The organism is Acinetobacter sp. YH12142 (assembly GCF_013418435.1).
Classification (GTDB): domain Bacteria; phylum Pseudomonadota; class Gammaproteobacteria; order Pseudomonadales; family Moraxellaceae; genus Acinetobacter; species Acinetobacter amyesii.
The window spans coordinates 1-57,671 of the sequence record NZ_VPCB01000014.1 but is presented as its reverse complement, the minus strand read 5'-3'; the positions used below and the strand labels follow the sequence as shown (position 1 = coordinate 57,671).

Annotated in this window: 51 protein-coding genes, 6 tRNA genes and 1 riboswitch (1 of these 58 running past the window's edge); of the genes, 34 read left to right on the top strand and 23 right to left on the bottom strand. The window is 41.4% G+C overall.

Annotated features, from left to right (window positions below; all coding sequences use genetic code 11):
• A protein-coding gene (gene aspS, locus FTU77_RS11680) for an aspartate--tRNA ligase (protein WP_180055859.1) crosses the window boundary here: on the bottom strand, positions 1–348 show its 5' end (the start). Its footprint begins 1,437 nt before the window's first position; only the first 348 of its 1,785 coding nucleotides appear in the window; the start codon lies at positions 346–348; its stop codon lies beyond the left edge, outside the window.
• A gap of 160 nt (positions 349–508) precedes the next feature.
• Complete coding sequence (locus tag FTU77_RS11675; protein ID WP_180055858.1) at positions 509–1,288, bottom strand: DUF4184 family protein; 780 nt, start codon at positions 1,286–1,288, stop codon at positions 509–511.
• Positions 1,289–1,435: 147 nt separating this feature from the next.
• Here FTU77_RS11675 and znuD point away from each other — a divergent pair, with 147 nt between their 5' ends.
• Positions 1,436–3,520 carry a zinc piracy TonB-dependent receptor ZnuD gene (znuD, locus tag FTU77_RS11670; protein ID WP_180055857.1) on the top strand — a complete coding sequence of 695 codons (2,085 nt, stop codon included), beginning with the start codon at positions 1,436–1,438 and terminating at the stop codon, positions 3,518–3,520.
• Positions 3,521–3,629: 109 nt separating this feature from the next.
• A complete protein-coding gene (locus tag FTU77_RS11665) occupies positions 3,630–5,096 on the top strand; it encodes a phospholipase D family protein (RefSeq protein ID WP_180055856.1) in 1,467 nt (488 codons plus the stop codon).
• Positions 5,097–5,185: 89 nt separating this feature from the next.
• Here FTU77_RS11665 and FTU77_RS11660 read toward each other — a convergent pair whose 3' ends face one another.
• The gene (locus FTU77_RS11660; protein ID WP_168378753.1) at positions 5,186–5,644 is read right to left on the bottom strand and encodes a hypothetical protein; all 459 of its coding nucleotides are present in this window, start codon (positions 5,642–5,644) and stop codon (positions 5,186–5,188) included.
• A gap of 183 nt (positions 5,645–5,827) precedes the next feature.
• On the opposite strand from FTU77_RS11660, the gene FTU77_RS11655 reads away from it, so the two are divergent.
• Positions 5,828–6,301, top strand: a complete 474-nt coding sequence (locus tag FTU77_RS11655) for an RcnB family protein (protein ID WP_373685278.1) — start codon at positions 5,828–5,830, stop codon at positions 6,299–6,301.
• A gap of 68 nt (positions 6,302–6,369) precedes the next feature.
• Here FTU77_RS11655 and FTU77_RS11650 read toward each other — a convergent pair whose 3' ends face one another.
• Positions 6,370–6,867 (bottom strand): phosphate-starvation-inducible protein PsiE, encoded by a 498-nt coding sequence (locus tag FTU77_RS11650; protein ID WP_180055855.1) that lies wholly within the window; start codon positions 6,865–6,867, stop codon positions 6,370–6,372.
• Between the two features lie 169 nt (positions 6,868–7,036).
• Between FTU77_RS11650 and FTU77_RS11645 the strand changes: the two genes are divergently transcribed.
• Complete coding sequence (locus FTU77_RS11645; RefSeq protein WP_180055883.1) at positions 7,037–7,672, top strand: FMN-binding negative transcriptional regulator; 636 nt, start codon at positions 7,037–7,039, stop codon at positions 7,670–7,672.
• A 44-nt stretch (positions 7,673–7,716) separates the two neighbouring features.
• Here FTU77_RS11645 and FTU77_RS11640 read toward each other — a convergent pair whose 3' ends face one another.
• The 3 genes from FTU77_RS11640 to FTU77_RS11630 all read right to left on the bottom strand — a co-directional run bounded on the left by FTU77_RS11640 (position 7,717) and on the right by FTU77_RS11630 (position 12,441).
• A complete protein-coding gene (locus FTU77_RS11640) occupies positions 7,717–9,498 on the bottom strand; it encodes an acyl-CoA dehydrogenase C-terminal domain-containing protein (RefSeq protein ID WP_078194153.1) in 1,782 nt (593 codons plus the stop codon).
• A 193-nt stretch (positions 9,499–9,691) separates the two neighbouring features.
• Positions 9,692–11,494 (bottom strand): acyl-CoA dehydrogenase C-terminal domain-containing protein, encoded by a 1,803-nt coding sequence (locus FTU77_RS11635; RefSeq protein WP_078194152.1) that lies wholly within the window; start codon positions 11,492–11,494, stop codon positions 9,692–9,694.
• Between the two features lie 305 nt (positions 11,495–11,799).
• The gene (locus FTU77_RS11630; protein WP_180055854.1) at positions 11,800–12,441 is read right to left on the bottom strand and encodes a hypothetical protein; all 642 of its coding nucleotides are present in this window, start codon (positions 12,439–12,441) and stop codon (positions 11,800–11,802) included.
• Positions 12,442–12,575: 134 nt separating this feature from the next.
• On the opposite strand from FTU77_RS11630, the gene baeS reads away from it, so the two are divergent.
• The gene (baeS, locus tag FTU77_RS11625; RefSeq protein ID WP_180055853.1) at positions 12,576–14,252 is read left to right on the top strand and encodes a sensor histidine kinase efflux regulator BaeS; all 1,677 of its coding nucleotides are present in this window, start codon (positions 12,576–12,578) and stop codon (positions 14,250–14,252) included.
• Positions 14,253–14,264: 12 nt separating this feature from the next.
• Positions 14,265–14,951: a response regulator gene (locus FTU77_RS11620; RefSeq protein WP_111885370.1), complete on the top strand. Its 687-nt coding sequence runs from the start codon at positions 14,265–14,267 to the stop codon at positions 14,949–14,951.
• A 27-nt stretch (positions 14,952–14,978) separates the two neighbouring features.
• Here FTU77_RS11620 and FTU77_RS15885 read toward each other — a convergent pair whose 3' ends face one another.
• A complete protein-coding gene (locus FTU77_RS15885) occupies positions 14,979–15,227 on the bottom strand; it encodes a hypothetical protein (protein ID WP_218947314.1) in 249 nt (82 codons plus the stop codon).
• Positions 15,228–15,258: 31 nt separating this feature from the next.
• Here FTU77_RS15885 and FTU77_RS16045 point away from each other — a divergent pair, with 31 nt between their 5' ends.
• From FTU77_RS16045 to FTU77_RS11595, 6 genes are all read left to right on the top strand, one after another.
• On the top strand, positions 15,259–15,840 hold the full coding sequence (locus FTU77_RS16045) for a hypothetical protein (RefSeq protein ID WP_257222206.1): 582 nt from the start codon (positions 15,259–15,261) through the stop codon (positions 15,838–15,840).
• 5 nt (positions 15,841–15,845) lie between these two features.
• Entirely contained in the window at positions 15,846–16,451 is a 606-nt protein-coding gene (locus FTU77_RS16040; RefSeq protein ID WP_257222205.1) for a hypothetical protein, read from the top strand.
• Positions 16,452–16,477: 26 nt separating this feature from the next.
• Positions 16,478–17,569 (top strand): hypothetical protein, encoded by a 1,092-nt coding sequence (locus FTU77_RS11610; RefSeq protein ID WP_233945001.1) that lies wholly within the window; start codon positions 16,478–16,480, stop codon positions 17,567–17,569.
• 438 nt (positions 17,570–18,007) lie between these two features.
• Positions 18,008–19,705, top strand: coding sequence for a carboxypeptidase regulatory-like domain-containing protein (locus FTU77_RS11605; protein WP_180055852.1), 1,698 nt, complete (start codon positions 18,008–18,010; stop codon positions 19,703–19,705).
• 354 nt (positions 19,706–20,059) lie between these two features.
• Complete coding sequence (locus tag FTU77_RS11600) at positions 20,060–21,415, top strand: amino acid permease (protein ID WP_180055851.1); 1,356 nt, start codon at positions 20,060–20,062, stop codon at positions 21,413–21,415.
• Positions 21,416–21,711: 296 nt separating this feature from the next.
• The gene (locus FTU77_RS11595) at positions 21,712–22,467 is read left to right on the top strand and encodes a hypothetical protein (protein WP_180009091.1); all 756 of its coding nucleotides are present in this window, start codon (positions 21,712–21,714) and stop codon (positions 22,465–22,467) included.
• A gap of 72 nt (positions 22,468–22,539) precedes the next feature.
• Here FTU77_RS11595 and FTU77_RS11590 read toward each other — a convergent pair whose 3' ends face one another.
• From FTU77_RS11590 to FTU77_RS11575, 4 genes are all read right to left on the bottom strand, one after another.
• Positions 22,540–22,911, bottom strand: coding sequence for an MmcQ/YjbR family DNA-binding protein (locus tag FTU77_RS11590; protein WP_218947310.1), 372 nt, complete (start codon positions 22,909–22,911; stop codon positions 22,540–22,542).
• 34 nt (positions 22,912–22,945) lie between these two features.
• On the bottom strand, positions 22,946–23,551 hold the full coding sequence (locus tag FTU77_RS11585) for a murein L,D-transpeptidase family protein (protein WP_180009088.1): 606 nt from the start codon (positions 23,549–23,551) through the stop codon (positions 22,946–22,948).
• Positions 23,552–23,663: 112 nt separating this feature from the next.
• Positions 23,664–25,109 carry a YdiU family protein gene (locus FTU77_RS11580; RefSeq protein WP_180055850.1) on the bottom strand — a complete coding sequence of 482 codons (1,446 nt, stop codon included), beginning with the start codon at positions 25,107–25,109 and terminating at the stop codon, positions 23,664–23,666.
• A gap of 121 nt (positions 25,110–25,230) precedes the next feature.
• Positions 25,231–26,391: an acyl-CoA desaturase gene (locus FTU77_RS11575; protein ID WP_180055849.1), complete on the bottom strand. Its 1,161-nt coding sequence runs from the start codon at positions 26,389–26,391 to the stop codon at positions 25,231–25,233.
• A 190-nt stretch (positions 26,392–26,581) separates the two neighbouring features.
• Between FTU77_RS11575 and FTU77_RS11570 the strand changes: the two genes are divergently transcribed.
• Positions 26,582–27,127 (top strand): META domain-containing protein, encoded by a 546-nt coding sequence (locus FTU77_RS11570; RefSeq protein ID WP_180055848.1) that lies wholly within the window; start codon positions 26,582–26,584, stop codon positions 27,125–27,127.
• 66 nt (positions 27,128–27,193) lie between these two features.
• Here the strand turns inward: FTU77_RS11570 and FTU77_RS11565 are convergent, their stop codons facing one another.
• The 3 genes from FTU77_RS11565 to FTU77_RS11555 form a co-directional block, all read right to left on the bottom strand.
• Positions 27,194–27,907: a glycerophosphodiester phosphodiesterase gene (locus FTU77_RS11565; protein WP_180055847.1), complete on the bottom strand. Its 714-nt coding sequence runs from the start codon at positions 27,905–27,907 to the stop codon at positions 27,194–27,196.
• 185 nt (positions 27,908–28,092) lie between these two features.
• Entirely contained in the window at positions 28,093–28,677 is a 585-nt protein-coding gene (locus FTU77_RS11560) for a cob(I)yrinic acid a,c-diamide adenosyltransferase (RefSeq protein WP_180055846.1), read from the bottom strand.
• 47 nt (positions 28,678–28,724) lie between these two features.
• Positions 28,725–30,578 (bottom strand): TonB-dependent receptor domain-containing protein, encoded by a 1,854-nt coding sequence (locus tag FTU77_RS11555; RefSeq protein ID WP_180055845.1) that lies wholly within the window; start codon positions 30,576–30,578, stop codon positions 28,725–28,727.
• Positions 30,579–30,814: 236 nt separating this feature from the next.
• Positions 30,815–30,971, top strand: a riboswitch (cobalamin riboswitch).
• 128 nt (positions 30,972–31,099) lie between these two features.
• On the opposite strand from FTU77_RS11555, the gene FTU77_RS11550 reads away from it, so the two are divergent.
• The 6 genes from FTU77_RS11550 (at position 31,100) to FTU77_RS11525 (ending at position 37,589) form a co-directional block, all read left to right on the top strand.
• The gene (locus tag FTU77_RS11550; protein ID WP_180055844.1) at positions 31,100–32,968 is read left to right on the top strand and encodes a TonB-dependent receptor domain-containing protein; all 1,869 of its coding nucleotides are present in this window, start codon (positions 31,100–31,102) and stop codon (positions 32,966–32,968) included.
• Positions 32,969–33,128: 160 nt separating this feature from the next.
• The gene (locus FTU77_RS11545; RefSeq protein WP_180055843.1) at positions 33,129–33,770 is read left to right on the top strand and encodes a phosphoribosylanthranilate isomerase; all 642 of its coding nucleotides are present in this window, start codon (positions 33,129–33,131) and stop codon (positions 33,768–33,770) included.
• Complete coding sequence (gene trpB, locus FTU77_RS11540) at positions 33,754–34,980, top strand: tryptophan synthase subunit beta (RefSeq protein WP_180055842.1); 1,227 nt, start codon at positions 33,754–33,756, stop codon at positions 34,978–34,980. The genes FTU77_RS11545 and trpB overlap by 17 nt, the downstream gene beginning before the upstream one ends.
• A gap of 205 nt (positions 34,981–35,185) precedes the next feature.
• Positions 35,186–35,911, top strand: coding sequence for a CPBP family intramembrane glutamic endopeptidase (locus FTU77_RS11535; RefSeq protein ID WP_180055841.1), 726 nt, complete (start codon positions 35,186–35,188; stop codon positions 35,909–35,911).
• 21 nt (positions 35,912–35,932) lie between these two features.
• Positions 35,933–36,457 carry a DUF1543 domain-containing protein gene (locus FTU77_RS11530; protein ID WP_180055840.1) on the top strand — a complete coding sequence of 175 codons (525 nt, stop codon included), beginning with the start codon at positions 35,933–35,935 and terminating at the stop codon, positions 36,455–36,457.
• 139 nt (positions 36,458–36,596) lie between these two features.
• On the top strand, positions 36,597–37,589 hold the full coding sequence (locus FTU77_RS11525) for a DUF2804 domain-containing protein (RefSeq protein ID WP_180011760.1): 993 nt from the start codon (positions 36,597–36,599) through the stop codon (positions 37,587–37,589).
• Positions 37,590–37,640: 51 nt separating this feature from the next.
• Here FTU77_RS11525 and FTU77_RS11520 read toward each other — a convergent pair whose 3' ends face one another.
• On the bottom strand, positions 37,641–38,516 hold the full coding sequence (locus FTU77_RS11520; RefSeq protein ID WP_078191325.1) for a metal-dependent hydrolase: 876 nt from the start codon (positions 38,514–38,516) through the stop codon (positions 37,641–37,643).
• Between the two features lie 145 nt (positions 38,517–38,661).
• Between FTU77_RS11520 and FTU77_RS11515 the strand changes: the two genes are divergently transcribed.
• Positions 38,662–39,690 carry an AraC family transcriptional regulator gene (locus FTU77_RS11515; RefSeq protein ID WP_180027141.1) on the top strand — a complete coding sequence of 343 codons (1,029 nt, stop codon included), beginning with the start codon at positions 38,662–38,664 and terminating at the stop codon, positions 39,688–39,690.
• Between the two features lie 84 nt (positions 39,691–39,774).
• Here FTU77_RS11515 and FTU77_RS11510 read toward each other — a convergent pair whose 3' ends face one another.
• Complete coding sequence (locus FTU77_RS11510) at positions 39,775–41,109, bottom strand: Na+/H+ antiporter NhaC family protein (protein ID WP_180055839.1); 1,335 nt, start codon at positions 41,107–41,109, stop codon at positions 39,775–39,777.
• Positions 41,110–41,472: 363 nt separating this feature from the next.
• On the opposite strand from FTU77_RS11510, the gene trpA reads away from it, so the two are divergent.
• From trpA to FTU77_RS11490, 4 genes are read left to right on the top strand one after another with little or no spacing between them, the layout of a single operon-like run.
• A complete protein-coding gene (trpA, locus tag FTU77_RS11505; protein ID WP_078191221.1) occupies positions 41,473–42,276 on the top strand; it encodes a tryptophan synthase subunit alpha in 804 nt (267 codons plus the stop codon).
• The gene (gene accD / locus FTU77_RS11500) at positions 42,273–43,169 is read left to right on the top strand and encodes an acetyl-CoA carboxylase, carboxyltransferase subunit beta (RefSeq protein ID WP_180005414.1); all 897 of its coding nucleotides are present in this window, start codon (positions 42,273–42,275) and stop codon (positions 43,167–43,169) included. Before trpA ends, accD begins: the two co-directional genes overlap by 4 nt.
• The gene (folC, locus tag FTU77_RS11495; RefSeq protein ID WP_180055838.1) at positions 43,166–44,449 is read left to right on the top strand and encodes a bifunctional tetrahydrofolate synthase/dihydrofolate synthase; all 1,284 of its coding nucleotides are present in this window, start codon (positions 43,166–43,168) and stop codon (positions 44,447–44,449) included. Before accD ends, folC begins: the two co-directional genes overlap by 4 nt.
• The gene (locus FTU77_RS11490; RefSeq protein WP_373683938.1) at positions 44,440–45,459 is read left to right on the top strand and encodes an SPOR domain-containing protein; all 1,020 of its coding nucleotides are present in this window, start codon (positions 44,440–44,442) and stop codon (positions 45,457–45,459) included. Before folC ends, FTU77_RS11490 begins: the two co-directional genes overlap by 10 nt.
• Positions 45,460–45,479: 20 nt before the next feature.
• Here FTU77_RS11490 and FTU77_RS11485 read toward each other — a convergent pair whose 3' ends face one another.
• The 3 genes from FTU77_RS11485 to FTU77_RS11475 all read right to left on the bottom strand — a co-directional run bounded on the left by FTU77_RS11485 (position 45,480) and on the right by FTU77_RS11475 (position 47,826).
• The gene (locus FTU77_RS11485; RefSeq protein ID WP_180055837.1) at positions 45,480–46,079 is read right to left on the bottom strand and encodes a dual specificity protein phosphatase family protein; all 600 of its coding nucleotides are present in this window, start codon (positions 46,077–46,079) and stop codon (positions 45,480–45,482) included.
• Positions 46,069–46,896: an MBL fold metallo-hydrolase gene (locus FTU77_RS11480; protein WP_180055836.1), complete on the bottom strand. Its 828-nt coding sequence runs from the start codon at positions 46,894–46,896 to the stop codon at positions 46,069–46,071. The genes FTU77_RS11485 and FTU77_RS11480 overlap by 11 nt, the downstream gene beginning before the upstream one ends.
• 294 nt (positions 46,897–47,190) lie before the next feature.
• Positions 47,191–47,826 carry a peroxiredoxin gene (locus FTU77_RS11475; protein ID WP_078194127.1) on the bottom strand — a complete coding sequence of 212 codons (636 nt, stop codon included), beginning with the start codon at positions 47,824–47,826 and terminating at the stop codon, positions 47,191–47,193.
• 336 nt (positions 47,827–48,162) lie between these two features.
• Here FTU77_RS11475 and secA point away from each other — a divergent pair, with 336 nt between their 5' ends.
• The 10 genes from secA to FTU77_RS11425 all read left to right on the top strand — a co-directional run bounded on the left by secA (position 48,163) and on the right by FTU77_RS11425 (position 54,817).
• Positions 48,163–50,886 (top strand): preprotein translocase subunit SecA, encoded by a 2,724-nt coding sequence (gene secA / locus FTU77_RS11470; protein ID WP_180055835.1) that lies wholly within the window; start codon positions 48,163–48,165, stop codon positions 50,884–50,886.
• 144 nt (positions 50,887–51,030) lie between these two features.
• Positions 51,031–51,387, top strand: a complete 357-nt coding sequence (locus FTU77_RS11465; protein ID WP_180055834.1) for a hypothetical protein — start codon at positions 51,031–51,033, stop codon at positions 51,385–51,387.
• Between the two features lie 160 nt (positions 51,388–51,547).
• Positions 51,548–52,768 carry a bifunctional glutamate N-acetyltransferase/amino-acid acetyltransferase ArgJ gene (argJ, locus tag FTU77_RS11460; RefSeq protein ID WP_180055833.1) on the top strand — a complete coding sequence of 407 codons (1,221 nt, stop codon included), beginning with the start codon at positions 51,548–51,550 and terminating at the stop codon, positions 52,766–52,768.
• 153 nt (positions 52,769–52,921) lie between these two features.
• The gene (nadA, locus tag FTU77_RS11455; RefSeq protein WP_078191211.1) at positions 52,922–53,989 is read left to right on the top strand and encodes a quinolinate synthase NadA; all 1,068 of its coding nucleotides are present in this window, start codon (positions 52,922–52,924) and stop codon (positions 53,987–53,989) included.
• Between the two features lie 154 nt (positions 53,990–54,143).
• A tRNA-Pro gene (locus FTU77_RS11450) sits at positions 54,144–54,220 on the top strand.
• 45 nt (positions 54,221–54,265) lie between these two features.
• Positions 54,266–54,342 (top strand) — tRNA-Arg (locus FTU77_RS11445).
• Between the two features lie 44 nt (positions 54,343–54,386).
• A tRNA-His gene (locus FTU77_RS11440) sits at positions 54,387–54,462 on the top strand.
• 3 nt (positions 54,463–54,465) lie between these two features.
• Positions 54,466–54,542: transfer RNA gene (locus FTU77_RS11435), tRNA-Pro, on the top strand.
• A gap of 105 nt (positions 54,543–54,647) precedes the next feature.
• Positions 54,648–54,723 (top strand) — tRNA-His (locus tag FTU77_RS11430).
• Positions 54,724–54,740: 17 nt separating this feature from the next.
• Positions 54,741–54,817, top strand: a tRNA-Pro gene (locus FTU77_RS11425).
• A 114-nt stretch (positions 54,818–54,931) separates the two neighbouring features.
• On the opposite strand, the gene FTU77_RS11420 is transcribed toward FTU77_RS11425, so the two are convergent.
• The 3 genes from FTU77_RS11420 to FTU77_RS11410 are packed head-to-tail and all read right to left on the bottom strand — an operon-like array spanning position 54,932 to position 57,134.
• A complete protein-coding gene (locus FTU77_RS11420) occupies positions 54,932–55,411 on the bottom strand; it encodes an OmpA family protein (protein ID WP_180055832.1) in 480 nt (159 codons plus the stop codon).
• Between the two features lie 8 nt (positions 55,412–55,419).
• Positions 55,420–56,637: a diguanylate cyclase domain-containing protein gene (locus tag FTU77_RS11415; protein WP_180055831.1), complete on the bottom strand. Its 1,218-nt coding sequence runs from the start codon at positions 56,635–56,637 to the stop codon at positions 55,420–55,422.
• Complete coding sequence (locus FTU77_RS11410; protein ID WP_180055830.1) at positions 56,634–57,134, bottom strand: YfiR family protein; 501 nt, start codon at positions 57,132–57,134, stop codon at positions 56,634–56,636. Before FTU77_RS11410 ends, FTU77_RS11415 begins: the two co-directional genes overlap by 4 nt.
• Between the last annotated feature and the right edge of the window lie 537 nt (positions 57,135–57,671).

Sequence of the window (57,671 nt, the reverse complement as noted above, 5' to 3'; positions counted from 1 at the left end):
TTCGTCATTCAATGGGAATGGAGGAGTTTCAGACGCAGCAAGAACTTCAATTTCTTTGCCTAAAACTTCGATTTGACCACTCACGATATTCGCGTTTTCAGTACCTTCGTAACGACGACGTACACGGCCTGTAATTTTTAATACGAATTCTGAACGTGATTTATCAGCAGTCGCGAAAGCTTCAGGAGTATCAGGGTCAATCACTACTTGAACAAGGCCATCACGGTCGCGCATGTCAAGGAAGATTACACCACCGTGGTCACGGCGACGGTGAACCCAACCGCATAATGTAACGGTTTGGTCGATTTGGGCTTCAGTAAGTGAGCCGCAGTAATGAGTTCGCATCATAGCGTTAGAAATCCAACTATATGGGTTAAGGTCAGCGAATACGTAAACAGCGTACCGCTTTTATTCGAATAGGGGATTATGCCTCTTTTTGGCTGTTTTGTCACAAGGACTTATTGCTAAAACAGCCAAATTTACAGCAAATTTTTGCTCAATGAAGGGCTTAAGCCGATGACGTAGAAAAAATGTTAGTGCTCTTGCTTAAGATCAGAAATATCAGACTACCAAGGCTAAACGTGGCCAAAAATGCACGAAAAAAATAATTAATGGCTTTGCCGACATAGGCATACAGGTCATGCACAAAGGCATCTGAGTAAATACTGTCAGCAAAATAAAAATAACTTGCGATTCCCGCAGCTAGAGACAGGGCCGCTAAACCATATACATAGACTTTGATGGTTGTGGGGACGTTTACAGTACTTCGATAGTGAAGATGATGACGATAAATCATCCATGCCAAAACGGGGAGTGCCAAGCCAGATAATCCAATTTGCAACACGCGATGTAGGGGATATGAATGACCAAAAAATTGAATCGGTAGACTCAATAGATCCTTAAATGCAAAGGTACGAAAGTCAACATGGGTCAAGCCATCCCAAACAATATGCGTCGAAGTTCCAATGATGAGTGCGAGGATGAGGCTTAGGATAAACCCACAGCATTGATTGAAATTCTGTAGATGCAGCGGCTTATTTAAACCAAAAAAAGCAAATAACATCGGGCGATAAAGCACATACCACAGCACACAAAACAGCAAACCTAGGATTAAGTTTGGAACAATTAACCCCGACCATTGATGTGAACCTACATAGTCAGCATTAGTAAATAAACGGAATAAATCCGGCACCATGCTACCAATTGCGAGTGCTGCAATAGACAGGCGGTTTCCGCTTAACTTGGAAATAGGCGGTGCGAGTACAGCATGGGATATGGTAAAAGGCATTGAACTAAAATAAATAAATGAATAAATACAATGTGGTATTAGTGAGTGTATATGATTTGGGCAGATTAGAATGTTTTTTATTGCAAAACAAATGAAATGTTATATTATAACATTTTTCAAAAATAGCCTGATTTGAGTCTCTCCAACATGTCTTTTCATAAAAATTTAATAACTGTTTCGATTTTTGCAGTGATTGCACCCAACCTTTATGCCGATGACCCAGAACAACAGGTACAAAAGCTCGAAACCATTAATGTTCAGGTCCATCCCTTAAACCAAAGTGCGGCAGATTTTGCTGTTGCCGATAATGTCATTCAACATAAAGCCCTTGCACAAGGTGGCGTCACAATTGGTGATGCGTTAGCCGGACAGCCGGGTGTATATTCAAATCAGTTTGGTGCAGGTTCAAGTCGTCCTGTGCTGCGTGGTCAAGATGGTCCTCGTGTCAAAGTCTTAGAACACGCCTCAGAAACTGCAGATGTTTCGACTTTATCTCCTGACCATGCGGTTACGGTAGATCCGATTTTGGCAAAACAAATTGAAGTGATCCGTGGGCCATCAACGCTGTTATACGCGGCAGGCACAGTTGGCGGTTTGGTCAATGTGACGGATCAGAAAATTCCAACGGCGATTCCTGATAAAGGTTATGAAGGGCAAGTTGGGGTTCGTTATAACTCAGGCAGTGATGAAAAATTGGCGAGTGCCGGTGTGACGGCTGCTTTAGGTGAGCAATTTGCCATCCGTGTAGAAGGTTCGAAACGCAAAGCCAATGATTATATTGCACCCAATTATTTCCATGATCATGATGGTGAATTAGAAAAAGAACGCCGCGTTGGCAACACTTTTGCAGAAGGGCAAAATGTCAGTGTGGGCGCGTCATGGATTCATGATCGTGGTTTTGCTGGACTGTCTTATAGCAACCGACAAGACCAATATGGCCTGCCGGGTCATAGTCATGAATATGAAAGCTGTCATCCACATGATGACCATCTACACTGTGATGGTCATGATAACCATGGGCATACCGATGAGCATGATCATTCAGCGCATGACGAACATGATCACGATCATGATGCCGCAGGCCCATGGGTCGACTTAAAGTCAGAACGCTATGATTTCCGTACTGAATTGGCTGAGCCGTTTGCAGGATTCCAAAAACTACGTGCGCATGCGAGTTATACGGACTATAAACATGATGAAATTGAAGGTAACACCGCAGCAACCACTTTTAAAAGTAAAGGTTATGATGGCCGTTTAGAATTGGTCCATAACCCAATTGCTGAATGGGAAGGGGTAATCGGTACCCAGTACAATCAACAAAAGCTCAATATCAGTGGTGAAGAATCATTGATGAACCCAAATAAAACCCAAAAATGGAGTGTGTTTGGTTTAGAGCATAAACAATTTGGTGATTTTCATGTCGAGCTGGGCGCCCGTGTCGATCAGCAGAAAATTCAAATCGATTCTGCACAAAAAGATTATGATGATTATAGCATCTCTTATTCAGGTGCTGTGAATTGGGCGTTTGCACCCAATTATAAATTGTCACTGGTCGGTTCGCATCAAGAGCGTTTGCCATTAGCGCAAGAGCTGTATGCAGATGGCAAGCATTTTGCGACCAATACCTATGAACGTGGGAATGAAAATCTAGATGTTGAAAAATCCAATAACCTGGAATTAGGTTTCCATTATGAAAAAGATCAGTTGGATTATCACGTTCATGTGTACCACAACTGGTATGACAACTACATTTATGCTGCAACTAAAGATAATTTTGAAAACTTCCGCTTAGTTGATTACACCCAAGACAAAGCCAAGTTCTATGGCGCGGAAGCTCAAATGGGTTATGCCATTAATGATATGTATAAACTCAGTGTCTTTGGTGATTATGTACGCGGCAAAATTGATGGTGAAAATGCGCCACGTGTGCCTGCAGGGCGCTTAGGAACCAAGGTCGATGTTGACTTTGCCGATGGTTGGTCAGGTCTTGCAGAATATTCACATGTATTCAAACAAGACAAAATCACTGCATTTGAGCGTGAAACAGATGGCTACAACATGGTGAACTTGGGCGTGGCCTATAGTGGCCAGTTGAAAGATCAAAATGATTATCGGGTTTATTTCAAAGCCAATAATTTATTGGATGAAGATGTTTACTCTCACACGTCATTCCTTGCCAATATTCCACAAGTCGGTCGTAATTTTACAGTTGGTCTTGAATTTGGTTTCTAATTGAATTTGCACAGACTTTTCTAAGGAAGTCTAGGTGAAGTCACAGAAATCCTCTTGAAAAATCAATGAATAAAACCTAGTCTGAGCGCATTAGACTAGGTTTTTTCTTATGCGCATCATTCAACGAATACATCACAAGCTTAATTGGTCACGTCGTCGCTATGTGGGTGTGGTCATTGGTTTATTGGTTTTAGGTTATTTGGCATCGGCAACCTATCACACGCTAAAACCACTCCCTGAAGGGCTGAACTACACGGGGAAACTTCGCCATGCTGAAGTGAACTTTTTAGTGGATGAAACCTATATCGATGCGCAAGGAAAGCAGCAACAGGAACATCGCATTTTTAAAGAAATGCTAAAAATGATCGAAGAAGCACAGTCGACCATTGTGTTGGATATGTTTCTCTTTAATCCGCAAGTTGGCGACTCTCAATTAAAACATGAACAATTAACACAGGAGCTGACCGATGCGCTGATTTTGAAGCGTCGACTATCTCCTCAAGTGGAAATTTTTGTGATTACTGACCCGGTCAATTCGGTATATGGCGGCATTCAACCCGAGCATTATCGTCAATTACGACAAGGGGGCATTGAGTTGATGGAAACCAATTTGGTACCGCTTCGTGCATCCAATCCTGCATGGTCAGGCTTTTGGTATATCTGCTGTCAAGATATTGGCAATAATCCTGAACAAGGCAGGTTACCGAACCCATTGGGAACCGAGAAAGTGACGATTCGAAGTTATATGGATCTGTTTAACTTTAAAGCGAATCACCGAAAAACTTTGGTGGTGGATACCATCGATGGCTGGAAAGGTTTGGTCACCTCTATGAATCCACATGATGGTAGCTCACGACATTCTAATGTTGCTCTGACTGTGAAGGGAATGACTGCAGTTGACCTATTAAAAACTGAGCAAGCAGTTGGAATGATGTCCAAAGCCAATATTCCATTTGTGGTGATTAAGGATGTTGAAGCGGCGAAAACTGAGCCTCAAGTACAGGTGCTGACTGAAAAAGCAATTTATGATGCCACATTCGACTTAATTGATAGCGCGAAGAAAGCTGGAACTGAAATTGATATTGCCATGTTCTACTTGTCAGAACGTAAAATTATCAAGGCACTCATTGCTGCACATGAACGTGGCGTGAAAGTTCGTGTATTACTCGATCCGAATAAGGATGCTTTTGGACGTACCAAAAATGGCATTCCAAATCGACCTGTAGCATCCGAATTACATGATGCGGGTATTGATGTACGTTGGTGTAATACCCATGGTGAGCAGTGCCATAGCAAGATGATTTTAAAACGAACTGCTTATCAAGCCGATATGATTTTAGGTTCGGCAAATTTCACGGCGCGTAACTTGAAAAACTATAATTTAGAAACGGATTTACGCGTGATTGGTCTGAAAGATGCGCAAGTTTTTAAAGATGCATCACAGTACTTCAATACGGCTTGGTCAAATCTGGATGGTAAACAAATGAGTGTCGATTATAGTAAATATGCGGATGAATCGACCTTGAAATATGTGTTGTATCGCTTTATGGAATGGAGCGGAATATCTACTTTTTAATTTTCCCCTCATCCTAACCTTCCCCCAAAGGGGGAAGGAATTCCCTCTCATTTCAGGAGAGGGTTAGGGAGAGGTGTATTTAGCAATTATTAATTCTTCGGTACAGGATTCGGCGGAACGATTTGATCTAAATCTTTATCCGTCATTTGATCCAATTCTTTAATATCGGTTTTGATTTTCCATTTATCGGCATCATCTACTGGTTGCGGCAAACGTGCTTCTAGCCAGTCACAGATAACATCTGGTGGAAAATCGGCGTGGTTACATTGAATCACCCAAGACAAGAATTGTTTTGCTTCGCCATTCATATATGGTGGCGGAGAAACCGGTAAAAATTGAGTCGGTAAGCGTTCATTTTTAGAAATATAGTTCAATACATGGCCCAATTCTTGAACAGTTTGCCATGCTAAAGGGTGATCTACATTAATTTGAAATTTAAACCACCAAGCAGTTTTACCATCGGTGCCGTAGGAGTCGATTAAGGCTTCTTGGATACTTGGTACTTTCGAAAAAAATTGATGAAGTCGGTCAAAACTTAATTCAGACACAGCGTTTGATCCACTACGAAATAAAATCAATCTTAGCATAATCCAATGAAAAACAGGCTAGCTTGAAGGTGCGATCAGCTTGGTCGGAAAATTAACAAATTCTTGCATTTGATGGATTTTTATTCATTTTTTCTCCTAAAATGGGTTTTATACTTAATCTATATACCGTGAAGGAGAGCTTGAGTGAAAGCAACATTATTCTATGCAATGGCAGGTGTGATGCTGATAATGACTTCAGCCAGTACTTTTGCGGAAAACAAATGGTCAAACTATCAAGGTGTGGATACCACTAAGCGTCCACCTACTATGAATCGGCCTGGTTATCCCCAACATGGTCAAAGCTATCCACAGCATGCTCCCAATTACCCGCAGCATTACCCGAACTATCCTCATCGCCCTCAATATCCCAATTATCCAAACCGTCCATATCCACCACAGGTGCAAAATGGCATAAGTATTCAATATCAAGCACCGACTACGATTATCCAAAATTCACAAAGTTATAGCTGGGTAAATGGTGATCCTGCCAGCGCGAGTATTTCCAGTTCAACCTATACTTTTATCAGTGATTGGCAGCGTTTAGGTTTACCAGCACCACCCAATGGAATGTACTGGATTTTTGAAAATGGTCGCTATGTATTGGTGCCTAATCGATAAGGTTTATAACCTCTCTCTTGCGTAGTAGTGCTACTCGTCTCCTAAAAGGAGAAGGAACGAATTAGTGTTTAAGCCAATTCATCATCTTGCGGACGTGGGGTTTTTCTTTCAGGTAATGGCTTCTCGGAATGCTTATCTCGAATAACCGAAGGGTAAGTCCAAGAGGCAAAGCGCACAATCAAAATGGCCACAGCTAAAATTAGAATCGAACCTGTAGTAATGACCAAGCCCATATCTGCTTTATGGTCGTGTTGAATGTCCGAAATCAGTAAACGGGTCAGGGCAGTAATAGCAATATAAATCAGGAAGCGAACAGGCATGTGGTTGGTTTTAAAATAAATACCAACCATGGCACCGAGTTCGAGGTAAATAAACAATAATAAAATATCGTCAATCGTGGCGAATTGCTTAACTGTAATAATTTCAAAAATGGTATGACCCGCAGACCATAAAATCATACAGCCGATGACAAACAGTGCAAGATAATGAAAACCTTCTACAGCAAGATTGCCAAGTCGGTCGAGGAGGGCTTCGATTTTTTCTACTTTGGGATCACGGTGTGTCATATATATTCCTCCTTTGTAAATTGCGTGAATATTCAACGAAGAACAAGTCATTAAATATCAAGCAAATTTCATGCACATGAAGCGCATATGACAAAAATATTTTTAGGTTTAATAAAGTTTTTAATGTTAAGTTTGAGCTTAAATTTTGTCCTATAAGAATGAAGCGACGATGTATCAACCAACGCATTTTAAACAGAATGAACTCCTTGATCTGATTGATCTTATGCGTAAGCATGCTTTGGCGACAGTAATACTGACGGCACCCAATGGTGAGTTGGAAGTGAATCATTTACCACTAGAATATGACACTGAGTCAGGCGAATTGGGTATATTGCGCGGTCATATTGCCAAGACCAATCCAATGTTTGAATTGCTAAATCAGTCAGCGCACGCCTATGTGATTTTTCATGCCGATGATGCATATATTTCGCCTAGCTGGTATGAAGGAAAACAGGAGCATCATCGCGTTGTACCGACATGGAATTACCGTGTGGTGCATGTCAAAGGCACAATTCGTAAAGTTGACGATGAAAAATATTTACGAGGGGTTCTGGCTCGGTTGACTCGACAACATGAAGCTAGCCAACCCGTGCCGTGGAAAATGGGCGATGCGTCTAATGATTTTATTGCTGAACAGTTAGAGAAAATTGTGGCGATTGAAGTCGATATCCAGTCGATGATCGGGAAATTTAAAGTCAGTCAAAACCGAAGTGCTGTAGATGCGATGAATGTGGCAAAAGCTTTGGAAAATGCGAATTCTGAAATGGCTAGGTCAGTCAGGAAATATTATCACTACAATGAATAAAAAAATGCCCGATAAATCGGGCATTTTTGATTTTGTGCGACTAATTAAGCTTGGTTGGTAAAGTAATCTTCAGAGAAGTTCATGATCACTTCAGAACCTGCTTTCACTTTAGCAATGCGTAAAGCCAATTCAGGTAAAATACGCTGCGTGAAGTAAAGGGTTAGTGCAAGTTTGTTTTGGTAGAACTCGCCATCTTTGTCTTTTGCTGCATCTGCAATGCGGGCAAACATATAGGCAAAGCTGAGTAAGCCTACAGCATGTAGGTAATCAACGGCTGCTGAGTTCGGGAACTCAATGTTTTCACGAGCAGCTTCAAGTACATATTGAGTTACAGCTTCAACTTCAGCTGCTGCATCTAAGGTTGCATCTTTGATGTAGTTCAAGCTGGCATCTAAGTTATTGGCAAAATCACGGATTTCTTGGATATATTCAGCAATGAATTCACCATTGCACTTAATGGTTTTACGACCAATTAAGTCTTGAGACTGAACACCGTTGGTTCCTTCGTAAATCTGTGCAATACGCAGGTCACGGATACATTGTTCCATACCCCATTCACGAATAAAGCCATGACCACCAAATACCATTTGCGCATCCAGTGTTGCTTGGAAAGCGGTATCTGTTAAATACGCTTTTGCAATTGGTGTTAACAGCGCAACACGGTTATTGGCTGCTTTGACTGCTTCTGGATCCGTAGAGAACTTGGTAATGTCCAGTTGTTGACCGACATAAACTGCAAATGCACGAGATGCTTCATTGTTGGCACGTGCATTTAGCAACATACGACGTACATCGCCGTGTACAAGGATGCTGTCTGCTGGTTTTGCAGGCGATTGAACGCCAGAAGCGCTACGGCCTTGTAAACGATCAGTCGCATATTGCGCTGCATTTTGATAAGCAAATTCAGAAGCACCTAGGCCTTGAATACCCATAGACAGACGTTCGTAGTTCATCATGACGAACATCGCTGCAAGGCCTTCATTTTCTTTACCAACCAGGTAGCCTTTCGCGCCATCAAAGTTCATCACACATGTTGCAGACGCTTTGATCCCCATTTTATGTTCAATAGAACCAGGGCCTACAGCATTACGCTCACCCAATGAACCATCTGCATTCACCAAGAATTTAGGTACGATGAATAGTGAAATTCCGCGTGAGCCCGCAGGCGCATCAGGCGTTTTCGCTAAAACTAAGTGGATGATATTTTCAGAAAGGTCGTGGTCACCGCCAGTGATGAAGATTTTAGTACCTGTGATGTTATAAGTACCGTCTTCATTACGTTCAGCTTTAGTTTTGATAATGCCTAAGTCTGTACCTGCATGCGGTTCAGTTAAGCACATGGTGCCTGACCATTCACCTGTGTACATTTTTGGTAAATAAGTTTCTTTTTGCTCTTGTGATGCATAGCTGTTTAATGCCATGCCTGCACCTACAGAAAGAAGCGGGTAGAGCATGAAGGATGGGTTGGTTGCAAACAGCATTTCATCAGACAGAACAGTCAGCATTTTCGGCATGCCTTGACCGCCCCATTCTTCATCTGCGCCTAGACCAATCCAGCCGCCTTCTGCATATTGTTTAAATGCTTCTTTGAAACCAGCAGGAGTCGTGACATTGCCATTACTATAGGTTGCGCCTTCTTCATCACCTGTGCGGTTTAAAGGATGAGTGACGTTTTGCGCAAATTTTGCCATTTCTTCAAGAATGGCTTCTGCAGTTGCAGCATCAACGTGAGCAAGATTTTCGTTGTTTTGCCAGAATTGTTCTGCTTTAAAAACATCATTTAAGATGAATTTCATATCTGCAAGCGGCGCATTATAAATTGGCATGTTCGTTCACCTGTTTATTGTTTGAATCTATGGACTTGGGGCAATTTGTATCGACACAAAGCGTGGAGAAAATTGACCAAAGTAAAATTATGGGACTATTTATAAAGAAAAAGGACTGCCAATGCTATGACCGTCCTTTCTCTATTTCTGCACTCACGAGTACAATTTTTTGAATATGTTTTAGATATTCACATTAGAATGCAAAGTGTTCTGCATCCAATGCCATAAGAGGATCTAGGCCACCTGCAATCACTTCTACATGAGAGCGAACGCGTGGTAAGATTTTCTTGAAGTAGAAGCGAGCAGTCGTTACTTTTGCATTGTAGAAATCAACATCTGTTGTTCCTGCAGCTAAAGTTTCTTGTGCAACTAGTGCCATGCGAGCCCATAAATAAGCAAGCGTTACATAACCAGAGAAGTAGAGGTAATCGACTGCAGCAGCACCTACTTCTTCAGGGTTTTGCATTGCTTTCATACCAATCTGCATGGTTAAGTCGCCCCATTCTTTGTTTAGCGCAGCAAGCGGCTCAACAAATTCTTTCATGGCAGCGTTGTCTTTGTTAGCTTCAACAAATTTATGGATGATCTTGGTGAAGTCTTTCAACATTGCACCTTGAGTACCCAATACTTTACGGCCTAACAAGTCAATTGCTTGAATTTCAGTCGTACCTTCGTACAAGCATGAAATACGTGTATCACGTACAATTTGTTCCATACCATGTTCAGAAATGAAGCCGTGGCCACCAAATACTTGAACACCGTGTTTTGCAGATTCAGAACCTGTTTCAGTCAAGAATGCTTTAGCAATTGGAGTTAATAATGACAAGATATTGTCAGAGAACTTACGTTCTTCTTCAGTTGCACCTTGTTCCACGATATCGGCATGGAAAGACAATAAGTAAACCAGAGCACGACCAGCTTCAGCAAATGATTTTTGCGTAAGCAGCATGTTGCGTACTGCAGGGTGAACGATAATTGGATCTGCTTCTTTTTCAGGTGCTTTAGGGCCTGAAAGTGAACGCATTGCCAAACGGTCTTTTGCGTAAGCAAGTGCACCTTGGAAAGCGCCTTCAGAAGCTGAAAGACCTTGTACAGCAGTACCGATACGTGCAGTGTTCATGAATGTGAACATGCAGTTTAGACCGCGGTTTTCAGGGCCAATCAAGAAGCCTTTTGCGTTATCAAAGTTGATGACACAAGTCGCGTTACCATGGATACCCATTTTGTGTTCAATCGAACCACAACGTACCGCATTGCGCTCACCAATTGAGCCATCAGCATTTACATTGAATTTAGGTACGATGAATAATGAAATACCTTTCGTGCCTTTTGGTGCACCTGGAAGACGAGCAAGGACGATATGGATGATATTTTCAGCCATGTCGTGTTCACCAGCAGAGATAAAGATTTTCTCGCCAGAAATTGCATAGCTACCGTCTGCTTGTGGTTCAGCTTTAGAGCGGATAATACCTAAGTCAGAACCTGCATGAGATTCTGTTAAGCACATCGTACCAGTCCATTCACCTGAAACAAGTTTAGGAAGGTAAGTGTCTTTTTGCTCTTGAGAACCGTGATGTTCTAATGTACGGACAGCACCATGAGATAGACCAGGGTACATACCCCATGCCCAGTTCGACGTACCCACCATTTCTGAAATGATGTTGCCTAAAGAAACCGGTAAGCCTTGACCGCCGTATTGTTCTTCAGCAGATAAAGATGGGAAACCGAGTTCGATATATTTTTGATACGCTTCTTTAAAACCAGTTGGTGTTGTTACAACGCCATCATTCCAAGTACAACCTTCACGGTCGCCGACTTGGTTAAGAGGAGAAAGTTCATTTTCACAGAAGTCAGCAGCAGCTTCTAGATATTGGTCAACCAACTCACGACTTACGGTGTCAGAAAATGCAGGCAGTTGTGCATAGTGATCTTCTGCTTTTAAAAGTTCATGCAGAACAAATTGCATATCACGTAAGGGCGCTTTGTATTGTGGCATATCGTTTTCCTCAATACTGGTTTCTACCAGCGTTAGTAATCCTAAATAACATTTGAACGTGTCTTCAATGACACGTATTGGAATGGTTCTAATCGTGCAACATCTTCTTATTGGGTACAAGCATTTCAGGGTGATTTGTTGGTGACTGTAAAGTCAAAGAAATATCCCTTGAAAAAGCTAAGTGCATTGAGTGTAAACGCTTTTAGATGAAAATGAATGACACAAATAGTCAAAAAGCGTAAAAAGATATGTCCAATAAAAAAGGCACTCATGGGAGTGCCTTTTTTACACAATGATATTGCGATCTAAGTTTGGATTATTTTACTGGGGGCTGGCGTCGGGGCAACAGGGGCTTTAGGTTGGAAGCGAACTTCACATTTACCATTGATTTGCTGTTCGCCAACTTTAATGGCAACTGCGCTACCATCAGTCTTACCTTGGCATGCTTTCATAATCGCTTGTTGCTTCGTTTGGCGTTCTGCTAAACGTTGATCAAACTTTTTAGTCAGTTCTGCACGTTTTGCATCAGTCAGTGGCTCACCGCGTTGCATCTGACCACGCATGTCGCCACGCATTGGATGATGTTCACCGCGCATTGGTTTGTGTTCACCACGTGCTTTTTTCATGTCTTGACGGTCTGCTTTGAACACCATGGTACATGTACCATCAATATTTTTATCGCCAGCTTTTACTTGAACTGTTGAACCTGTAGCCTTACCATCGCAGGCTTTTTGCATATCAGCAAACACTTGACGTTGCTCGGCACGCATTTGTTTAAAATGTTCACGTTGCTCAGGTGACATACGACGATCTTGATCACCATGATGTTGTTTCATCATGCGGCCATGATCGTTATCTTTTGGTGCGGTTGTCGATTGACAGGCAGTTAATGCACCCATGCTCAATACGCTTGCACCGATTAAAGCCATTTTGGTCATGTGTTTCATAGTCTATACCCCACCAGATTAGATATTTTTTCAATGGTTAAAGATTAAATAATAAAGATGTAGAAACAATGGAGAGTTTTTTAGTTGCGTGTTCGCTACAATAATGAATATAGAAGAAAAATGAGAGTTCTCTTTTGAAAATACGTCGTATCCCGATTGCCCTACGCTTGTTTCTGACTGTGCTGTTGACGACGCTCGTCATCACAACGGTAAGTCTTGGCGTTTTGCATTGGAATATGCAGCGTAATTTCACCAAATATGTGGCCGATGTCGAGATGCAAAAGCTTGACCATGTCATTGAAAATTTAGCCGATGTGTATACGGTCTATCATGATTGGGGCAATGCGATTCAGGCACAGATTCTGCAAATTGAAGGGCAGGCAGCACCCGATGACTATGATCGTCTCTCTCGGTGGTGGCTACGTCGTCAATATGACATTGCATTGCAGCAGCGCTATTTCCAAGATCATAGTTTGAATGCAACGTCGATGTTGGCGACACCACAGCAAACGGCAGAACAAAAAACTGAAGAGCTAAAATGGCTTGAACAAAACTTACCGTCTGAGTTTCAACCCTTTGAAGGTTTAAAATTTCCTTTAAGCGCGAATCAAAATGTGTTCCGCCCCAAAGAGTCGAATGCGGATGAAAAAGATAAAGATGCCGGTCAATCCTCTCAAAACAATACCAACAATGGTGGTAAAAAACAGTTTATTCAAATGCCTGACCGCTTGGGCTTGAGTTCACGTTTATCTTTATATGATGCACAGCGCCAATTTGTGGTGGGTGAGCCGACAGATGAACAGATTTCTTATCGTCCGATTATGGTAAATAATCAAATCGTGGGGTATTTGGGGCTCAAACCTGTACTCGAGCAAGATGATGCGATCAGTATTAACTTCTTTAGTAAGCAAAAACGTTATTTGTTATTGGTTTATGTGCTGACATTTATTGCAAGTTTAATTGCTGCACTGTTATTGGCGACCTACTTTAAAAAACCGATTCAGCGTTTGTTAATGGGAACACGTGAGTTAACAAAGGGCAATTATCAACATCAAGTCGCGGTGAACCGTAATGATGAGCTTGGTGATTTATCGAATGAATTGAACCAGTTGGCTGTGATTCTCGATCAGCATGAAACGTCACGTCGTCAATGGGTGGCCGATACTTCACATGAATTAAAAACCCCATTGGCGGTGTTGCAGGCTCAAATTGAGGCGATGCAGGACGGTATTCGTAAGCCAACGCCAGAGCATTTTGCCTCAATGCTCAATCAAGTGAGTAGTTTGAAAAAATTGACCAAAGATTTGGCGGATTTGGCGCAAGCCGATGCACAGCAACTGAATTGTTATTTGACCACGCTCAATCCGTGGGATGTCATTGTGCAGGAGGTTGAAAGCTTTAAACCGAAGTTTGAACAAGCCGATTTGAAAATTACCGCAACGGGCGATGGCACTTCATTACAATTAGATATAGACCGTTTTAAACAGATTATGGTCAACTTATTGGGTAACAGTATTCGTTATACGGAAGCTGGTGGTGAAGTGCATGTTCATACTGAGCAAGATGAAACCCAGTGGACCGTGTATGTCGATGACAGCCCATTTGGTTTAACTGATGAACAGTTGGCACGTTTAGGTGAGCGTTTCTATCGTGTGGATGATTCACGTACGCGTGCAACTGGTGGTACAGGATTAGGATTGGCGTTATCCGTAAAAATAGCTAGAGCATTGGGCGGAGAATTGAGTTTTGATCATTCTCCATTGGGCGGTTTGCGTTGCAAATTGACATTTCCCAAACAGATGAAACATTAAAAGGAAGCATGCATGAAACATATCATGTTGGTTGAAGATGAAGTGGAACTTGCACAGCTAGTGCGTGATTATCTAGAGGCTGCAGGCTTTGAAGTCAGCATGTTTCATGATGGTCAAGAAGCCTATGAGAGCTTCACGCAGCGTAAGCCGAGTCTAATGATTTTGGACCTGATGGTGCCACGTATGGATGGCTTAACCATTTGCCGTAAAGTCCGTGAGCAGTCTGATCTGCCAATTATTATGGTGACTGCACGCACTGAAGAAATTGACCGTGTATTGGGGCTCAATATGGGTGCTGACGATTATGTCTGCAAACCGTTTAGTCCGAAAGAGTTGGTGGCACGTGTGCAAGCGGTATTACGTCGTTTAGAACGTAAAGCAGAGCCAGAGGTGAATGATTTATTCCGTATGGACAAAGCACAGCAACGTATTTGGTATCAACAAAAAGCGTTGAGCTTAACGCCAACTGAGTTTCGTTTACTTGAGTTGTTTTTAGAGCATGTAGGGCAGGTGTATTCACGTGCGCAATTGCTTGATCATATTAACCCAGACAGTTTTGAAGTGGCTGACCGTGTGATTGATAGTCATATTAAAAATTTACGTCGTAAGATTTCAGATGCAGCGGAAACTGGCAACCGTCATGAGTGGATTCAAGCTGTGTATGGCGTCGGCTACCGTTTTGAATATCCAGAGGATTAATGTTACTTTTTGTTCTTGAATCTTTTTTTAAAAGCCTTTAATTTTTAAAGGCTTTTTTATTTGTATTTTTAAGAGGGAAAAACATAATGATTTTAAAAAAACCTTATTAGCAATAAGCTGTTCTGTAATTTTAACTGCATGTGGCGGTGGTGGCGGCGGGTCTTCTAGTAGCGGTGGGACTTCAGATAATGGCGGTTCAAATGGGGAAACAGCTAACCCATCAAATCCAGCAACAGATTTAGAGAAAGCTAAAGTATTAATCAAAACTACGAACAATATTATTGCCTATTTTGACAGTTTTAAAGGTTTGCAGTCTCAGTATGAGCCTGCATTTGATGCTGTAAGTAATGCAGGAAATGATATTAGTAATGCTTCTGATCTCATCATTACTTTAGCTTCATTGGCGCAGAAAGATGCTCAAGGTTCCACAAAAGACTATACCGCTGCAGAATTAGAGGCACTTTTAGAGGATGATGCGACCTATGGGGGGATATATTATCCAGATTATATTTTGAGCAAAAATGGTCTTAAAATCAGCGTAACACCGACTTCAGTTTCTGTTAATGGAAGTGTATCGGCTAAATATTGGATGGACTATATATGGGATAGCAGTACTTTTACTGGAAAAGATGTTTTTAGCGATGCGGTTTTGATTACTGTAAGCAATTTAAAGTTGGATGCGCCATTCACAGCATCTGCAAAACAGCATGATTTTAAAATAGTTTCAGGCGGTAAAATCACAGCTAAAAATGCGGATGGATTAGAATCAAGCTTAGGGTTTAATAGCAACAGTACCGCTCAAGTTGTTTATGATACAGATATCAAGCTGGAAGACTCAGAAAGTGAAAATGCTCCGGTTACGGCACAATTTAAATTTTTAAATTTTTAAATGTTTTGTTAACAACTCAGAACGCGAAGCTGAATTTAACTGAACTTTCAAGCAAAGCTGCTCGAGTTAAATTCAAAAATGGTACTGAAACATTTAATCAAATTATTCCATATGAAATTATTTTGAAAGGTGAGGCTTTAAGCGGAGCAGAAAACTTAGGCTTAGATGCAAATATTAAGCTAAAAAATGATCTGACTAAAACCTTTGATATTACCCAAGGCGAATCTGCGGCTGCATTTATTAATGCAGATTTGACAGTTAATCTCTCTGGTAACGTAAAAGGTGGGGGGGCTGCTGTGAAGCCATTCAGTTTACTGCTTAACGCTAAAAGGAATGATTACCAAAAAGGGATAGCAAATCTTAAAGTTACAGTTGATCAAAATACATTAAATATAGATGTAAAAACTGACAATCTGATCGCGCAATCTCCAATTATCTGGTCAAGAGTATCTCATGCGAATGGTGCATTTGTAGAAATTCCAGATTTAGATCAATTCAGTTCTGCTGATATTAAAGTCGGTACTGTTAGCTACGGTACGATCAATAGAGTATCGAATAGCATTTATTCTGCGAAATTTACCGATAACACTGTGCTAATGATTGCACCATAATAATGAATTAAGGAGAGGGGGTAACGATGTTCCCCCTTTTTTCTATGTTGAAAAAAAAATTAGTATTATTGGGATTATCGCTCCCGTTTTATAGCTATGCACAAGAGGCTATCTATTATCAAGTGCAAGCAGATGTTTATAGTGAACCGTTAGCGATTCATGCATTTACAGATGATTGGGATGATTCTAAGTTTAAATCAGGAAAAAATGCATTTGCTCATGGTTTAATGCAATTGGGCGTAAAGCAGGGTAATTGGGATTTTAGCTGGATCTGGCGATATGACTATGCGCTCAATTTCAGTGAGGATACAGCAAAGCTTTATTATCAAATACAGAATGAACTGCCTATCGATGCAAACTCAACGTATGACTTGAGGCTTGAAGCACAGCATATTGATACTGTTGGGTCTCGGGCTGCCTATACATGGCCCATTAGTTCGAATTGGAATTTAGAAACGGGTATAACCGCGTTAATTGGGCGTCATTATATTGATGGTCATATTAATGCGCTAGGGGTAACGACAGATCAGCAAGAACTTATGGACCGCGTCAAATGGCTGAATGGGAGCATAGATTACAGTTATGATCATCCTGCTTTGAAAGAAGATAAAATGGGCTGGAATGAGCAGGCGCATAGCGGGTATGGCTATGCCCTAGATGCGACTTTAAGAGGTGCTATTGCAAAAAATTGGAATTTAAAAATTAATATTCAGGATGCATTGGCATATTTATATTGGCAAGATGCTCCATACACACGATATAACATCAGCTATGATCAAGATAAGCGTCCACGGTTTGATATTCAGGGAGAGTTTGATAAAGATAAGACCTATGCGCAAAAGCTGCCATTTAAAATTTATTCGGATTTAAATTATGACTCAGAGCAGGCTTGGAGTTTAGGACTCAGTTCAATCTCAAATGAGTATATAAGTCTTTGGCAGCTCAATGCATATTGGAATACAGGGCTAATGTGGGGAATCCATTTTGAACCCCAAACCAATTCGTTTGGCCTTTCCGTCAAACATGAAAACTTTGGTTTTAAATACATAGCAGATTCATTCAATACCAACCAAGCAAAACGTATGGGCGCGCAAATATATGCGCAATATCTATGGTAAGTGCTGTTGGACCAGCGACTGTAAACAGATTAGCTTCTTTAGAATGTGTAAAGTTTTAAGCAGTTGTTTTATTTAACCGTATTGATATGTATTAAAAAAAGCTTTGCATTGTCATAATGGAATTTAAATTGTTCGGTTATGGATAAGTTTGAATTTATCTATAACCTTTTTTATTTATATCGTAAATTTTTTATTTTTTAAAGTTTTTATCAGTATTAGATATTTATTAGTATTCCATTTTTGAAGGAATGGGCATCCCTTAACAGCAAAACAATGGCAATTGGATGAATGATAAAAATCACATAAAAATGCGAAATTTGCGCATTTAATGAAAATTGGTTATTATTTTGCTGGAATATTCACCAGTATGTTTGGGCTGGTAGAGTTCAATGTTGAGATAACAATTTTTAAAAATGGAAAAGCCAGAGGGCAGAACAGATGAAAAATAGCGCATTTGCAAAAATAATAATGGTCACAGGTGTCTTGGGTTTAACGGCGTGTGGCGGTAATGATCGTGACGAGACAGGGAGTGTACCGCCAGAGGCAGTTGCCGATGCTATGGTTCAAAAAAGCGTAGAAGAGCTGACTTTATTAGATGTGAATAATCTTGCTTTAAATGCTGCGTCGATTCAGATTTTAAGTGATGAAGAATGGCAAAAAGTACAAGCAGGCAGTCTGAAAATAGCAACAAATACAATCACAGCGGATGATTCTGAGCAGCTATTTCCACCGATCAATAGTTTACCGACAGAGGCTCATTTTAAAGGTCAAAGTTATCTTGCCAATGCCCAAGGCATCGTTAAACTGCCTAAATTGGCTGCAGGCACATATTATGTTTTGGTCACTAAAAATGGACAGTCTGCAGTTTCGGCATTCTTGATCCATCCTAAAAATACCAATAAGAGCATTGTGTTGAATGTGGTTCTCAACTGCTTAGACCAAGACTGTCAGACACTAAGTGATGCACCAGTCAATGATGCAGTGGTCGGAACATTGTCTGGTCAAGTGATTTTTAAAGGGAAGCCTTTGGCGAATGCGCAAGTGTCATTGTCTGGCGGTACAGCGACCAATGGCGCATTTGTTAGTGCTTTGACTGATGCCAATGGATATTTCACGCTTTCATTTAATGTATCCAGTGCGCTGCTTGAAGCATTGAAAAATGCCACGCTCACCATTAACGGTGCAGGAATTAATGCTATTACGAAAAAAGTTACGGTCATTGCTTCTTCTGCATCGGGCTATCAATTTGAAGTGCTGCCCGAAACAGCATCTGCAGATGTGGTATGGCGTGAAACTTTTGAAGTAGACTCTGCAACCCGCAATGCATGGACAAGGTCGCAGCCAAGTGTGGCCAATGTTGATTGGCAGTTGCTAAACAAAGGTCACAACATCCGTAATAATCAAGTGAATCAGCGTGTACGCTTAGCGCCGAATGACCAAAGTCAAGGCAAGGTACCTGAGCCACTGCAAGGTAATACGGCATATTGGTATGGCGACAAAGTAAATGGCAACTTTATTGGCGCTTTAAGTGATTCATCTTTGGCTCCAGAGTTTGATGGCGGAACATCTAATACCCATAATATGGGTGAGTTAATCTCACCTGCCATTAATCTAAGCCAGTATCAAGCGCCTTTGAGTTTAAGCTTTAAAACATGGTGGGAAATTGAGTCGGTCAATCCAAATAATCAAGGGTTCGATTTGATGAATATTTTAGTTTCTACCGACGGTGGCAACAGCTTTAAGACCTTGGCTCGATTAAACCCGCTGGCAGATCCGTCCTCTGCATATGAGCGCGCGCCGATTCCATACAGTAATTTAGGCTTTAACCTCGCGCCGGCTGCTGTTCAGCAAGAAGCAATTTCATTGGATGAATATGCAGGCAAGGCCAATGTTCAACTGAAATTCCAATTCAAAACGGTCGATCAACTTTATAACGGTTTCCGCGGATGGATGATTGATGATGTGGTGATTCAGAAAAAAGCCGGAACTTTCCCATTATTTGATGGAGCGAGTTTTGATGAAAATTCAGATAGTTTCTCTCAGGACTATACTGGCGTCGCTGCAAAACAAGCGGGCGCTGTGCTGAAAAGCACGAATAGTTATGCACGTTGGGCGGATGTTCCACAGCGTAAATAACGATTTACATGGTGCCGCAGTATGAATGGTTAGAATAGGTTTAGGCGTACTGCATTCGCGATCAATCAACCATCAAGCGTGGTGAATGCTAAAAACAGCTCTCAATTGAGAGCTGTTTATATTTGAAAGGGCAATATATTCAGCCACTTCAGCACACTGGCGGCTAAAGATTTCGGATGTTGTAATGGAATCATATGGCCTGTATTGTCAAGCACTATAAATTACCAAGTGCTATGGAGTAATGCAGCTCACACGCTGTATTCCATAATGATTCATACAGAAATAAACTGCGAATATTTGGCTGCAAAGAGCTGCACAGGCTACAATCCACTTTTTTATAAGATGAGACGTGTTGTGAGCAGCGAAATGCCTCAACTGCAGCGCCGATTAAAGAACCGCCATATTCAGCTGATTGCAATGGGTGGCGCAATCGGGACAGGGCTATTTTTAGGCTCTGCGCATATTATTGAGTCGGCTGGACCATCGATAATTCTGGGCTATTTGATTGGTGGTTTGATTGCTTTTCTGATTATGCGCCAGCTGGGCGAGATGATCGTGCAAGAGCCAGTCACAGGTTCATTCAGTCATTTTGCTTTTAAGTATTGGGGCAAATTTGCGGGCTTTTTAACGGGCTGGAACTACTGGATTCTGTATATTTTAGTAGTGATGACCGAGCTGACCGCGATAGGCAAATATGTCAATTACTGGTGGCCGCATGTGCCTGCTTGGGTTTCAGTTTTGGTGTTTTTTGCTGTGATTACGCTAGCCAATTTAGCCAATGTCAAACTGTATGCAGAATCTGAATTTTGGCTGTCGATGATTAAAGTTGTGGCGATTGTTGCCATGATTATTTTTGGTATATATCTGCTACTTACAGCTGGCGCAGACTCTACCGCTTCGATTAGTAATTTATGGGTACATGGCGGCTTCTTCCCGCACGGTTTTGAAGGCTTATTCTACATGCTAGCCTTTATGATGTTTGCTTTTGGCGGCATTGAATTAATCAGCATGGCGGCGGCTGAAACTGAAAATCCTGATCAAAATATCCCGAAAGCGGTGAATCAGACCGTGATCCGCGTGTTCTTATTTTATATCTGTTCCTTGGCGGTACTGCTGTCGCTGGTGCCGTGGAATCAGTTGAAACTTGGCGGTTTGGATCATAGTCCTTTTGTGATGATTTTTAATCAGATGGGGATTGATTGGGCGGCACATTTGCTGAACTTTATTATTTTGACTGCATCCGTTTCGGTCTGTAATAGCGGCATGTATGCCAATAGCCGCATGCTGCTCGGTTTGGCAGAACAGGGCAATGCGCCAAAAGCCTTTAAACAGGTGAATAAGCACGGGACACCGATTGCTGCGGTTTTATTTTCAGCTTTGTTGATTTTTGGCTGTGTGCTGCTGAATTATTTCTTGCCTGAAAAAGCATTGAGCTATTTGATTTATATCGTGGTGAGTGCTGCGGTACTGAATTGGATGTTAATCAGCTTGATTCACCTGAAGTTTAGAAAAGCGATGCAGCAGCAGGGCATACAAACTAAGTTTCCTGCTTTATTTGCGCCGTTCACTAATTACGTTGTATTAGCATTCATGCTGATGATTTTGTACATCATGTGGAATCAGGGTTTTATGTTGTCGGTGCTGATGCAGCCGCTATGGATATTATTGCTGTTTGTGCTGTTTAAAGTGATGCAATCGAAGAAGGTTTAATACCATGAAGGCTTAGGGACGAGCCTTTGTTCACTGTTACTAAAGAATGATTTTGAAAAGTTCTAACAAAGTACGAAAATTGAGAGAACATTCATATAAAGACCGCTCTAGTGCATATTCTAAAAGCGGACATTTTTACTTTGGAGAAACCGGACATTTCTACTTTGGGCTTACAAAAGAATTTCGTATAACGTGTATTATGTTAATTTTAGGAAAATTTAACTATTCTAATTTTTTGGAATCTTAATATTTATAAGAGTCAAATAATGCTAATAAAAGGATATTGGATTCTTTCCATGTATGCACTGTTACTTATTGGGTGTACATCAAAGGATATTCCTCAAGAGGGGGAAATAGTGACATGGAAACAAAATCCACAACTTATTGTAAAAGCTAAACTTGGACCACGCAGAAAACATATACCAGATCAATTTGATTATGAGTTTTATAGACCCGCTCGAGAACATTATTTAGGGCAATTTCCCATAAATTATGTTCCTGAAAAATTTCCAACAATTATGCAAGGAGAAGCGAACAGTTTGCCTATGCCTGATTCGAATCGACAATTACAGTTTGATTTAAAATTAAGCAATTCGGATTTTCAAGCAACCGATGGTTATTTACCTGATCATGATGATCAAGTGAGAGTTCGGATAGAAGGTCTTACCATGGATATGCGAAAGCAAAATTTAGATACCTATAAGACATTTTCGCAACGAAAAGAATTTTTTAAAGAAAATTCAAAATTTGAAAAATATGGTTTGACCTGTTACAAAAAAAAAGTAGCTGATAATTTCTATGGTTGTTATGGAAAATCCAAAAAATATGATGTTACCGGTATTTTATTAGATGTAATTGCTTTAGAAAATACGGCAGATAATCGATTTATTCAAATTCGAGGAGAAAGTTATGAGCCCAATAAATATGGAGGTATCTGGGTTCAATGGGAAATGAACTTGAATAATTGGGATAGATGGCAAGAAATAGATAGTGCAATTTGGCGCTTATTAGGCACATGGAACTCTGCTCCACCGTCTCAAGAAAGTAACTGATTTTAGTTTCATTTAACATAAGGCGATTATACGAAATTCTTAAAATTAACCTGATTGTAAGGGAAGTGTTATCTAAACACTCCTCAGCAACTCAATCCTTTGCCGCTGTCCTTTATTTAACTTCGATACAACTAATTCATAAGAATTCAGCACCAAATCCTGCAGCAGCTCATCTTCCAGTGCGTCATCTGTAAAAACAGAAATCCAATGCTGTTTATTCATATGCCAGCCTGCACGGATAAAGGGATAAATATCCTTCAGCATCGCGCCATTGTCTGGCAGCACTTTTAAGTTGATCGCTGCTTTGCCTTCTAAATGAAAACTCAGCATAAAAACCTTATCCATCACCTTAAACACATCACAGCCTTCACCAAAAGGCTGACTGCATGTGGTTTCAGGCAGGGCTAAGGCCGTCTTAGCAGCTACAGCATGTAATGCAATCATAAGAGATAACCAAAATAAGCCTGAGCGTTAAAGCCTAAGGATGAATATGAATAACGGTATCATTATTTACCAATTGCCAAATTTCATCCATATCAATATTACGCACTGCAATACAGCCCCAAGTCCAATCTTTTTGTGGAAAATACGTCATGAGCTGAGGAGCAGCTTTCATCTGCAAACTGGTCGCTGAACCATGAATCATAATGTCACCACCTGCAGAAACCCCTAAATCTTTAGCCTTCTGTTTATCAGTCGCATTGGGGTAAGAGATATGCAAAGACTTATAAAATGAACTTTGCGGATTGCGCCAATCAATCATATAGCTGCCTTCAGGCGTTTTGCCATCACCTTCTTGAACTTTATGTCCTAGCGGTTGAAAACCCAGACGCATCGGGTAACGCCGAATGACTTGATCCTGATGTTTTAATTCCAAATAACGCTGAGCTTTATGTACCTGAATATTGTCGATCGGCGTTTCTTTGCGAATTTTTTGAATTTGCAAATCACTTAATTCAGGTGGAAAGACCAGTGCATTGGCAGGTGTAGGTAGATATTTTTCAAATTTTTGATAGGCAAAGTAGGCTACCGCAATACAGAAGAGGGTAGCGAAACTTAAGATCGTGATATTTTTTCTTGTCATTATTTTTTAGAGGATGAAGTGCTTTCACAGTCCATCGATTTCTGAATTGTGGATAATGTTTAAATTATCCACAATTATGACCCGAGTGAAATGTGGATTTGTGGATAAATGTTTAAGACGAGCAGCTAACCATCACTTCAGGCACATCACTTGGTAAAGGTCCTAAATCTTCTGTTGTTTCCAGTTCAGGCTGTTTGCTAAAGGGCCGACTGAGCAATGTAAACAAACGCTCTACTTCTAAAAAATCATTACGTTCAGCAAGTTCAATCGCCTTTTGAGCCATATGGTTGCGCAAGATATATTGCGGATTGGCCTGTGCCATTTCAGCATCTAAAGCATCGGTGTCCTGATGCGCACGGATGCTTTCATATTGTGCCAAGAAACTTTCAAAGGCACGGCGGTCTAAGCAGTCATCTTTAATGGCTTCATATTCATGATTTTGCAGACGGATAAAACTTTGCGTGTAATCCAGCTGCTCACTTTGCAGAATACGCAAAAAGGCCATAGCGCAGTCGAAGCTGCCTTTATGGAAACTCGGCAGGCCCATTTTCTGAGCTAAGCCCAATTTATAATGTTCCAAGAAGGTCAGTTCAAAATGCTCTAAGCATTTGGCTAGATCGTCTTTCCACTGTTCTTTGTCATAGTCAGCAGGGCAGAGCGGAACGAGATTATTCAGCCATTGCCAGAGATTCCAATGCCCGATACTTGGCTGCTGTTGATAGGTATAGCGGCCTTGGTAGTCCGAATGGTTATTGATCCAATTGGGGCGGAAGCGCTCCATAAATCCATAAGGACCAAAATCTAGCGTTGAGCCAGTAATATTCAGATTGTCAGTATTCATTACGCCATGCGCAAATCCAACCAATTGCCATTTGGCAATCATCACTGCGGTACGCTGAATGACTTGAGTGGCAAAAGCTAAAATCGGTTGTTCGGCATCCAAGCATTCAGGGTAGTGCCATTCGATGCATTTCTGCGTGAATTCAGGTAGTAAATCACCCTGATATTGATTGATCCATTCAAAATGTCCCAATCGGATATGACAGTCAGATGTACGCAGCATCATCGCGCCGAGCTCGAGTTTTTCGCGCTGTACACCTTGCTCAGAACTGGTAAAACCCACCGCATTGCTGGATGCAACGCCTAGGTTGTTCAGCGCATGTCCTGCCAAATATTCACGAATGGTCGAGCGCAGCACTGCACGTCCATCGCCCATGCGTGAATAAGGCGTAGAGCCGGCGCCTTTAAGGTGCAGGTCAATGGTTTGCCCATGTTTATCGATGATTTGCCCAATCAATAAGCCGCGTCCATCGCCCAATTGGCCGGCCCATTGTCCAAATTGGTGACCTGCATAGACCATGGCCAAAGGTTCAAATTCAGCAAAGGTTTTTTGACCGCTGCAGATGTCTACCCAAGCTTGTTTATCTGCTTCTGACCATTGCAACTCATCAGCAAGTGCGGCATTAAAATGCCCTGCTTTTGCGCCTTTTAGAGGAACAGGTTGCTGATGATGGTACAGGCGAGGTGGCAGGGTGTTATAGCGGGCATTGAACAGCATAATGATCTTTAAAAATTCAAATTATGTTTAAACTATAGCAAAGACCAGATAGAAAAACTGTAGCTTAAAATCAATAAAGCCTCCACAAGGGAGGCTTTATCATTTGAGAGGCTTAAAAGAATTAAGCAGTTTTCTTTTTCAAATTACGCATCAATTGATTCAATGCTTCACGGTGCTGTGACAAACGCTGTTCAACTTGTAGGAATTCAAGTTTGAGTTTGTCATCCATCTGATGAATTTTTTCAGCAACTGCTGTTTTCTTCGCTTGAATTTCCTGTTCTTTTAATTTTGCCCAGTCATTCAAAGTTTGCGAAAACGCATCATATTCTTGAGAAATACGTTGCTTAGCGGTCGCAATATCATCGGTCATGTTGAGACCATAGATCGCAAGGTCTTGTTCCGCATACTTGAACTTCATAGCCAACTCAGCTTTTTTAATATTAAAGCTAGGAATACGGCGTAAATTTTTGGCAAGGCCTAATTTAGAGCAGCTCCAAATTAACCATTTTGTTGGATCGTATTGCCACCATTTCACACCATTACGGTAGTCGTATTGGAAAATATGGTGATAGTTATGATAACCCTCACCCCAAGTAGCAATAGCTAACCAGAAGTTATCACGCGCGGTATTTTCGTCAGTATATGGACGTTTACCCCACATGTGGCACAGTGAGTTAATAAAGAACGTCACATGGTGGCTCAAGATTAGACGCATTAAACCGCCCAATAATAGAACGCCCCACATATCGCCTACAGCCCAACCAATTGGTACTAAAATCGCTGCATGTACAGCAATCACCAATGGAATGTAGTATTTATCTTGAAACAAAACGACTTTATCTTTTAACAGATCAGGTGCGTTTTTGTAGTTCGGTTCTGCTGCTGGATAATCACGAAGCATCCACCCGATATGGGCATACCAGAAACCACGATTAATCGAGTATGGATCTTGGTCAATATCGTCTACATGACGGTGATGTGTACGGTGACCTGAAGCCCAGAACAAAATACTGTTCTGAACAGCAAAAGTACCCATGAGCATTAAAATGATTTTTAAAGGCAAGGTTGCTTCATAAGCACGGTGTGCCCATAAGCGGTGATAACCTGCGGTAATACCTAAACTGCTGACACCCAGTAAAACAAACATACTGATCCAAGCAGCGGCACTAAAATCATGATTAATGGCATATAACGGAATTGCAATAACTGCGACAATAGGTAAAAACACCAATGCAAAAATAGCAATCCAGTTCATTGGGGCTTTGGGTAGGGGAGCATTCATCTCCAACAGCACTCCTGAAACCTTGGGAGGTATAGATAGGACTAATCCCATTAATTTTTTAAGGGATTTTAAACGTACAGAATAGTAGCACGGGAAAACCCGTTTTCACCACTGTTATTGTACAGTTGTATTGTTCTAAACAGTAACATAATACGACTGAAGTTATTTGACTTTTTGTGGGGTAAAAAAGATGCTAAAAAAACAGCAAAATCGTCAAAATAATCCGCAGCTTTTGGTCAAACACTGTATCTGGGGCGGCTTTCTGATCAGTTGTCTGGGACTCATGGCTTGTCAAAGTTCTCCGACGCAGAAGGTGACTACAAAGTCACAAGGGAAATCACAGGAAAAGTCACATGGCAACAGCGTTGAGCAGCCATTAAAAGTCATTCGCGTAAATGATGGGATACAAGATATTCCATGGGAGATTGTGCAAATTGCAGGGCAAAAAGCCAAGTTCTTTCATCATCAACCTTATTTGCAGTTCAGTTCACAATTTCGACAAATTCAAGGTAATACAGGATGTAATAACATCAGTGGCACTTATGTGATTGATACCTTAAAACACAGCATTGATTTGAATGCGCGAGCAGGCTATTTCAGTTGTGATTCGGCTTTGGCTCAAGAGGCTGAACTTTCAGATGCATTGCAATCCGCAACACGGTTTCAAATTCAAGCGAAACAGATGACGATGCAAAACAGTCGGGGTCAAACCGTGTTGGTTTTAGAACGAAAATAGGCCAGTTGAAAAAGCCACGTGTTGATCGAAGACTGAATTACATAAAACTAGGGGAATAAAGCAGCATTAAAAATGCTGCATCATTAATTTAGGATAGTCGGTAATTAAACCGTTAATGCCCCAATCTTTAAGCTGTTTAGCACGATCAACATCGTTGACAGTCCACACGCTCACATTTAATTTTGCCTGCTGTGTGGCCTGAATAATGTCTGAATTGGCGAGTTGGTTCATCCAACCGATTTGAGTACAACCCAATTCGAGTGCTTGTTCAATCGCTTTAAATTTTACGTCCGTTTCAACCAAAAGCCCGCGTTTGAAGCCAGATTTTTTCTGTTGCAAAGCAAGATGAATTTTAGGGTCAAAACTGGTAATCACAGCGGAATGTTCGAACCCTTGAAGCTGTTGTTCTAATGTTTCGGTTAACGCTTCTGCTTCAGCTTGTGTCTTCACCGCTTTCACTTCAACTTCAATATGATCGAAGTTATGAATAATTTTAAGTGTTTGTTCGAGCAGTGGCGTCGGTTCAACTTTATTCCATTCTGACCAAGTAACGGCATGGTTATAGGGTTCTAACTCTTGTGAACTACATTCATATAGATGTTTATCTTGACCTGCCGTTCGCATAAATTGGTCATCATGCATAATCACTAGCGCACGATCTTTCAATTGCCGAACGTCAAATTCGACAGCACGAATCCCTAAATCTTGAATATATTGAAAACCGCCAAGGGTGTTTTCAGGTGCTTCGCCACGAGCGCCACGGTGTCCGATTATGCGCATAAAGGGCCTGCAAAATTGAAAGATAAAAACATAGTGTCCTGTAAGCATGACAGGGAGATGACACTGTTATTTTGATCCGATCATCCTGAAATACAAGAATGATCGGACGAAATGTTTCGATTTATTTCAATGTAAAATAGACTTTTAATTGGTCAAAGGATTTGAGCAATGTTTTGATCCAATACTTATTGATCAATCGTGTCGTTAATATTCTTTTGCCAAAGTACTTCAGAACCGCCTTCAGCGCGCTGTAAAGTTCTTGATGCGACAAATAACCAGTCTGATAGACGGTTTAACAGCTGCAATGAAGGTGCTTGAATGTTTTGGTCGCGATTATGTACTGCCATTAAACGGCGTTCTGCGCGACGACAGACTGCACGGGCTTGGTGGGTAAAGCTGCACACCAATGTTCCTGATGGCAGGATAAAGTCTTTGAGCATTGGCAGCGCTTCATTCATGCGGTCAATGTCATTTTCCAAAAACTCAATCGACACAGGCTGTACCAAGTTGAAGTTTGGAATGCAGACTTCACCGCCAAGGTCGAATAACCAATGCTGAATCAGGCTGAGCGATTTATCCCAAGCCGCTTTGTCTTCAATACTGCTAAGTGCGATGTGCGAACGCAGAATACCAATGCTTGAATTGAGTTCATCGACATCGCCTAAGGCTTCAATACGTAAATCATCTTTGGCTACGCGTGATCCGTCTCCAAGACCTGTCGTACCTGAATCGCCTGTGCGGGTATAAATTTTACTTAAGCGGTGGCCCATTTTAATTGTCCATTTTTTGATTAAAAGTTGAATAAATCAGTGTGAAATTAATATCTAACTGTGATGCCAAAGGAAGCCAAACGGCCGCCATTTAAATAGAATTTGCCGTCGAAATTGCCAGCAGAAGCCGTTTTATATTGAACATCGCCGACATTTTGAATATTGGCAAAGAAGCGCAGTTGCTCGTTGGGTTGGTAATAACTATTGAAATCAATCTGAGCATGTCCAGGGATCACATCCTCATCATAATTACTGCTGTCTGAATGGCTGTTCGCACTCAGCGTTGTTGACAGCCCATAATGTTCATCAGCCCAACCAGCTGACAATGCCAGTTTTTGAAGTGGGCGGCGGCTCAAATCCAAACCTGTTTTATCATTTTTTGCTTGATTGTAGCTATAACTGGCCTTTGTAAAAAATGCCTCATTGCTCCAATTCACATAGACTTCTGAACCTTGAATGGTCACTGCATCAATATTGGCAAACTTCCAGTTATTGTTGGGATCAGAATCAATAAGGTTATCAATTTCAGTTCTGTAGATAGACAAACCAGTTTTTAGTTGTGGTGTCATTTGTAGGTCTAGCCCAATTTCATAGGATTGACTTTCTTCGGGTTTTAAGTCAGGGTTTGCATAGTCGCCATAATATAAGTCGTTCATGGTTGGCGCTTTAAATGCTGTACCAATATTGGCATAGCTACTAAACAACGGCGTGAAAAAATAACGCGCAGCAACTTGTCCGACCGTGTGTTGACCATATTTTTCATGGTCTTCACGACGAATACCCGCTTGAGTTTTTAATTTATCAGTTTGATATTGGTGCTGTAGATAATAACCCGTACTGTTTAAGTCTTGATGAAAAGACTCTGCAGTTTTTAGCGTTGATGTTTCTAGCTGCCGATGGGTGATGCCTGCAATGATGTTCTGAGACGGCGTCATTTGCTGTTTTGCGGTCAGTTCATATTCAGTGGATTCATAATGGGTCTGTTCAAAGATTTTGAGCTGTTCCAACTCATCTTTAAAATAAGACACGCGAGCATTCAGGGTCAGCTGATCTGTGGGGTTGAAGCGTGACTTCAGGGTTGCAATTTGATTTTTAAAATCTTGCGACTTTTGCTCATATTGCAGTGAATTCCAGCTGTATTGCTCATATTGAGCATTACCTTGGTTTTCAGAATAATCCAATGAAGTGCCAAAGCGTGTTTCTTCATAGCCAAATTTGGCAGACACGCCTTTTTGATTAAAGCTAGAAGCTCTGGCATTTTCATGTTCATGAATCAATGTGCCGTCGGTTTCTAAACGCTGTCCACGAATTTGCGCATAAAAACCTTGCTTGGCTAGGTCTACCCCGATAGTACTTTTATAGGTTTGATTTTCACCTATTTCAGCGCTGATAAAAGCTGCATTTTTTTCAGGGGTTTTGCTAATGATTTGTACCACACCACCAATGGCATTGGTGCCATAAAGGACAGATGCTGGGCCTTTTAAAGCCTCAATCTGCTTAATGTCTGTGGTATCTATAAAATTATTTGGCGCTAAACCGCTGGCATCATTATTTAAACGGACACCGTCACGCAATACCAAAGTGTGGTCTGACTCTGTGCCACGTAAAAAAAATGAAGCTTGTTGTCCATAGCCACCCAGCTGCACCATATTGATAGAAGCATCACTCATTAATAAATGTGGAAATGATGCAATTGGTGATTGATCTATGAGCGACTCATCAATAATGGAAATACGTGCTGGCACATTTTCTAATTTTTCTTGTGAGCGTGTTGCAGTCACCACAATGGTATCCATTGTTGGTTGAGCAATGCGCGATTCATTTGCAATACAAGATGTAGAAAAAGCCCAAGCGGCAGCAATGCCTGTAGCGAGTGCTGTAGGGCGAGCTAAAGTTGACATGCGATGCTCCATACATTTACCCCACGTAAATGATTGAGTGATAGAACACAGTGAGCAGGTATCGGACTGGCAAGGTTTCGCTTGCGCACCGTTGCGGGGGCAGTGTTGTAGAAACTTCCCATGCCAACTGTTGTGAATGGTTTAAGTATAGAGAACTCCGATTTATCGAACAATCAAATCTATCGGGCATTTTAGGGTTGCTGCATATTCAGCTTGACTTGCTGTGGGGCAGAAACTAATCTGCCCATGCTTCAGGTGCTTCCTTAATTGAGAAGTGAAACTGGGAAGTCAGTCCAGCAGTATAGAGCTGTTGTTATCTGACACTGCCCCCGCAACGGTGAATCGTTATTTATAACGTAAGTCCGGAGACCGGCCTGATGCAGACCTATTCATAATGCGGCGGGCGTTATAGCGGGATTGCATGCTTTTGTCTGAAAAATGGCAAGCTATCGCTTACCCCAAAACCGCCTCGCGTTATCCAACTTTTAATTCGCACGGGCGGTGCGATCGGGGAATACAGCATGCATTCTTTCTCTAAGACTCTACTCGGGTCGCTTTTTGTTTTATCTCCACTTTCTGCGGCCATGGCAGAAGACCAAGTTCATCAGCTTCCAGTGATTACCAACACGGTTGCCAATATTGTTGAGCAAGACACACAAAAAACTTTGGCAGCAGTGACTGTAATTGACCGTGAAGAAATTGAACGTAAGCAATTTACTTCTTTACAAGAATTGCTTCGTACAGTGCCGGGCGTAACGTATAGCAATACTGGCGGTTTAGGTAAAGTTACAAGTGTTTCAATTCGCGGTACGGGTAATCGTCATGCATTGGTCTTGGTGGATGGTCAAAAGGTGGGTTCAGCAACGCTTGGTGAAACTGCTTTTGAACACTTCCCAATTGATCAAATTGAACGTGTAGAAGTTTTACGCGGTCCGCGTTCAAGCTTATATGGTTCAGAAGCCATTAGTGGTGTGATTCAAATCTTTACCCGTAAAGGTACGCAAAATGGGGTGAAGCCTTTTGCATCTTTTACCTATGGTTCTCATGAAACATATCAGAGCAATGTTGGTTTAAATGTTAAACATGACAATACTTGGGCAACCTTGAGTTTAGCTGGCACCAAAACCCAAGGCATCGACGCGACAAATATTAATGAAGCCAATGATTTAGATAAAGACGGCTACGAAAATAAGTCTGCATCTTTACGTATGGGGCATAAATTCAATGATCAATTTAATGTTGATGCAAGTGTCTTAGTCGTTGATGGTGAGAATGAATACGATAATAGGGATGACTGGGGTTCTCCTTATATTGATGCAAACAATGTGCATAGTAAAATCGAGCAAAATGTTTACAGTATTGGTGCAACCTACAAGCCATTTGATGTGTGGACTACAGGGTTAAAGTTAGGGCGTTCTGAAGATAAATTAGATAGTCGTGATGCAAATCCATCGGTCATTAACACACAGCGTGATAGCTTATCATGGCTGAATACACTGAACTTTAATAAGCAAAATACCTTGATGCTTGGTTTTGATTACCAGAATGATGAAGTGTCAGGTACGAAAGCTTATGCCGTTAAAGAGCGGGATAACAAAGCTTACTTTGCACAATATCTAGGTTCATTTGGCAGCTTTGATGTGCAAGGTGCAGTTCGTCAGGATGATAACGAACAATTTGGCAACCATACGACTGGTAGTGCGACTTTGGGATATCGCTTTAATGATACTGTACAAAGTTATGTCAGTTATGGCACCGCATTTAAAGCCCCGACATTCAATGATTTGTATTGGCCAGGAAGTGAAAATCCTACATTAGTGCCAGAAGAATCTGAAAACTATGAAATTGGGTTCAAAGGTGTGATCAGCAATGTTCAATGGGAGCTAAACGGTTTCTATAATGAAATTGAAAATATGATCGCATGGGCACCAAATGCAACGGGGAACTATGTTCCAAGCAATATAGATAATGCAAAAATTAAAGGTGCTGAATTATCATTCACTCAGCAATTAAATGATTTTGTTTGGAATGTGAATTATACATATCAAGAACCTGAAAACGAGACAGCAGGACTTCATGGCAAGCAGTTGGTCTTAAAGCCAAAGCAAATCTTTAATGCATCAGCTGATTATACGATGGATAAATGGACTGTCGGCGCTTCAGTTCATGCCGAAGATAAGCGTTATACCAATGCTGCAAATACTGATGAGTTGGGTTCTTTTGCCACAGTAGATACGCGAGTAACTTATCACGCAACGCCTGAATTCAGTGTTCAAGCCAAGCTTGCCAATATGTTTGATAAAGAATATTCGACAAACTACAGCAATAGCACTTTATATAACCAAGATGGCCGTACTGCTTGGGTAACTTTACGTTATGCGATGAAATAATCGATTCAATAATTCAAAAAGCCCTGAACATTCAGGGCTTTTTATTTTTGCAGTGGAATCATGCTGAAAATCCACGCAATGCATGAAAATTGCATTACAATGATTCGCCTTTATATTCATAGATAGGCTATGAATAGGGCGGAGTCAGAGCCAAAACAACATGCGAACCCGTGCCAAAATCTGCGGAATTACACGTACTCAAGATATTCAGTCTGTCGTCCAAGCTGGTGCAGATGCGATCGGATTTGTATTCTTTGCGCCCAGCCCGCGCAGTGTAACGGCAGTGCAGGCCGCTGAACTGATTCAGCATGTGCCGCCGTACGTGCAGACCGTGGGTTTATTTGTGAATGCGTCGGCTGTGGACATACAGGCTATTTTAAAAATTTCACCTGTAGACATCCTGCAGTTTCATGGCGATGAAAGCCCTGAACAGTGCCAAACGATTGCGAAGTCCGTTGGACGCCGTTGGTATAAAGCCATTCAAATGAAACCTGAATTGGATGTGATTGCAGAAATCCAAGCTTTTCAGCAGGCAGGGGCAAGCGCCGTACTGTTAGATGCATGGCATCCTAAGCTGAAAGGCGGTACAGGGCATAGCTTTGACTGGGCACAGTTCCCAAAACTCGATATTCCTTTAATTTTGGCGGGCGGTTTAAAGCCTGACAATATTGAAGAAGCGATTCAAACCACTGGCGCTTACGCCGTAGATGTGAGCGGTGGTGTAGAATCGGCAAAAGGTATTAAAGACCAACAACTCATAGAACGCTTTATGCAAGGAGTCCATCGTGGATCAGCAAAATAAGATTGACTATACCCAATTCCCTGACGCACAAGGGCATTTTGGTATTCATGGCGGGCGTTTTGTGTCAGAAACTCTTATGGCAGCACTTGAGGACTTAGAAAAACTCTATTTCCGTATGAAAGATGATGCACAGTTTTTGGCAGAATTCGACCGTGACTTGGCGTATTACGTCGGTCGTCCAAGTCCTTTGTATTATGCTGAGCGATGGTCGAAAGAGTTGGGTGGTGCGCAAATTTACTTAAAACGTGAAGACCTGAACCATACAGGCTCACATAAAGTGAATAACACGATTGGTCAGGCTTTGCTGGCTAAACTTTCAGGTAAAAAACGTATTATTGCCGAAACAGGTGCAGGTCAGCACGGTGTAGCAACGGCAACGATTGCAGCACGTTTAGGCCTTGAATGCGTGGTGTTCATGGGTGCAGAAGACGTAAAACGTCAAGCGATGAACGTGTACCGTATGCGTTTACTCGGTGCGACTGTTGTGCCTGTAGAAAGCGGTTCAAAAACATTGAAAGATGCTATGAACGAAGCGATGCGTGACTGGGTCACAAACGTAGATTCTACTTATTACGTGATTGGTACAGTTGCAGGCCCGCATCCATATCCGCAATTGGTTCGTGATTTCCAATCAATCATTGGTCGTGAGGCGCGTAAACAAATTCAGGAACAAGCAGGCCGTTTACCGGATGCGCTTGTTGCATGTGTGGGCGGCGGTTCAAATGCAATGGGCTTGTTCTACCCATTCTTAAATGATGAAGATGTGAAAATGTACGGTGTCGAAGCTGCAGGCTACGGCATTGAAACAGGCAAACACTCTGCACCACTCAATGCAGGGCATGTCGGTGTACTTCACGGTAACCGTACTTACCTGATGTCAGATGATCAAGGTCAGATCATTGAAACACATTCAATTTCAGCAGGTTTGGATTACCCTGGTGTAGGACCAGAACACAGTTTCTTGAAAGATATGCACCGTGTTGAATATGTGCCGATCAATGATACTGAAGCGTTGCAAGGCTTCCGTGATTTAACGCATATTGAAGGTATTATCCCTGCGTTAGAAAGCTCACATGCCATGGCTTATGTGACGAAACTTGCGCCGACGATGGACAAAGACCAAATCATTATTGCGACGGTTTCAGGCCGTGGTGATAAAGACTTAATGACCGTTGCCCGCATTGATGGTGTGGAAATGGTTGAGATGTAAATTCCTTTAAGCCCTCTCCTTTAAGGAGAGGGTTTGGGAGAGGTTATATATTCTGAAATATCAAATCGCGCAGAAGTCATTTCGCGCGATTTTTTTGGCAGTAAGTTTTATTGAGGCAAATCACTATAAAATAGATGCAGAATAAAAGTGTGAAATAAATCACAATACTGTGGAAATTTTATTGCTTTAGAAAGACTTTATAACAATGACATTTACCCAATTGGTTCGTGCAGAATCCTTTCCAACCCATATTTTTTGGCAATGGCGTGATACTTTTGCGCTGTGTATTCTTCCGCTGATCTTGCTCAACAGTTATGTCTTAGACCAATTTTTTGGTGTTTCAGCTCAGGTTGCTTTGGGTGATTCGATCTTTCGCGGTATTTTATTTATTGCCGTGTGTTGGCTCTATAAAACGATGCTATATACGCACTGGCAAAAGTATAAGCAGGCCTTTTGGCGCTCAAGTCTGTTGGTGGTTGTTGGTGCAGTCGCTTTACAAGTAGTGATTTCTTTTACACGCAGTCTGTTGCCCGTTGGTGAGAACATTGAAAAAGAATCGACCATTGATCCCAATACGATTGCGTTTTTTAGCTTGCTGATCATCAGCCTTGGGCCATTATTTACCGCATTGCTCGAAGATATTATTTTCCGCTATACCTTGCTACAAAAGCTATTTATACAGCCTTGGCTGTGGCGATTGATATTGGTATTACTGAACTCAATTTTATTTGGCTTGATTCATTATCATAATTTCGATGGCGATTTGATTGCGACCATCAGTTTTATGGTTGCAGGTCTATTTCTCAACCTCATCTATTTGTGGACGAGAAATATTTGGCATGTCTTACTCATTCATTTCGTCAACAATGCAGTACTCTCTTTAGGCGGCGTGATTTTGTTGAAATTACTTCAGCCCTATGTGGGCAGTTGAAGTCAAAAATAGGGGGAGATTGTGTCCAGTTTATTTATGGTGATGCTCGGCGGACGCCATCCAAGAGCAAATATCGAAGTGCATGATGTCATTCTTGCAGTGGGTAACGCATTAGAAGAGGTTTATCCACAACTGAGAACGGCATGGTTTGGTGAGCAAAAAGGCTTACATATTGATGCTTGGGCACAGGTACATACAGTCAGCACTGAAAATCGGCATTATCGTATCCAATTTTGTGATGCCGCGCCCCGAGCTGAAGATGAAAAATTATGGCTGATTAATCTCGGGGGATATGATGCCCGCGAATTTGGTGAATTACATCGTTATGTTTTGGTGACAGGACAAAACGCTAGTGTCGCGAAACAACGGGGCAAGGCTTTTTTTGAGTCACATTGGCAAAAACAACATACCGATCGAACTCTAGATGTTGATGATTGTATTGCGATTGATCATGTCTATGGGCGCTATATCGAATTGGTTGAAACGCCGCATAGCCAGCAAAATTCATGGAAAAATGATTACATCTTAATAAATGAACATTTGTGATGATTAAGAGCTGAAATGTCAGCTTTTATATTTTTTTGTGATATTCGCCTGAAATCAGATGGATTGTCTTTTCAGGCGTTAAATAATAGGCATAATAACATTCAGGATTTAGACCTTAAACCTCAATGGAATGGCGTATATGGATTTAATACGGCCGAATGGACAGCCGCATTATGGGCGTTTTAGTGAACTTCCCAATCGCATCGATTTAAGTAAGTATGAATATAAGACACCGTATGGAAAACGACTTCAAGGTTGGCGTAAGCGTTTAAAATATAAAAAATTTAAATTTTGTTGTATTCAGCATGATCATTATACGATTGGTCTAGCGATTGCCGATATCGCGTGGGCGGGGCACGGTTTTGTCTATGTGTATGACCATATTACGAATGAAGTGTTGGAATGGAATTCGATTAATTTCCTGTCACGTAATACCGTTTTAGATGAACAACCTTTATTTAATCAAAGTCATTTTATTAAGTCTGGGATTCAACTAGACATTCAGCATGCCAATGGTGTGCGATACATTCAAATGTCAAAACATGGCGAACTCAAACTGAGCGCTCGAGTGTTTTGTGCGGGGACTGATCCGCTGAGTATGTGTAGCCCTACAGGAATTAATGGTTGGACCTATACTCAAAAATTGACGACGTTGGGCTGTGAAGGTTTTTTTATCAATAAGCAAGGCAAGACCATTCAATTTCATGACCGAACATTGGTGTCTTTAGATGATACCTGTGGTTTTCTTCGTCCTGAAACCGCATGGTTTTGGTTATCGTGTAACTTTTGGGACAGTCAAAATCGACGCGTTGGGATCAATCTTGCCTCTGGGGTAAATGAAAGCTTTGGTAATGAAAATTGTCTGTGGGTCAATGGACATCTGTATGCCATGTCTGATGTGTTGTTTCAACAGCAAGGCGATAATCAATGGAATATTAGCTCATTAGACAACAGCTTAAATTTGATCGTCACCACAGGTTGGCGACGCTATGAAAACCTGAATTTAAGATTGGTCGGTAGTCAGTTCAGTCAATGGCAGGCAAAAATTAGCGGTACAATTCAACGTGATGGCGAAGAAATAGTATTCTTAAATGAATATGGTTTACTTGAGCAGCACTATGCCAAATGGTAAGTCTAAGCCTATAAAAAAGCCGCAATCGATGCGGCTTTTTTTATTCAATTTTTATTTTGCAGCTTGCCAAAACACTTCTGCAGCTTGAATTGGATCATTGGTTTCTTCATAAGTTTTTAACCAAAGATCATAATTTTGCACAATGGGATGCTGACTCGGATGGAAGTCTTTTTTAAACCAATCTCGATATGGTTTGCTCATACGGGTGAGGGTGCCATTTTTACCAAAGAACCACGGTAAGCCTTTCATATTTAATTTTAAACGTTCAGTGAAACTGAAGCCGTCATGTTTCAGCATCACATTGGCACGGTATAAGGTAAAGCCGAGCATCAATCCACTGGTCCAGACCAGAGTGAATTTCTTTAAATTTTCATCGACCTTCGCCACATCTTTCATCACATCAAAAGCCACATCGCGATGTTCCATTTCTTCTATCGCATGCCAAATAAATAATGCACGGACATAAGGATGCGCAGATTCTAGTACGGACTTTTGGCTACAGAACGTTTCAGCCATCAGCGCGGTCAAATGCTCGGCAGAAGCCGTCATGGCAATGTTGTATTCAGGTGAGCGCTTGCTCAGTTCAAATTTAAAAATTTTATTTAAGCGTTTAATGAACGCATCGACAGGCATGCCTTGTTGTTTCATCAACATATTCATTTTGTCATGCGCCATACCGTGCTGCGCTTCTTGACGAATAAAGTCAGCGACACGTTGCTGTAAATCAGGGTCTTGAATTTGACTGCGGAACAGACGTACAGATTCAATAAAATAGCGCTCGCCATCAGGAAAGGTCAGGCTCAAGGCATCAAACATACGTGTTAAAAAGGGGTCCCCGCCAAACCAATAGCGCGGGATTTCTTCTAACTTAAAATTAAGCTTTGTGCGAACAATAGGTTCGACTTGATATTTGACGATAGCATTCATGATATTTTTTCTGTGCGAGTCGTATTGATTGCAGTATGTCGGAGAAATTGCACTTTGTTTTGACAGATATTGCCAATTTTTATACATTTTACGCCATGATGAAAATATAAAATGTCAGAATTGGCAGGTCAGAAAGAGGGGCGTGATGGCTGAAATTCAGATCCCAAATGGTTACTTCCAACTATGGAATATGGTCTTAATTGAGCGTGAATTAAACTATACACAGCTCGAATGGATTGCGCCGTATGCTGCGCAAATTCAGCATGTGCTGTCTTTGCCGATCGACTCTCAATCGCCGAATTCTTTTTTTAATACCATCATGCAACTGACTCAGCAGCATCTGGATTGCCCGCAATTGGTTTTTGAAATGGCCAAGTATATTCGTGCAGAGCATTTTGGGGTGTTAGGCTATATGGCGACACTGAGTAATAGCGTAGCAGATGCTTTGCAATATGTGATGCGGTTTAGTCGTTTGGTGATTGATGGCGCGCAAATTGTGCCTATGAATATGAGCCATCAAGATCATCAAATTATACTGTCTTGGCCTCAGCATGATGATGAGTATGCGTTGGTGAATGAATTGACCATGGCCTGTATGGCACATTTGGCCAAGCAAATTTTTCCAGATTCTTTAAAGTTACTCCGCATTCATTTTGCCCATGCGCCGCGGATGGCACGTTATCACTATGAAAAGTTTTATGGTTGCCAAATGGAATTTTCGACCCTTAAATATTCATTTGTGATTCATGCAGACAGTTTGGATTTAAAGTCAGAACTTGCTGATCCGTCACTGATGCAATTGTTATTACGTCAGGCCGAAGAGGCGATAGCCGCTCGTCCGCAACATGCAGATCCAATTCAACAGATGCAACAATGCATAGCAGATTATCTCAAATTACAGCAGCAAGCCCCTAAAATAGAGTGGTTAGCAGAGGAGTTACATCTGTCAGTCAGAACCTTGCAACGACAGTTAAAGGAGAAAGACACCTCGTTTAAACGGCTTTTGGAGCTTGAACGGATGAAACGCTGTGAATATCTACTTTCACAACAAACCCATTTGACGGATATCGCGTTGCAGTTAGGATATTCAGATCAGTCTGCTTTGGCACGTGCTTTTAAGGCATATAGCGGAGAGACATTATTAGCGCGAAAAAAAGCCTTGAGATTAGAATAAAACTTGCAGATTGCTCGTTAAGAAAAGCCTTTCAAACAACATTAAAAAAAGCGGTCAAACGACCGCTTTTCTTTTAAGCCAAGCTTATGCCGCAGCTTTTAATTTTGGATAACGAAGTAAAATGGCAAGGATGGCAAAGATCGCCAAGACCCAACAGTAATACACACTACCAATCAGTTCCACAGGCGAAAGTTTTGCGATCGAACAAGCTAGTAACAGCTGTGCGCCATAAGGAATGAGACCTTGGACTACGCAAGAGAAAATATCCAAGAGCGCAGCAGCACGTTTAGGGTCTACACCATATTCTTTCGCGACTTCACGTGCCATGTCACCAGATAAAATAATTGCGACAGTGTTGTTTGCCACAAATAGGTTGGAGAAACTCACCAAGAAACTGATACCAATTTCACCCGCGCGTTCGGCACCAACTTTAAAGCAGCGTGTCATGCTGTAAATACGTTGAATCAGCCATTCTAAACCGCCTTCTTTTTGCATAATCGCAGAAATACCACCTAAGAAAATAGAAAGCAGGGCAACTTCAAACATGCCGGTAAAGCCGTCATAAATAGAATTATTTAAGCTTAAGAAGTTAAATTCAGGTTGAATGACCAACCCAATCAAACCAGATAACAAGACACCAATGGTCAGTACAGCAAGCACGTGCAAACGTGAAAAGGCCAAAATAAATACGGCTAAATACGGCAAGATCAGCCACGCATTATAAGCTTTGTGTTCAATCGCTTGTGAGCCTTGACTCATAAATAAATAAATACAAATGCTAACGATCGATGCAGGAACAGCAATCCAAACATTGACTCTAAATTTATCGCGAAGCTGAACTTTTTGACTGTTCGTTGCAGCAATGGTGGTATCTGAAATCATCGACAGATTATCACCAAACATAGCACCGCCGACCACAGCACCAATGGCATACACCACTTCAATTTCGGTGACTTGTGTAAAACCAAAGGCAATTGGTGCACAGGCTGCAATAGTGCCCATGGAGGTTCCCATCGCTGTGGCAATAAAGGCCGCAATAATAAACAGCATGGGCAGCACGAACTCAGGCGCAATCATCGATAGTCCCAACTGCACTGTTGCATCGACACTACCGATGGCACTGCTGACACTGGCAAAAGCACCAGCGAGCATAAAGACCATGAACATTAAGATCAAATTCGGGTGGCTAGCACCTTTCATAAAGGTATCAATTGCGTCATTGATCTTGCCGCGATAGAGCAAAATTGCCAATACAATTGCAGGAAGAGCAGCGACTGGGGCTTTCACTTGATAGAACGCAAACTCAGTTCCAATGATGGAATGGTAAATACCACTGCCCAAAAAAATGGTCAGAAAAACAATAAGCGGGAGCAGTGCAAATGCCCGAGCAGGCACTTTCACTTGTGAATCGGAGGACATAGGAGATAAAAAAATAAAAGTATGCGGCTAGTATAAAGCAGGTTTTGCAATTTAAGGAAAATTAAAATGTAAATGCTAAGCCTGTTATTTTTAACATTTTTTTGATGATAAAATTAAGTTAATCTAAAACCTTATAATTTTGCCAGATCCTAAAATTAGGCATCTTTGATCATTGTGAAAAAAACTGAAATATCGGTAAATGATGCTTTCGGGTTGTTCTGGAAAATTATGTTTGCATGAGAAATGCCGACTGAGGATTGTATACCCTGTTCAATGGGTAAAAAATAGCGTTACAATGCGATGTCTTGTATTTCGACAAAACCCACATCATAGTTTTGATTCATTCAAGGAAAGTATAACCCTATGTCACGTTTAGCCACTCGATTTGGAACGCTTAAATCTCAACAGCGTAAGGCCTTGGTTTCTTATGTTATGGCTGGTGACCCTCATCCACAAGTAACGGTACCTTTGTTACATCAAATGGTTGAGGCAGGTGTAGATGTGATCGAATTGGGTCTTCCATTTTCAGACCCAATGGCGGATGGTCCTGTTATTGCACTTGCCGCTGAGCGTGCGCTTGCTGCAGGAACCAATACTCTAGATGCCTTGAACATGGTGAAAGAGTTCCGTAAAAACGATACAGAAACACCAGTAGTACTGATGGGCTATTTAAACCCTGTTGAAGTAATCGGCTATGAAAAGTTTGTTGCCTATGCACATGAATGCGGTGTAGATGGCGTGCTCTTGGTGGACCTTCCACCAGAAGAAGCAAAAGATCTAGATGCAGTATTGAAAAAATACGACATGGATCAAATCTTCTTACTTGCGCCAACATCCACTGACGAACGTATTCAGCATGTGGTGAAACAAGCTAGTGGATTTATCTACTATGTTTCTTTGAAAGGTGTGACAGGTGCAGCGACTTTAGACGTTGCTGAAGCTGCGGCACGTATTCAAAAAATCAAATCGTATACTCAGGTACCTGTCGGCGTTGGCTTTGGTATCAGTGATGCAGCATCGGCGAAAGCCATGGGTGTTGCTGCGGATGCGGTGATTGTAGGTAGTGCTTTTGTTAAACAATTTGCAAACTTAGCGCCAGAACAAGCTGTAATCGAAACAGTGAATAAAGTGAAGGAGCTTCGAGCTGCGCTCGATGAGTTAGTATGAGTCAAGACGCAAAAACAGGCAAAATTCTGAGCGCATCTACGCCATGGACAGAGCGTGCGGTACCAGGTATTCATGTACCTGATGAACAGCAAGCATTAAAGGCGACATTTACTGAGCCGACGATTGAATGTCCTGAGTGTCATGCACTTGTGACTCGTACTGCGATGTCATTTAATGCCTACGTTTGTCCACAGTGTGATGAACACTTACGAATGAAAGCCCGTGATCGCTTGAACTGGTTCTTTGACCAAGTACAAAAAGAATTGGGTCAAGAATTTAAAGCCAAAGATCCACTTAAATTTGTAGATAGCAAAGCGTATCCAGACCGTATGTCTGAAGCGCAGAAAAAAACCGGTGAAACAGAAGCTTTAGTGGTGATGCAAGGAACGCTGAAAGGCATTCCAATGATTGCGACCGCTTTCGAATTTGATTTCATGGGCGGTTCAATGGGCACAGTGGTCGGTGACCGTTTTGTTCAAGCGGCTGAACTTGCGATTAAAGCTAAACAACCCCTTATTTGCTTCGCTGCCTCTGGTGGTGCGCGTATGCAAGAAGGCATGTTGTCACTCATGCAAATGGCGCGTACTTCTGCTGCCATCCAAAAAATGAAAGATGCAGGCTTGCCTTATCTAGTGGTGTTGACACATCCAGTCTATGGTGGTGTGACTGCATCATTGGCAATGCTCGGTGATGTTCATTTGGCTGAGCCGAAAGCCATGATTGGTTTTGCTGGTAAGCGTGTGATTGAGCAAACTGTACGTGAAAAATTGGAAGAACCGTTCCAACGTGCAGAATACTTGCTTGATCATGGTGTAGTCGATCAAATTGTCCACCGTCATGCATTACGTGATACAGTTTATCGTATTGTAGCGAAATTGATGAACTTGCCTTGAACACAGCACCACTTGCAACTGATTCTTTAAACACATGGCTCGATTATTGGAGCCATGTTCATGTTACGGGTATTGATTTAGGACTGGAGCGGGTAATTCCTGTTGCAGATCGATTGGGCGTAACTCAGCCTGATGCCAAAGTTCTGACGGTTGCTGGAACCAATGGGAAAGGCTCAACCACAACGACATTGGCTGCCATTTTAAATGCGCAAGGTTATAATGTGGGTTTATACCAATCACCACATATCTATCGATTCAATGAACGTGTAAAGCTTCAAGGTGTTGAAGTGGCCGACCAAACCCTGATTGATGCTTTTGTGGCCGTTGATCAGGCGCGTCGTGAATGTGAATTAAGTTTATCTTTTTTTGAAGCGACCACTTTGGCCGCTTTTGTTATTTTTAAACAGCAACATTGCGATGTATGGGTCCTCGAAGTGGGCCTTGGCGGTCGACTTGATGTGGTCAATGTCGTCGATCCAGATGTTGCAGTGATTACCAATATTGGTTTAGACCATACCGATTGGTTGGGCGACACCATTGAAAAAATTGCTTTTGAGAAAGCAGGAATTATTCGTCCAAATATTCCCGTAATTTTTGGTGGGCAGCAAGTTTTGCCTGAAGCCATTCGTCAAAAAGCAGAAGATTGCCAAGCCGCTTTACATGTACTCAATCGTGATTATTTTTATCAGTACAGTGATGACGGACAATCTTGGATGTTTGCTTCATCAGGTACAACTTTAAAACTGCCAGTGGGTTCTTTGGCACTCGAAAATATCTCTACGGCTGTAGCGGCAATATTGGCCAGTGGTTTGGTGGTCTCTCAGCAGTCGATCGCTCAGGGGATTATCAATGCCAAGTTACAAGGCCGTTTTGAAGTTAGAGAAATTGCAGGAAAAACGGTGATTTTCGATGCGGGACATAACCCGCATGGTGTTGAATTTTTGTTAAAGCAATTGCGAAATTTCCTCCAGTACAATAAACAATACACAGAAGTGATCAGCGTTTTCTCCATGCTGACTGATAAAGACATAAATTCTGTCGTTAACTTATTGAAAGATACGGTAAGAATGTGGAAAATTGCACAATTAAATGTGCCACGTGCGGCATCTATCACACAATTGGATAGCGCACTGCAGCATCAAGTCGTAGAACATTATGACAATGTGCAATTAGCTTTTAAGTCCGCGCTGGAAGAAACAAAGAATAATCAGCTGATTCTGGTATGTGGTTCATTTCATACCTTAGAAGCGGTATGGGAGTATCTGGAAGAATGTCAATGAATAACAAACAACGCTGGATGGGTGGTGTTGTTTTATTAGGTGGTGGTGTACTGCTGGCCGCACTTTTACTTAAAGGCAAAGAAGAAATACATCAAAATCAAAGCCAAACCCCTGAAATGGCTCAAGTTGAGCAACAAGGTCAGGGGGCGGGTAAAATGTCATCATTGACCGTTGATGTTGAAACTGAAAAGCGTTTGCTCGAAGAACAACGACGTACCCGTGAAAAATCGGTTGCGGAGCAAGAAGCACGTGCAGCAGAATTTTTAGCGATGCAACAACAAGCGGAAGCGGATGCAGCACGTAAAGCAGCAGAAGAATATGCGGCATTAAACGCACATCGTTCAGCTCAACAAAGTTCGGATAATATTCCGCCCGAATTGGTTGAAGATGAAAAAGCCAAGCAAAAGCGTTTAGCTGAGGATAAGTTGGCGGCTCAAAAAAAGTTAGAGACTCAGTCGGCGCAGCAAAAGGCTGATCAGGCACGTATCGCAGCAGATAAACAAAAAGCTGAAGCAAAACGTAAAGCGGATGCTCAAAAAGAAGCTGAACGTAAAGCACATGCTGAAGCTGAGAAAAAAGCTGCAGATAAGAAAGCAGCCGAAGCGAAGCAACAAGCTGAAGAAAAGCGTAAAGCCGAAGAAAAACACAAGGCAGAAGAAAAGCGTAAAGCCGAAGAAAAACACAAGGCAGAAGAAAAGCGTAAAGCAGAAGCTAAGAAAAAAGCTGAAGCTGAAAAAGCACGTGATCTGTTGGAAAATGGCGATAAGCAATGGATGGTGCAAGTTGCACTGGCTGCCAATGAAGCCAATGCAGATGCCGTCGCTGCAAAATTACGTGCAAAAGGCTATAAAGTGACGAAGAGTCCTACATCTAAAGGCATTCGTATTATGGTCGGTCCTTCGAAGGACCGTGATGCTGCGGACGCAACACGTAAAAAGATCAATTCAGATGCAAGTTTGAATATGAAATCTGCGTGGGTGATTGATTGGGTACCACTCGATAAACGCTAAGTTTATTTGAGGAATGACCTTTAATAAGATGGATTCAGTAGTTGCTGCTGAATCCATTTTACATTTTCAGGGCTGAATAAACGGTCAATATTTTTCCAAATAGGGTGGAAGCCATAGCCACCTTGTTTCATTTCACGTTTTGCTTCCTCAATGGACCAATGCTGAAAAATAATACGGTACATGGCCACACTCACGCCTGTACGGTCTGAGCCGTGGTAGCAATGGATTAATACTTTTTGCTGCTGTTGTTCAGCTTCTTTTATGGTTTTCATCACCGCCAGTAAATCTTCACGATCGATTTGCCACGTGTGTATCGGAATATGTACAAAATTAATCTTTTGCATATCAATAGCATTTTTTAAGCGTTCTGGGTCATGGTGCCGTGAACGTAAATTTATGATCACATCGATGTGCTGTTCTCGTAGAACAGGGGCGAGATCTGTATCAGGTTGTTCACTGCGAAATACTGTTGGGCTGATTTGATAAAAATTATGCTGTTGATGAACGACTTTCCCCCAATGCTGAGGACGTTCATTTAACGGTAATGGATTTGATGTCATGCAACCCGTGAAGCTGAAGCTAACACTGAGGAGGATCATTGGTAGGATTTTAGCGGTCATAGCTTGTATTCTGATAGCGAGCGAATTCGAATGGGTCATGTGCACAGATGAGATCGATGTCCGGATGCTGCGCTAACTGCTGAATCTTATGAAGGGAGTGCAGTCGCTGTGTATTGTCGGTGGCAAATAAACGCTCAAGCTGATTTAAGGCCCGCGAATGAAAATTTGGATTTAATTGATGCTGTGAGTAATAAGCATCGCCACAATATAACAACCAGCGCTGGTTATTTTTAATCGCAATACCGGCATGACCCGCGGTATGTCCCAAAAGTGGAAGCATTAAAATGTCATCTTGAAAAATGGACAGACCGGCAGTGTGTTCTAAGTTAAACCATGCTTGCGTCCCGATGCTTTCGATAAAATTCCAATAACGATGCAGTTGGAATTGCTGTGGTCGATAGCGCAGTCGTGATTTTAAGCTATGAAGGTTTTGAGTGGCATTATATTCACTGGCTAGTACATGCACGGTCGCCTGCGGAAAATCAGAGATCCCGCCAGCATGATCAAAATCTAAGTGTGACAACAAAATGTGTTGAACATCTTGAGCCTTAAAGCCTAATTTTTGAATTTGATGAATCGCACTCAGTTGCGGATTAAATTTGATCTGCGCTGTGCGTGAAATAAACCGACCTAAACGATTTTGTGGATGCAAATAATCTTGTAAGCCCAGTCCTGTATCGACTAAGACGAGCCCTTTATTGGTTTCAATGAGCAGGCAATGACAGACCAAATGTGCGCGAAAGCCTTTCTGTCCAAATAAAGGGGCACACGTTGGACAAAAACTACCACAATGTAAATGATGAATTTGATGAATCACGGTTTGTTGTTTTCAAGTTTTTCTTAGTTATAACGGAATTGTGATGTTTAACCAATCTAATCCCAGAGAGGAATTTGTAATCAAAAAAAAGCTCATCCGAAGATGAGCAGGTTGGAGAATGCCAGAACGGGCTCGTCATTCGTTCTGAGGGGAAAACTATAAGTAACTATGGTTATGATTCTGAGTTGGGTCAGGTGCTGCACTTAAAAATAGTTAAATTTGTACCTTCGCTTTGGTCACTCACAGCAGAGCTTCTTATCTTGCGCTCGGACAGCGTAATGCTCCGTTTTATCCTCACTTAGGTTGAGGCGTTAAACGAAGGTAAGGCGTAACTGCATTATATCCTTGAGGAAAGCGTTGTTTGATTTCCTCTTCATCTTTTAATGACGGCACAATCACCACATCTTCACCTTGTTGCCAGTTAGCCGGTGTTGCAACTTTATGGTTGTCTGTCAGTTGCAAAGAGTCAATGACACGTAAAATTTCATGGAAGTTACGCCCTGTAGATGCAGGATAAGTAATGATTAAACGGACTTTTTTATTGGGATCAATGATTACCAAAGAGCGAACAGTTAATGTTTCGCTGGCATTGGGGTGAATGAAATCATAAAGGGTGGACACTTTACGGTCTTTGTCTGCAATGATCGGGAAGTTGACCGTGGTATTTTGAGTATTATTAATGTCGTTAATCCAACCATGATGCGACTCAACATCATCAACAGACAGGGCAATGGCCTTGACACCACGTTTGCTAAATTCATCTTTTAGTTTTGCGGTAAATCCAAGTTCTGTGGTGCAGACTGGGGTGTAATCGGCTGGATGCGAAAATAAAATGCCCCAACTGTCACCTAAAAAGTCATAAAAATGAATGCTGCCTTCGCTTGAGTCTTGAGTAAAGTCTGGTGCAGTATCACCTAAACGAATCGTCATGGAATATCCCCGTATTTATTGAATTTGTTTAACTTGAAAATAAATATGAAGGATTTTTTTATGATTAAAAATAGTGTTTTTTCATTTCTTTATGAATATATTTCATATAAAACAGTTTTATTGGGGGATAAATGCGAAATATCTCACGACAGAGTCACTATGTTGTCTGCAGAAAATTTGTTACATTAGCTTGCCTTAAGTCTCCGGGGCTAGAACCCGAGCGCAGAATATTTAAGGGGATTTTTGTGCAAAACCCTTGTACTTCGAATTTCTAGCACCATAATAACGACTAAGAAAATATATTCATTTGACAAGCAAGATTTAGAGAGTCTATTCATGTTGGCAAGTCTGATCGGAGGAATCTTCGGTACCAAAAATGAGCGCGAACTCAAACGCATGCGTAAAATCGTAGAGAAGATTAATGCGCTCGAGCCGACGATATCTGTTCTAAGCGATGCAGACTTATCTGCAAAAACTGAAGAATTCAAAGAACGTTATAAAAAAGGCGACAGCCTTGATAAATTATTACCTGAAGCGTTTGCTGTTTGTCGTGAAGCTGCAAAGCGTGTCATGGGCATGCGTCATTATGATGTACAGCTGATTGGTGGTATTACTTTACATGAAGGTAAGATCGCAGAGATGCGTACCGGTGAAGGTAAAACCCTCATGGGAACGCTTGCTTGTTACCTCAATGCGATCAATGGTGAAGGTGTTCACGTGATTACGGTGAACGATTACTTGGCGCAACGTGATGCTGAATTAAACCGTCCATTATTCGAATTTTTAGGTTTAAGCATTGGGATTATTTACTCAATGCAAGACCCAACTGAAAAAGCTCAAGCGTATCGTGCTGACATTACTTACGGTACCAACAACGAATTCGGTTTCGATTACTTGCGTGACAACATGGTGTTTTCTGCTGCTGAGAAAAAACAGCGCAGCTTAACCTATGCCATCATCGATGAGGTCGATTCGATCCTGATTGATGAAGCGCGTACACCGTTGATCATTTCTGGTCAATCAGAAGATTCATCTCAGTTGTATGCTGCCATTAACAGCATTCCACCAAAACTTCATGCACAAAAAGAAGAGAAGGTACCAGATGGTGGTCACTTCTGGATTGACGAAAAACAGCGCTCTGTAGAAATGACCGAAGTCGGTTATGAAACTGTTGAAGCTGAATTGATTCAAATGGGCTTGCTTGCTGAAGGTGAAAGTCTATATTCATCTGCTAATTTAAACTTGGTGCACCATGTTTCTGCGGCCATTCGTGCGCATTACCTATACCAACGCAACGTGCATTACATCATCCACGAAGGTGAAGTGATCATTGTCGATGAAAACACTGGTCGTACCATGCCGGGTCGCCGTTGGTCAGAAGGTTTGCATCAAGCAGTGGAAGCAAAAGAAGGTTTGGAAATTCAACCTGAAAACCAAACTTTAGCAACTACAACATTCCAGAACTATTTCCGTCTATACAAAAAATTATCAGGGATGACGGGTACTGCAGATACTGAAGCTGCAGAGATGAAAGAAATTTATGGCTTGGATGTTGTACTTATTCCAACCCATCGCCCGATGATTCGTAATGACCAAAACGATTTAATCTATTTAAACCGTGAAGGTAAATACAACGCCATCATTCAAGAAATTCAACGTGTTCATGAAGCGGGTGTTGCACCGATCCTGATTGGTACAGCAACCATTGAAGCCTCTGAAATTTTATCAGATAAGCTGAAAGAAGCTGGTATTCAACATGAAGTACTTAATGCGAAACAACATGAGCGCGAAGCGGATATTATTGCGCAAGCGGGTTCACCTCGTGCAGTAACCATTGCGACTAACATGGCTGGTCGTGGTACTGATATTCTGTTAGGTGGTAACTGGAAAGCGTTGCTGGCGAAGATTGAAGAGCCGACTGAAGCAGATGAAGCACGTTTGAAAGCAGAGTGGGAACAAAATCATGAAATGGTGCTGAACTCTGGTGGTTTACACATCATTGGTTCAGAACGTCATGAATCTCGTCGTATCGATAACCAGTTACGTGGTCGTGCGGGCCGTCAAGGTGACCCAGGTGTGTCACGTTTCTACTTGTCGCTTGAAGATGACTTGATGCGTATCTTCGCAGGTGATCGCGTAGTTGCAATGATGCGTGCCATGGGTCTGAAAGAAGATGAAGCCATTGAGCATAAAATGGTGTCACGCTCGATTGAAAATGCACAACGTAAAGTTGAAGCACGTAACTTCGATATTCGTAAAAATTTATTGAAATACGATGACGTAAACAACGAACAACGTAAGATTATTTACTCTCAGCGTGATGAAATTCTTGTTGAACCGTCTTTACAAGATTACATCGAAACGATGATTCAGGATGTGACTAAAGGCATGATCGAAGTATATATTCCACCTGAGTCTATTCACGATCAGTGGGATATAGAAGGTCTTGAAAAGGCGCTACGTGAAGATCTATCGATTGAACTGCCAATTTCGCAGTGGTTAGAGCAAGATCGTCGTTTGGATGAAGAGGCTTTGGTTGAACGTATTACTGATGAAGTTCTTCAGCACTACCGTTCACGTCGTACGCAAATGGGTGACGAAACGGCTGCAATGCTCGAACGTCACTTTATGTTGAATTCATTGGACCGCCATTGGAAAGAGCATTTGGCAGCAATGGATTACTTACGTCAGGGGATTCATTTACGTGGTTATGCGCAGAAAAATCCTGAGCAAGAATACAAAAAAGAAGCCTTTAATTTATTTGTAAACATGCTTGCTGTGATTAAGTCCGATGTCGTGACAGATTTATCTCGTATTCATGTGCCTACAGCCGAAGAACTTGCAGAAATGGAAGCTCAAAAACAGGCTCAAGCTGAATCAATGAATCTTCAGTTGTCACACAACGACTTTGATAATTTGTTGGCTGAAGCCAATGGTAATGATGTTATCGATGCGCAATACACACCTGCAGAGCAAGTGATTGTTCCGCCAGAAAGTCGTAACTCACCGTGCCCATGTGGTTCAGGTCTAAAATATAAACAATGTCACGGTAAAATTTAAACAGCATTGTTTAATTTCAAATAAATCAGAGCCATCGCGCTCTGATTTTTTATTTACTCAGCTGATCTGACCTGAATAGTATTTGCAGTGCAGCGGATTAAATGTTATTTAGTTTCTATCAATAACCGTAAGACGGAAAAGACAATGAAAAAAGTACTAAAACCGTTCATGATTGCTGCTTTGGCTTTGCCAACTTTTACCTTTGCAAACGCTCCTCAGACGACTTCTGTAGAGAAAGTTCAACAAGCAGTTGGTCCAACAACAACTCAAGTACAGATTGGTACTGACGGTCAAGTGACTGTAGCAAGCCCGCGTACGGGTATTCGTTATACCTTTGCCAATCCAAATCGTCCAATCGTATTGCAAACTGCAAAAATTGCAGCAGCCAATGCGGCGAATGCTGACCGTATTGTGGCTGAAAACCCAGCCCTTTCTGCTGCGAGTCAACAAAAAGCGAAACAAGTGCTTCTTGATGAAGCAACTCAGCTTGCGCGTAACTAATTTACGACGAACATCGATAAAGACCAGTCGAAAGACTGGTTTTTTTATGTGCAAAAGAAATCCACAATAAAATTACAGCAAAACCGTGCTTCTGCTCGATTTTTTATAGATTTTGCACTAAGCTGTATTTTTTATAACTCATATAGTTGGACGTTGAAAAATGGCAGTTGGTGACGTATCTATGCCACAGATGCATGTGGTGAAAGGTGTAAAAATCGGTTCGGCTGAAGCATATGTGCGCTATCAGAACCGACGTGACCTTGTCATTTTTGAATTTGCTGAAGGTTCTAATGTCGCAGGCATTTTTACTCAAAATGCATTTTGTGCAGCACCGGTGCATATTTCTAAAGCGCACTTATTAGCAGGTAATCCACGTTATTTAGTGATTAACACCGGAAATGCCAATGCAGGTACTGGCAAAATCGGTATGGCAAATGCTGAAGCGACATGTGCGAAACTGGCGGAACTGGCAGGTGTTCAAAATACAGAAGTCCTTCCTTTTTCAACGGGTGTAATTGGCGAGCAATTACCTATTGATCGTTTGGTTCAAGGCTTGCAACCCGCATTAGATAGTTTACAAGAAGATGCTTGGTTGGATGCGGCAACAGGCATTATGACCACAGATACCACACCTAAAGGTGCATCTGAGCAGTTTGAGCTAGATGGGGTTCTGTATACCATGACTGGTATTTCTAAAGGTGCAGGCATGATTCGTCCAAATATGGCGACCATGTTGAGTTATGTAGCAACTGATGCACCCATTAGTCGTGAGTTAGTGCAACAACTTTTGAAAACCACAGTTAACCTGTCGTTTAACCGTATTACGGTGGATGGTGATACCTCAACGAATGACTCATGTATTTTGATTGCAACGGGTCAAGCTGGTGGCGTAGAAATTACTTCAGAAACAGATTCACGTTATGCTGCTGTTTTAGACGTGTTAACACGTGTGATGAAACGTCTTGCACAGCTCATTGTTCGTGATGGTGAAGGTGCGACGAAGTTTATTACTGTGGCGGTAGAAGGCGGTGCAGATACTCAAGAATGTTGTGATATTGCTTATAGCATTGCACATTCACCGTTGGTTAAAACTGCAATCTTCGCATCAGATCCAAACTGGGGTCGTATTTTGGCAGCAATTGGTTATGCCGGTGTGCCAAACTTAGATGTTGAAAAAATTCAGGTCTGGTTGGGTGATGTTCAAATCTGTAAAGATGGTGGCGCAGCAGCAGATTATACCGAAGCAGCAGGGGCTGCGGAGATGGAAAAATCTGAAATCACGATCCGTGTAGATTTAGGGCGTGGCAGTGCTCAAGATACTGTGTATACCTGTGATCTGTCGTATGACTATGTCAAGATTAATGCAGATTATCGTTCATAAGATATTTGATGTTTTTGAAAAGCCTCCGTTGTGAGGCTTTTTTATAAGTGGAACTTTTTAATGACCGGTAAAAAATAGCCAAGTGCCATATTTATGGGTCAGTTGTGAAGCACCTGTGTAGTAGCAGGCATTAAGGGTAGAGAAGACGTTGTGATGAATAATGCAAACAACTTAATTGCAAATGAAGCAAAATCAATTGTACAAGCGCATTTGGATCGTTTGGGCGATGTTAAAGAGCATCACTTAACGGAAGCTGCAAAGCTTGAAAAGTTTGAATTAATTAAAGCGGAACTCAAAAAACGTAACGCTGTCCTTGTTGCACACTATTACTGTGATCCTGAAGTGCAGGAACTAGCAGAACTGACCGGTGGATGCGTTTCGGATTCACTTGAAATGGCACGTTTTGGTCGGGATCATGAAGCAACAACGTTGGTGGTTGCAGGCGTGAAATTCATGGGGGAGACCTCGAAGATTTTATCTCCTGAAAAAACCGTACTGATGCCTACTCTAGAGGCAACATGCTCACTTGATTTGGGTTGTCCGGTCGATGAATTTACCAAATTTTGCGATGCACATCCGGATCATACGGTTGTGGTATATGCCAATACCTCGGCGGCAGTGAAAGCACGTGCAGATTGGGTGGTAACCTCGAGCTGTGCTGTTGAAATTGTTGAGCATTTAGATAGTTTAGGCGAAAAAATTATTTGGGCACCCGATCAGCATCTTGGTCGTTATATTCAAAAGAAAACTGGTGCAGACATGTTGCTATGGGATGGGGCATGTATTGTTCATGAAGAATTCCGTGCGCGTGGTATTGCCAATATGAAAGCGTTGTATCCTGATGCAGCAGTTTTGGTGCATCCAGAGTCACCAGAATCTGTGGTGGATATTGCAGATGCCGTCGGTAGCACCTCGCAACTGATCAAAGCTGCACAAACCTTACCGCACGAACGTTTAATCGTGGCAACAGATCGTGGTATTTTTTATAAAATGCAGCAAGCTGTACCAAATAAAATTCTCATCGAAGCACCGACGGCAGGTGAGGGAGCGACTTGTCGTTCATGTGCGCATTGCCCTTGGATGGCGATGAATGAATTGGATGGCATTCTGGAAGTTTTACAAAAAGGCGATCAGGAAATTTTTGTAGATCCGGCATTGGCTGAGCGTGCTAAATTGCCCTTAGATCGGATGTTGAATTTCAGCGCCAGTTTAAAACGTTAATTTTTGCTTGAAAAATGATTAAAGTGCTTGATAAATAATCGCTTGAAATGATTTTTTATGTTTTTTTGAAGATAGGTGTTGACGTTAATCAACGTCACGCCTAGAATGCACACCGTACCGCACGATATGCGATACAGCGAAAGCTGAGATGAAACGGAGCATAGCACAGCCTGGTAGTGCACCTGGTTTGGGACCAGGGGGTCGTAGGTTCGAATCCTACTGCTCCGACCAATTTCTCAAGGCAAAAATCGCGTGATAGTCTATGTCATCGGTAATGCGCCTGTAGCTCAGTTGGATAGAGCATCCGCCTTCTAAGCGGATGGTCACAGGTTCGAATCCTGTCAGGCGCGCCATTTTAATGGTGTTCTGATAATAGAATCTGAAACTTGTTGTGATGGTGGATGTAGCTCAGTTGGTAGAGCCCCGGATTGTGATTCCGGTTGTCGTGGGTTCGAATCCCATCATTCACCCCAATTCGGAGCATAGCACAGCCTGGTAGTGCACCTGGTTTGGGACCAGGGGGTCGTAGGTTCGAATCCTACTGCTCCGACCATTTTCTCAAGGAAAACGGTCGATAAAAGATACCGCATACAGCGGTTTTTTTATGCCTGTAATTTAAAATGAGTTATATTGGTTATTCACAAGCAAGAACATGATGGTGGATGTAGCTCAGTTGGTAGAGCCCCGGATTGTGATTCCGGTTGTCGTGGGTTCGAATCCCATCATTCACCCCAACTTTTAAAGTTGAAAGCGGAGCATAGCACAGCCTGGTAGTGCACCTGGTTTGGGACCAGGGGGTCGTAGGTTCGAATCCTACTGCTCCGACCATTTATCTCAAAAGCAATGCTATGAAAAAGATGCCGCATTTAGCGGTTTTTTTATGCCTGAAATTTATAAAAAATAAAAAAGCCACCATAAGGTGGCTTTTCTAAATTCCGCTATTTAGGGAATGATCGTGACATTTACACGACGGTTGATGGCACGATTTGTTTCGGTGTCATTAGAGACTATCGGTTGTTCAGCACCACGACCAATAATTTGAATATTTGAACTGTTATAACCTTGCTTTAAGAAGACGTTTGCGACGCTTTGCGCACGTTTTTCTGACAGTTGTTGGTTATAATTGGCTTGTCCAACATTATCCGTATGACCAATAAACTTAATTTTATTCAGGTCATATTTAATCAGTTGAGTGGCGAGTGTATTTAACTTGCCTTGTTGGTGCGGTTGAATTTGATAATCATCAAAACCAAATAAAAGACGTTCTGGTAAGGCAAGTGTCCAACCATCATTGGTTAAGACAAAACCTTCTTTTTTAAGCATGCGTGCTTGTTTGTAGCTTAAATTACCTAAACTCATGCAGGCTGTCATAGTGGCCGTGAATGCAAGTATAAATAAAACTTTAAATGCGTTCTTTAACATAGCAAATCCTATGAGTTGGGGAGTTGTGGTGCAATGCAACAATGATTATTCGAAAGTTTAGCATCATACATGGCGCGATCCGCATCTGCGATCAGATCTCCTGGTGATTTCGCATTTTGGATCAGTGCCACACCAATATTAGCTTGTAATGCAATATTATGTTGCTCATAAACAAATGTGGAACCATAGCATTCATGTATTTTGTGACAAAAGACTTCGAGTTCTGTCAAGAAATTTAAACGATTGATAATAATTGCAAATTCATCACCACCGAGTCGCGCAACGAAAGCATCATCTGGCAGTGCTTGCTTTAAACAGTGTGATGAGGCGCGCAGTACAGCATCCCCAGCTAAGTGTCCATATTGGTCATTCACATGTTTAAAGTTTTCAATATCGACAAAGAACACGGCAGCGTTCGCTTGTAAGTCAAATAGCTCAAACAGCTTTTCATAAAAATAATTGCGATTTGGTAATTGGGTTAATGCATCATGACGTGCTAGATGAATTAGCTTGTCATTTTCTGAAATTAAGTTTTTATTTGACTGTTCAATTTCACTAAGTAAACCATTAAAGGCGGTACTGAGTGCGTGTAATTCTTGAATATCAGAGTTTGAAACCCGCATTTTATAATCTTTCTTAATACTAATGGTTTGAGCTGATTCAACAATAGAGCGAACGGATTGCATTAAGTATTGATAAACAGAGTTCACCGACCAAAACACAGTAGCCAATAAAAGAATAAAACCTAAAAATAAACCCAGCAAAATTTTATGGAAGAAACTAACTAAATCTGAAGAGTTTCCATATACGATCAGTTCGCCATAACTTTTCTGATCATGATGGATATCTAAACGAATCGGTTGGCTAAAAAAGAAATAATCCAAAATCGCTTGGCTGGAAAATGTTGAAATTTCTTGTTGCTCGGCATGAACAAGCGATGCATTTTGATGGTTTGTAATTTCAATAGAGCGAATAGGATACAGTTGGGTGTATTCATTTAAAATTTGATGCATCGTTGTTTGGTCATTAAAGACCACAGCAGGTTGAACGCGTTCGTTTATCGCGTTCGATAAAATCGTTAAGCTGTTTTTTGCATATGTATGCATGGTATAGGTGGAAATCACCAAAAAAATCGCAGAACAAATCGTAAAAGTTAAAGCAAAGATGGTGAGCTGCGAACGTGTAAATAATTGGTGTAATGTAATTGGGTTATAGAGTTGTTTCATTCAGCTGACTCCGATGACTTCGCCAGTAATAAAACCCGTGGATCAATATGTATTTGTGATTGCGTTAAGCTTTCCATATTAATTTTAAACGAATAACTCTGATTTTTTTTATACAAACAAAATGCACTGCCCGACTCACACTCACTATTGTTGCTACTTAGAGAGAGGGCAGGGAAATTGACATGATTGTTTAAAATGCTCTGTTCTTCTTTTGCTGTTAGGTTGGAAAAAAATAAAACTTGGCAATGACTGGATTTGATGTCATTCACATTGATGGCTGTAATTTTATAAGTGCTGTGGGTTGGCGCAAGTTTTTTAAAATCATTGACTAAACTTGAATTATTAATTACGCAAAATTTGGGTGAAGTGGTTTCCCACTTGGCATAACTCAAAATAGAGAAAGTGGTTGTGAAAATATTTGCTGTGGGAGCTGCATATAATAAGGGGGAAATAGAGCACGCCATTATTAAATAGGCAGTTTTTTTAAAAACAACCATACGAAATCAAAAAAGTCTTAAATTAAATGGAAAGAAAATTGGGTGTATATACGTTTTATTATATGAAATAGGGCGTATATAGCCCAATAATAATACAAAAGAATGTTTATGTGTTTAAAAAAGCGACATGCGTAAAATAAATCATAAAAAAGGTGTTGCAACGAATGTGAAATACTGTAGAATGCACATCCATCGGCAGTGATGAAGATTAAAACTTCTGATAAAACAATGACTTGGTTGAATTGATTAAGTTGGGTTTTATTTGATAAGTTTAAAAATAATTTGAATTACTGGTTGACTCTTTAGAAATAAAGAGTAATATAGCCGACCTAGCTTGCTGGTGACGAACCAACAAGAAGATCATTAAGAGATTATGAAGAACAACTTGTGTGGATTTTTACTGATTGATCGATCGAAATTATTTTCATTGATTGATGGTAGAAATTACTCGAAGTTTATTTGAGCAAATTTTTGTCAGTAATTGATGAGCCAAGATTGGTACACTATATGTACTATTGATTTTAAACTGAAGAGTTT

Coding starts and splice junctions, on each gene's coding strand:
- FTU77_RS11675 (WP_180055858.1), bottom strand. CDS start 1,288: ATGCCTTTTACCATATCCCATGCTGTACTCGCACCGCCTATTTCCAAG.
- znuD (WP_180055857.1), top strand. CDS start 1,436: ATGTCTTTTCATAAAAATTTAATAACTGTTTCGATTTTTGCAGTGATT.
- FTU77_RS11665 (WP_180055856.1), top strand. CDS start 3,630: ATGCGCATCATTCAACGAATACATCACAAGCTTAATTGGTCACGTCGT.
- FTU77_RS11650 (WP_180055855.1), bottom strand. CDS start 6,867: ATGACACACCGTGATCCCAAAGTAGAAAAAATCGAAGCCCTCCTCGAC.
- FTU77_RS11645 (WP_180055883.1), top strand. CDS start 7,037: ATGTATCAACCAACGCATTTTAAACAGAATGAACTCCTTGATCTGATT.
- FTU77_RS11640 (WP_078194153.1), bottom strand. CDS start 9,498: ATGCCAATTTATAATGCGCCGCTTGCAGATATGAAATTCATCTTAAAT.
- FTU77_RS11635 (WP_078194152.1), bottom strand. CDS start 11,494: ATGCCACAATACAAAGCGCCCTTACGTGATATGCAATTTGTTCTGCAT.
- FTU77_RS11630 (WP_180055854.1), bottom strand. CDS start 12,441: ATGAAACACATGACCAAAATGGCTTTAATCGGTGCAAGCGTATTGAGC.
- FTU77_RS11620 (WP_111885370.1), top strand. CDS start 14,265: ATGAAACATATCATGTTGGTTGAAGATGAAGTGGAACTTGCACAGCTA.
- FTU77_RS11610 (WP_233945001.1), top strand. CDS start 16,478: ATGTTCCCCCTTTTTTCTATGTTGAAAAAAAAATTAGTATTATTGGGA.
- FTU77_RS11605 (WP_180055852.1), top strand. CDS start 18,008: ATGAAAAATAGCGCATTTGCAAAAATAATAATGGTCACAGGTGTCTTG.
- FTU77_RS11595 (WP_180009091.1), top strand. CDS start 21,712: ATGTATGCACTGTTACTTATTGGGTGTACATCAAAGGATATTCCTCAA.
- FTU77_RS11590 (WP_218947310.1), bottom strand. CDS start 22,911: ATGATTGCATTACATGCTGTAGCTGCTAAGACGGCCTTAGCCCTGCCT.
- FTU77_RS11585 (WP_180009088.1), bottom strand. CDS start 23,551: ATGACAAGAAAAAATATCACGATCTTAAGTTTCGCTACCCTCTTCTGT.
- FTU77_RS11580 (WP_180055850.1), bottom strand. CDS start 25,109: ATGCTGTTCAATGCCCGCTATAACACCCTGCCACCTCGCCTGTACCAT.
- FTU77_RS11575 (WP_180055849.1), bottom strand. CDS start 26,391: ATGAATGCTCCCCTACCCAAAGCCCCAATGAACTGGATTGCTATTTTT.
- FTU77_RS11570 (WP_180055848.1), top strand. CDS start 26,582: ATGCTAAAAAAACAGCAAAATCGTCAAAATAATCCGCAGCTTTTGGTC.
- FTU77_RS11565 (WP_180055847.1), bottom strand. CDS start 27,907: ATGCGCATAATCGGACACCGTGGCGCTCGTGGCGAAGCACCTGAAAAC.
- FTU77_RS11560 (WP_180055846.1), bottom strand. CDS start 28,677: ATGGGCCACCGCTTAAGTAAAATTTATACCCGCACAGGCGATTCAGGT.
- FTU77_RS11555 (WP_180055845.1), bottom strand. CDS start 30,578: ATGTCAACTTTAGCTCGCCCTACAGCACTCGCTACAGGCATTGCTGCC.
- FTU77_RS11550 (WP_180055844.1), top strand. CDS start 31,100: ATGCATTCTTTCTCTAAGACTCTACTCGGGTCGCTTTTTGTTTTATCT.
- FTU77_RS11545 (WP_180055843.1), top strand. CDS start 33,129: ATGCGAACCCGTGCCAAAATCTGCGGAATTACACGTACTCAAGATATT.
- FTU77_RS11535 (WP_180055841.1), top strand. CDS start 35,186: ATGACATTTACCCAATTGGTTCGTGCAGAATCCTTTCCAACCCATATT.
- FTU77_RS11525 (WP_180011760.1), top strand. CDS start 36,597: ATGGATTTAATACGGCCGAATGGACAGCCGCATTATGGGCGTTTTAGT.
- FTU77_RS11520 (WP_078191325.1), bottom strand. CDS start 38,516: ATGAATGCTATCGTCAAATATCAAGTCGAACCTATTGTTCGCACAAAG.
- FTU77_RS11515 (WP_180027141.1), top strand. CDS start 38,662: ATGGCTGAAATTCAGATCCCAAATGGTTACTTCCAACTATGGAATATG.
- FTU77_RS11510 (WP_180055839.1), bottom strand. CDS start 41,109: ATGTCCTCCGATTCACAAGTGAAAGTGCCTGCTCGGGCATTTGCACTG.
- trpA (WP_078191221.1), top strand. CDS start 41,473: ATGTCACGTTTAGCCACTCGATTTGGAACGCTTAAATCTCAACAGCGT.
- accD (WP_180005414.1), top strand. CDS start 42,273: ATGAGTCAAGACGCAAAAACAGGCAAAATTCTGAGCGCATCTACGCCA.
- FTU77_RS11490 (WP_373683938.1), top strand. CDS start 44,440: ATGTCAATGAATAACAAACAACGCTGGATGGGTGGTGTTGTTTTATTA.
- FTU77_RS11485 (WP_180055837.1), bottom strand. CDS start 46,079: ATGACCGCTAAAATCCTACCAATGATCCTCCTCAGTGTTAGCTTCAGC.
- FTU77_RS11475 (WP_078194127.1), bottom strand. CDS start 47,826: ATGACGATTCGTTTAGGTGATACTGCACCAGACTTTACTCAAGACTCA.
- secA (WP_180055835.1), top strand. CDS start 48,163: ATGTTGGCAAGTCTGATCGGAGGAATCTTCGGTACCAAAAATGAGCGC.
- FTU77_RS11465 (WP_180055834.1), top strand. CDS start 51,031: ATGAAAAAAGTACTAAAACCGTTCATGATTGCTGCTTTGGCTTTGCCA.
- argJ (WP_180055833.1), top strand. CDS start 51,548: ATGGCAGTTGGTGACGTATCTATGCCACAGATGCATGTGGTGAAAGGT.
- nadA (WP_078191211.1), top strand. CDS start 52,922: ATGAATAATGCAAACAACTTAATTGCAAATGAAGCAAAATCAATTGTA.
- FTU77_RS11420 (WP_180055832.1), bottom strand. CDS start 55,411: ATGTTAAAGAACGCATTTAAAGTTTTATTTATACTTGCATTCACGGCC.
- FTU77_RS11415 (WP_180055831.1), bottom strand. CDS start 56,637: ATGAAACAACTCTATAACCCAATTACATTACACCAATTATTTACACGT.
- FTU77_RS11410 (WP_180055830.1), bottom strand. CDS start 57,134: ATGGTTGTTTTTAAAAAAACTGCCTATTTAATAATGGCGTGCTCTATT.